Here is a 43,689-nt window from a genome sequence, read left to right as displayed (position 1 = left end):
AGGCTCCCCACCCGTCTTTCCCACGACGGGATCTTCCTTCGTAGGGGCCCCAAAGAAACCACTCCACCCCATCGAGCAGACAGACCCAGCCAGCCCCCAGGGAACCCGGAGAGCACCCAAGCAAGCCCCCGCAAAAACCCAAACAAGCCACAGCAAGCGAAACCCCATGAAACCCCATGAAACCCCAGCAAACCCGCCCAGCAGTACTAGTCATCCCAGCGACCATCGGCCTGGCATTCCTCACCATCCCCCTAGCGGGCCTCCTCCTCCAAGCCCCCTGGAAAGACCTACCGCACCACCTCCTAACCCCAGAAATCCAAGCCGCCCTAAAACTCTCCCTACTCTGCGCCACCCTCGCCACAGCCCTCTGCCTCACCCTGGGCATCCCCCTAGCCTGGCTCCTGGCCCGAGCCGACCTCCCCGGCCGGGGCATCATCCGAGCACTGGTCACCGTCCCCCTCGTCCTCCCCCCAGTAGTGGGCGGAGTAGCACTGCTACTCGTCCTAGGCCGCCGAGGCCCCATCGGCCAATACCTCGATTCCTGGTTCGGAATCTCCCTGCCATTCACCACAGCAGGCGTAGTCCTCGCGGAAGCATTCGTCGCAATGCCATTCCTGGTGATCTCAGTAGAAGGCGCGCTACGCGCAGCCGACACCCGTTACGAAGAAGCCGCCGCGACCCTGGGTGCCTCCCGACTGCTCACCTTCCGAAGAGTCACCCTTCCGGCCATCGCCCCGGGAATCATCGCCGGAACAGTCCTCTGCTGGGCCCGGGCCCTCGGCGAGTTCGGCGCGACGATCACCTTCGCGGGCAACTTCCCCGGTGAGACCACCACCATGCCGCTGGCCGTCTATCTGGCCCTGGAAACGGATCCCGACGCGGCGATCGTGCTCAGCGTCGCCCTCCTGGCCGTCTCCATAGCCGTGCTGGCCTGCCTCCGCGACCGCTGGATAAGCGGGCCGCGATGACCCTCGACGCCAACCTGCGAGTCGTCCGCGACGCCTTCACCCTCGATATCGACCTCGCCGTGAAACCAGGAGAAGTAGTCGCACTGCTGGGACCAAACGGGGCAGGCAAAACAACCGCGGTGCGCGCACTCGCTGGACTCGACCGATTGTCCGCCGGACACATCCATGTCGGCGACCAAATCTGGGACCGGCCGCCCAAAATATTCGTGCCAGCCGAACAGCGCGCGGTGGGACTCGTCTTCCAGGACTATCTACTTTTCCCACACCTCTCCGCCCTGGAAAACGTCGCGTTCGGCCCACGAGCGCGCGGCGTGCCCCGGGCGCAGGCGCGAACGCGGGCACGCGCCTGGCTCACCACCGTCGGGTTGGCCGAGCACGCGAACACCCGACCGAGCACGCTGTCCGGTGGGCAGGCGCAGCGCGTCGCCTTGGCCAGGGCCCTCGTCACCGAACCCGACCTCCTGCTGCTCGACGAGCCCCTCGCCGCCCTCGACGCGGGCACCCGCCTGCGCATTCGCGCCGAGCTGGGCCGCCATCTGCGCGATTACCCCGGCCGGACGCTGCTGGTGACGCACGACCCGCTCGACGCGATGGTCCTCGCGGACCGTCTGGTCATCATCGAGGCCGGGCGGATCGTGCAGCAGGGGCCGCCCACCGAGGTCGCCCGGCGCCCGCGCACCGACTACATCGCGCATCTGGTCGGCCTGAACCTGCACCGGGGCACGGCGGACGGGACCACGGTCACCCTCGACGGCGGCGGAACCCTCATCGTCGCCGAGCCCGCCGCGGGCGCGGTGCACGTGGCGTTCCCGCCCGCCGCGGTCGGCCTCTATCCGCAGCGGCCCGCCGGGAGCCCCCGCAACACCTGGCCGGTCACCGTCGCCGGTCTCGAACAGCACGCCCACACCGTCCGCGTGCACCTGGCGGGCAGCCCGCCAGTGCTCGCCGACGTGACCCCGGCGGTCGTCGCCGAGCTGCGGCTGGCGCCGGGAACCCAGCTGTGGGCGGTCCTGAAGGCGACCGAGATCCAGACCTACGCGCGCGGCTGACAAGACCGGCCTTGGCCCCCTGACGATTCAGCACATCACCAGGCACACAGTCACCACACCGTGACCGCCCCCGAATCAACCGTGGGACCACGACCGACACGTTCCAGGGCGTGGGCGTGGCCTGTTTCGGCAACACCCACCCGTCCTGCTCCAGCACCGACGCCTGGGGACGCACCGCTAACACGGCCTGACCACACCTCCTGGTCGTAGGCAACACAGACCTCGTGCCGGACGCACCTGAAGACAGTCAACACGTCCGGCACGAGGTCACGCAGGTAAGCCCTGTCGGGGCAGCTCAAGCCCTAGGTTCGCGTCTCTTCCCTCACCCAGGACAGGTAGTCGTCGCTGCCCGCGACGATCTCGGTGGCGATGACCATCGGCACGTCGTAGCTGTGGTTGGCCTTGATGTGCGCGATCAGCGCGTCGAGCCGGTCGGCGGCCGTCTTCACCACCAGGCGCCACTCCTGGTCCCTGGTGACCTTGCCGTCCCAGCGGTACACGCTGGTGATGGGACCGATGACATGCGCGCACGCGCCGAGCCGACTGTCCACAATGGTCTCCGCGAGCGCATCCGCTGCGGCCGAGGAGTCGGTGGTCGTGACGACTTGGTAGAAATCGGAAGCCATGCCGCCGACCCTATCCGTCAGACGTGCAGGGCGCGCTTGGCGACGAGCCGGGCGCGGACCGCGTGCAGCGTCGCGGTCCAGGGATAGCGGTCCACCACCCGGTCGCCTTCGCGGGGCGGGTGCGGCTGGAAACCGCCTTCGCCGAACAGGACCGTGACCCCGCAACGGCGCAGTTCGTCCACGCTGCGCAGGAAAACCCGGTTGCCCGCCATCGCGGTGTTGACGAACGGCAGCACCGCGATCGGCACCTTGAGCCCGGTCAGCTCGGCGAGCTGGGTGAGGACGTAGGTGTCGGCGACGCCGGAAGCCCATTTGTTGACGGTGTTGTAAGTCGCCGGGGCGACCACCACGGCGTCGGCCTTGGGCAGGGCGGGTTGTCCCGCGCGCTGGTAGCCGGTGCGGACCGGGTGGCCGGTGAGCGCGGAGAGGGCGTCGATGTCGAGGAAGTGCTCGGCGGCCGAGGGCGTGGCCACGCAGTGGACATTCCAGCCGTCGGCTTGGGCGAGGGTGACCATGCGTTGAGCGTGCGCGGCGGGTCCCGCGCCGCAGATCATGAGGTAGAGCACCGGATTCCCGCTCAATCGGCCAGTGCGGGCCGTCTTCGCGGGCGAGCGTCTGTCGTTTCCGCCGGATGGTGTGTCCATGGCCCCCTCGCTCGGCGTTGCCGTCACGCTTCAAACCCTAGCGAGACGATCATCACCCAAACAGCTCTAATCGTGACCCTCCGTCGCAACCACCCATTCGAGTAACACCGGGCATGAACAAGCGTCTAGGACAAGCGTCTTGTTTTGATCACGCCGCCGACCCCCGAGCAAGGCCGTGACGCGGGTGCGTTCTCGCCGGATCACCGATCGCCGCTGGCCGGCAGAAATTCGACCCCGAATGGGCGATGATAAGTGTTACACGCGTGTATTAGCGCTGCGGTACGTTGGCCTAATGGGACATCGTGAGGATTTGTTGGTGGGCGCCAAACGCTGTCTGATCGAGAAAGGCTACGCGCGCACCACCGCACGCGACATCGTGGCCGCGTCCAACACCAACCTGGCTTCGATCGGCTACCACTTCGGCTCGAAGGAAGCCCTGCTCAACGAGGCGCTGTTGCAGGCGAACGCCGAGTGGTGCCAGGCGCTCGACGCCGTCATGGCCACCGGAACGGGCATCGCCCGGGGCACGGAGTCGCTGGAGCACTTCGAGACGGTGTGGTGCCGGGTCGTGGAGCTGTTCGCCGACCACAGCAGACTGTGGGCGGCGAACTTCGAGATCCTCGCGCAGATTCAGCACGCGCCAGCGGTCCGCGCGACCCTCGCGGGCGGACTCGACCAGGTCCGCCACGGCCTGGCGAAGACGTTTCTCTGCCACCAGGCCGACGAGCCGACGGTCCGGGCCGTGGGATCGTTCTACCAGGCCCTGCTGACCGGCGTGATGGCCCAGTGGCTCATCGACCCGGAGAACGCCCCCAGCGGCGGCGATCTCGCCAAGGCGCTGCGGACCATCGTCCACGGAGTCACCTCGGCGGCGCTAAGCCGCTAGACAGCCGTATAAAGAAATGCTCACCCGCTGAACTGAAAAGGCGTCACGGCCCGTTGTGCCCGTTCGGCCCGCCAAGTCTGCCCGCTCCTTGCCCTCGCGGCACTGCCCGGGTCCGACCAGCCCGTGCGACGGTGGAGTGCCGAACGGGGAAGGGCGGTCATGCGCGCACAGGACCAGGAACCATTGCCTGCCGCCGCTTTCCGCCGCACGCGGGAAGGCGAAGACGGCCCGGGGCAGGTGAACCAGTCGGGCCTGCACGCGTTGCAGCGGCTGGTCGGCAACGCGGCGGTCTCCCACCTGATGGCGCGACAGCAGGACACCACCCAGGAGCCGGTCAGCCAGGAACCCACTGCGGAAGCGGAACACGACCACGGACAAGAAGCGGAGCCGGTCACGGTCCAGCGGCTGGTGGGCTTCGAGTTCGAGGACGCGAACTGGCGGCCGTGGCGGCGAATCCGGCGGCAGCGCGGCGGCTTGGGCGGTTTGCTGCGCGGCTTCCGCGGCCTCCTGCCCGCCCTTGACGACGACACCGCCGTGCCAGCCGAGCGCAAAACGGTGCTGCACCGGGGCGGAAACTTTCAACTGGAGGCGGACGACACGCCGGGTCCGACGATGAGCAACATCGAGTTCGTCACCGACCCGTTCGACGAGACCGACGCGGGCGTGGCCCAGCTGCGGGCGACGATGGCCGAGATCGCGGTGGTGCTCAACCGGATCGACCGGTACGCGGGCCGGATCGGGCCGAGGGATCAGGCGGAGCCGCCGTTTCCGGTGCCGGAGCGCGACTACAAGCGGCGCTATGTCCGCCACGGGGAGCACCGGCTCTCGGGTTCCGCGGGCATCGAGGCCAAAGACGTCCTGCTCTCCGGCGGATCGCCAGGCGGAGCGCTGAAAATGCAGGCCACGACCGGCATCCCGCTCGCGGACCTGTCCGCGATGATGGAACGCCTCGGCCGGGACGTGCCCGGTGAGACCCACGACCAGGCCGACGCGCGCGCCCCCGAACGGCAGATGATCCAGAACCTCGCCGAGCCGAACGAGCCGCTCAGCGTCCAGGGCAGCGCGCCGACTCTGGCCCGCCAGGTGGTCGACGCGCTGCGGGCCGACCCCGGCCTCGGCCCCGCGTTCGCCGACGACACCGGGTCGCTGACGGGTTTCCTGGCCGCGGTGCTGCTGTCCATGAAGCTGCTCCAACGGCCGGGCGGCCGGAACGCGCCCATCAAGTACCGGCTGCCGTTGTTGCCGCGCAACGATTTCGCGCAGATGTTCGGCGCGCTGCCCGCAGCGCAGCAGGACGCGCTGCGGGGCACCCCGGACGTCCTGGTCACTGCCCTGCTCACGGTGTCGAACGCGAACCCGTTGATGCAGAACGGAACCGATGCCGGACTCGCCCCGGGCAGCCCGCTGATCGGCCCCAATCCCGGTCAGCTGCAACAGCTGCCGGGCGGCGGCGTTGGCCCTGCCCCGGTCTCGGGTCTGGACGCCGCACTGGCCACGGTGACCATCCAGGACTGGATCACCGGCATCACCATGGGCCGCGACTATCTGACCCCGGCGGCGATGGGCGACTGGCTGGCGGGCCAGCCCCAGATCCCCGCCGACGACCGCGTCAGCGCGACGGGCGCGTTGGAGAGCTTCGGAACAGCGCCCCCACTCGGCACCCGCGCCACCGACGAACGCCTGCCGTTGTTCGAGATCCGCTCGATCGCGCCGCTAGGCCCCACGCAGCACCTGACCCTGGCACAGGCCACAGACAACGCCGTGCGGATTCTCCAGTTCTACCAACGAATCCGAGAGGGCGCCTAGGCCCTTGCGCCCGACGACAGGGCCTAGGTCAGAGTCCGTGGCCGGGCGATGATCCGCGCGCCGTGGGCCGGGATCAGGGTGATGTTGCGGGACTTCTCCGGCTCCGGCGGTCCGACCGGCTCCAGGTCGTAGCGAACCAGGACCGCCTTGAGCACGGCCGCGGCCTCCTGCAAGGAGAAACCCGCGCCGAGGCAGCGGCGGACCCCACCGCCGAAGGGAATCCAGGTGCCCGCTTCCGGTTGGGCGCCGACGAAGCGTTCCGGGCGGAACTCGCCGGGGGCCGGGTGGTGGTCGGCGTCGAGTTGGACCAGGCCGATGCTGGGGGTGACGACGGTGCCCTTGGGCAGCAGGCGACCCGCGACGACCGTCGGCTCGGTGAGCTTGCGGGCGACGCCGTAGATGACCGGGCGCAGCCGCATCGCTTCCTTGGCAACGGCTTGCAGGTACTCGTCGTCGCCGGTGTCGGCCGCTTCCTGGGCCTTGCGCAGGATCTCGGGGTGGCGGGCCAGTTCGTGGAACGACCAGGCCAGCGCGGTGGCCGTGGTCTCGTGTCCGGCGAGCAGCAGCGTCATCATGTGGTCGCGCAACTCGACGTCGGGGGCGTCCGGGTCCGCGGTCAGCAGGCGGGAAAGGACATCGGTGCGGTCGGCCAGATCCGGGTGGGCGCGGCGGTCGCGGATCTCGGCGTAAAGAAGTTCGTCCGCGGCCCGGAGGTTTTCCAGGTCGCGCTTCCATGGCCAGAAGCGGTTCAGCCACGGGTAGCTCCAACCCAGGACCGACACGACGCCGATGTCGGTGACCTTGGTGATGAGCGGGCGCAGTTTCGCCAGCCGCTCGCCTTCGACCATGCCGAACACGACCCGCAGGATGATCTCCAGGGTGAGCGCGTTCATCGGGCCGCGCACCGCGAACGGCGTGCCAGTCGGCCACTTCTCCGCGGCGTCGACGGCCAGTTCGTCCATCATTCCGGCGTAACCGCGCAGCGCGGCCCCGTTGAACGCGGGCATCAGGCGCTTGCGGGAGCGCAGGTGCTCGTCGCCGTCGAGGATGAGCACCGAGTGCTCGCCCATGACCGGCGCGAGGACCGCGTTTCCCCGGCCAGCGTGGAAAACCGAGGCCGGACCGGCGAAGACCTCGCGGATGTCCTCCGGTTTGGAAAGCAGCACCAGCGTGCGCCCGGCGGCCAGCCGGACGGTGAACGGGTCGCCGTAGCGCCGCCGCCACTTCGGCACGACCTTGTGCCGGGACCGCATGAACAGCACGGTCTGCACCACCCGCGGCAGCCGCGGCCCGTCAGGCAGGGACACACGCGACACGACTCCGGCCGAACCCATGAGCATCCTCCGCGGCTGTTCCTACCGAAAGTAGGTTAACTCTGTATACCCGGTCCGGCAGGGGCGGGCAAGGAAGCGCGGTGGACCGAGACCGCGTAGTCACCGCCGGCGAACGGGGCGCGGTCCCAGGTGGCGAACCGCTCGACGGGTGCCAGGCCAGCCGCGGCGGCGTGGGCGTCGTAGTCGGCGACGGTGTAGCCGCGGTCGAGGCTGAAACCGGCGATCAGCACGCCGCCGGGCGCCACGTGCCGGGCCACCCCGGCGACCAGCGCGGCCTGGGTGCCGGGCGGGGTGAACAGCGGGACGTTGCCCGCCATCACCACCACATCGAACCCCCGCCCGAGGTCGAGGGCGGCCAGATCCGACCGCACCCAGATGATCTCCGGGGCGAGCCTGCGCGCGGTGGCCAGCATGGACTCGTCCAGATCGACTCCGGTCACCTCGATGCCGTGGCGGGCCAGCTCGATGCCCACCCGGCCGGTTCCGCAGCCCGCGTCGAGCACGGACTTCGGCGCGTAGGCGCGCACGAACGCGGCCTCGCCGTGCACGTCCTTTCCGGACGCGGCGAGTTCGTCAAAGCGGCGCTGGTAGTCGTCGCCGTCCCAGGTGGTGGTCACCGCTGAATCCTCTCAAAAACGCCGACGGCCGCCCGCATTGGTGCGGGCGGCCGTCGCGCGAGGTCAGGCGCCGCGGCGCAGCAGGGCCGAGAGCGAGTACGGGCCGGGGCCGAGGACCGCGATCAGCAGGAAGATCCAGGCGAACAGCGCGGCCTGCTCGCCCATGTTCTGCAGCGGCAGCAGCCCCATCGGCTGGTGCACAACGAAGTACGCGTAGGCCATCGCGCCCGAGCACAGCAGGGCGGCGGGCCTAGTCAGCAGTCCCACCAGGACCAGCGCGCCCCCGCCGACCTCGATGACACTGCCCCACCAGCCGGGCCACTCGCCGAAGGCGACGCTGCCGCCCTGGGTGTCGATGCCGCCGAAGAAGCCGAAGCCCTGCAAACCGTGGCAGATGAACAGAAACGCGACGACGATCCGGACAACAGAGACGGTCGGGCCGCTCAGGCGCTCCAGGTCGACGGACTTCGCGGACTTGGTGGAGTTGGTGACGCTCATGTGCTGATTCCCCTCATTTTCCTTCTGTGATCAGGCGAAAACGCCGTCGAGCCAGGCCTGCCACGCCTTGCCCTCGGTTTCCCCGTCCGCGTCGGCGGCGAAGAGGTGGTGCCCCAGCGACACCGGCGCGCCCCACGGCTCGCGGCAGTAGAACCGGTAGAGCGCGTCGCCGGAGCGGAAGCCGACGAACTGGCCCTTCAGGTAGTCGATCTCGCCGTCGACCGCGGGCAGGCCGGGCACCGCGACGCTGATCCGGTCGCCGACCTTGCTCGTCTCGGTGATGCCGAGCGCGCGGCGCAGGACATCGACCGAGCCGGGCCGGGTCGAGTTCTCCGGGCCGTGCGCGTCGATGTAGGTGGCCTTCTTGCCCGGGAAGTGCTTGACGTACTGGCCAAGGGAGTGCAGGTAGAAGTCCGTGTGCTTGTCCGCGCCGTCGTACTGGGCGTCCCAGTCGTCGGTGAAGATTCCACTGTGGACGTACCGGGCCACGCAGGTGCCGCCGTCGCGCGCCTCGATGACGTGTTCGAGGGCGTTGAACCAGCCGTCCTCGCCGTCGGTGCGGAACGACACCCGGTGCGGCGGATCCCAGACGGTGACCCGGTTTCCCTCCTCGTCCGGGGTGCCGTCCGCGGGCGGGGTCGGCGTCGGGAACAGCCAGGCCGAGGTGTTCTCGGTGATGGCGGCGAAAACCTGCTCCGGGGTGGCCTCCAGGACGACCTCGCGGCGGATCTCGAAGGGCTTGGACATGACTAGGACTCCTTGGTGTTCTGTGCGGTCTTGAGGCTCGGGTGCAACGCGACGATCACCCGGTGAGCGCGCCCGTTCGGCGCGTTCTCGGCGTGGTATTTGCGGGCCAGTTCGGCCACCGCCTCCTGCAACTCGCCCGCGAAGGCGGCGCGGTCGGCCGCGGTGGCGAAGCGGAGTTCGGTGTCGCTGGCGTAGGTGGCCAGCCGCTGCTTGGCCGCGGTGGCCCCGGCGATGAGCTCGCCGAGTTCGCGCACCAGCCGGGCGGCCAGGGCCAGCAGCCACCGGGCGGAGAGCTGGTCGGGCGACTTGGCCGGGTCGGGGGCGACCGCGGACAGCGCGTTCGGGGAGATGACGTAGGAGGCGGCGGTCGCGCGCAGCACCCGCTCGGTGCAGTTGCCCTTGCGCCGCTCCTCGACCAGTTCCACGAGGCCGTGCCGCTCCAGCGTGCGCAGGTGGTAGTTGACCTTCTGCCGGGGCAGCCCGACCACCGCGGCCAGCGAGCTGGCCGAGCCGGGCTCCACCAGCGCGGCCAGCAGCCGGGCGCGCACCGGGTCGAGCGTGACCTCGGCCGCGGCCGGGGTGTCGATCACTGCGACGTCGAACATGGGAACAGCTTCACACCGACAACTTTTCTTGTCAAGGATCAGTTTGGTTGTCGGCGGACAGGGTTGTCGGACCGGCGTCGTAAACTGCCCTGACCACGGACTATCCTGACCAGGCGGGAGACATGCCCACTTACGCGCTGCTCGTGCGGCCCGCGATGAACCGCGTCTACGCCGAGTCGGCGGTGGCCCTGACGGCGGCCGAGCTGGCCGTCTTCGACCGGGCCGTCCTCGACGGCAGGATCAGCGGAATCGACCAGACCCGCATCGGCGGCGTCCCGTACGTCACCTTCGACGCGGAGTCGTTCGACAAGCGGGACGCGGACTACCTGGCCAACCTGTCCTCGGCCTACGCGCTGTTCGAGCTCCACGGCGACCTGCTCGCCCCGATCGAGCTGCGGCCCCTCGACCGCTTCGACGACGACCTGCTGACCATCCAGAAGTACGCGGGCAAGACCAACGAGCACTTCACCAAGCTCCTGCTGAACGTCACCCTGGCGTCCTCGGCGTTCGGGCAGCAGATGCTCGACCGGCGCTTCCGCGTGCTCGACCCGCTCTGCGGCCGGGGCACCACGCTCAACCAGGCGCTCATGTACGGCTACGACGCCGAGGGCATCGACATCGACGGCAAGGACTTCGACGCCTACGGCGCGTTCATCCGGACCTGGCTCAAGCGCAAGCGGGTCAAGCACCACGCCGAGACCGGCCGCGTCCGCCGCGACGGCAAGCTCATCGGCCGCGAGCTGCGGGTCTCGCTGGGGGTGAACAAGGAGAGCTACAAGGCGGGCGACGCGCTCACCCTGGGCTACGTCAACGCCGACACCACCCGCGCGGGGGACTTCCACCGCCGGGAGAGCTTCGACGTCATCGTCGCCGACGCCCCCTACGGCGTCCAGCACGGCAGCCGCGCCGCCGACCTGCGCCGCAGCCCGCTGGAGCTGATCCGCGCCGCCGCCCCCGGCTGGACGACGCTGCTGCGGCCAGGCGGCGCGCTGGGCCTGTCCTGGAACACCAACGTCGCCACCCGCGCCGACCTGCTCGCCGCGCTCGCCGACGCGGGCCTCGAACCGCTCGACGACGGCCCGTACCGCGACTTCGCGCACCGGGTCGACCAGGCCATCGTCCGCGACATCGTGGTAGCCCGCCGCCCGCGGCGACCGTGACCGCAACCGATCGCCGCGGGCGGTGTTCTACTGGACATGCCTGACGACGCCCTGCTCACCGCCCTCACCGACGACCTCGACACGGGGTTCGCCGAGCTGGTCCGCGACTATGAGCGAATCGTGTACTCGGTGGCGCTGCGGATCGGCGGTGGCGGGGACGCGGAAGACCTCACCGCCGAGTGCTTCCTGCGCGCCTACGGGGCCCTGCGCGGCTACGACCGGTCGCGCATCCTGGCGCTGCGGCCGAGGGCGTGGCTGCTGACCATCCTGCTCAACACCTGGCGCAACACCGCCCGCGCGGCGAGCAGACGCCCCCAGCAGACCCCGTTCGCGACCCTGCCGGAACGGGCGATGGCCGGACCCAGCGTCGAGGACATGGTCGAGAACGGCGAGACCCGCCGCGAGCTGGGCGAACTGGTGTCGGGCCTCCCGGACGGACAACGGGTGGCGGTGGTGCTGCGGCACGTCGTCGGGCTGCCGGTGGCCGAGATCGCCGCCGTCATGCGGCTCCCCGAGGGGACCGTCAAATCACATATCTCCCGCGGCCTCGCCCGGCTGCGCGAGGACTACGCCGCCCACGCGGCGTCCGAGGCAAGGAAGGTGCCGCGATGAGCGTCGAAGACCGGATCGCCGAGGAACTGTCCAAGCTGCTCACCACCCCGCCGCGCAGCACCGCCACGAAGGTGTTCGCCGACTGGACGATCGTCTCCAGCAGAATCGGAAACCTCTACGTGGCCTTCACCGACGCGGGCGTGAGCTACATCCGCACAGCGGAGTCCGTCCACAACGACGACAAGACGTTCATGGAGGTCTACCACCACTCGTTCCACCGCCCACTGCGCCGCGCCGAACGCCCACCCACCGGCCTGGCACCCGCCCTGAACCGTCCCGCCACCGCCAAGAACATCCCGGTCGACCTCCGCCAGCTCACCCCATTCGAACGGGAAGTCCTCACCGCCATCCGCCGCATCCCCCCGGGTCAGACCCGCCCCTACGCCTGGGTCGCCCGGGAAATCGGCAGGCCACGCGCCGTCCGCGCGGTGGGCACCGCCCTGGGCAACAACCCGGTGCCGGTCCTGATCCCCTGCCACCGGGTCATCCGCTCCGACGGACAACTCGGCCAGTACATCTTCGGCAGCGAGGTCAAGGAAAACCTGCTCCGCGCCGAGGGCTCCAATGTGGACGAGACCCTGGCCCTGGCCAAAGCCAAGGTCTTCTACCTGGGCAGCGACACCACCCACATCGTCTGCTACCCCACCTGCCCCGACGCCCGCAGAATCACCCCGGCCCACCGCCAAGGCTTCCGCACCCTCCCCGAGGCCCTCGCCGCGGGCTACCGCCCCTGCCACCACTGCAACCCAACGACATGACCGCCGCCCGCACCCGCCCGCACTCAAGGCCGCCCCTACCGCCACCACGATTCCCGCAGGGCGCCAGGCCACATCCAGCGCGGGCCAGCACCGCTCGGACGAGGTCACAGTCAGTAGGAAGGGCCCGATGAACGTCGGCGCCGGTACCGGTGCCGGTGCCTGGCCGGGCCTGTGCCGGTGTCCGGGCCAGCCATGCCCGGCCTGCATTGGTGCCGGGCCAGGTCGGGCCTGGTCGGGCCTGGTTGGACCTGGTTGGACCTGGTTGGACCTGGTTGGACCTGGTTGGACCTGGTTGGACCTGGTCGAGCCTGGTTGGACCTGGTCGAGCCTGGTTGGACCTGGTCGAGCCTGGTTGGACCTGGTCGAGCCTGGTTGGACCTGATCGGGCCTGGTTGGACCTGATCGGGCCAAATCGGGCCAAATCGGGCCTGTGCCTGTACCGGCGCCGGTGCCGGCCTGTGCCTGGCCACGGCCTGTGCCTGTGCCGGTGTCCGGGCTGGTCATACCGGGCCTGCGTCGGTGCCGGGCCGGGCCTGGTCGGGCCAGGCCGGGCCTGCGTCGGGCTTGGTCGGGCCAGGCCGGGCCTGTGCTGGCACCGGTGCCAAGCCGGTGTCCGGGTCGGGCCTGTACCGGTGTCGGTGCGGTGCCGGGCCGGCCGGGCCTGCGTCGGTGCCGGGCCTGGCGGGGCATGTGCCGATGCTGGCACCCGTGCCGTGCCGGTGTCCCGGGGCCGGGGCCGGTGCCGGTGCCGGTGCCGGTGCTCAGGATGTTGGCCAGGACCGTCCGCGTCGGAGTGGTCGGACTTCCGTGGAGGTGGTGTGGCGTTCCCGATAGCGGGCGACGGCCATCGGGGTGATCGTGTGGATCGAACCGACCGGTTTCCGGCCTTGGCGTTTCCGGATAGCTGCGGGCAATCCGGCATGGCAGGTCGGACTCGCCTGCGGCTTGACCGACGCGCCGCTCAAGCCGATCGGCGTCAGGTCGGGCTGTTTCCGGCACGGCCTCCCGGCCGACGCCGACGACCACCACTCCCGTCCACTCTGGTCGAGGCGATCCCGCGACACGCCGGGCGGGCGCCGGTCACGACGGTGTCAGGGGTGTCCTCAGTAGATGGTCCAGGTCGTGGCGCGGTTGACGGCGCCCTGGATTGGGGCGCCTTCGACGTTGAGGGCGGTGGTCCAGCCCGCGATCATGCCCGCGTTGGTGATCCCGGTGACCCAGACCGTTCGGGTCACGGACAAGGTCAGGATCGGCACCGGAGGCAGCTCCACCGTCTGGCCGTTCTGCCAGCGGAAACCTCGGGAACCGAACGCGCCGGTGCCGGTGCCGACCACGTCGCCGTTGTCGTTGATCGCAGTGGCGGTCGCGTCCCGCAAGCCCGGGGCCAGGCTGATGGCCGTTCCGTCGCGCCACAGGGTCGCTCGGGTGACGTTGTCCGGGCCGGTTTGGCTGCCGATGACGTCGCCGCGGTCGTTGATTGGGTCGGCGGTTCGGGCGACGGTGCTGCCGGGGCTCGTGGGGTCGCCGAGCACCACCACTTCGGAGCCCTTCCAGGTGACGGCGATGTCTTTGGCGGTGGCGCCGTCCGCGCTGAGCACGGTGATCGTGCCCGCGATCTGGCCGGAGCCGTTGATGCCGTACACCACGACCCGGTTCACTCGCATGCCCGCCGGGTTGGGCAGTTGGGCGCAGCCGGTCGCGTCGCAGCGGGCGGCGAAGGCCGCGCCGGACCGCGCTGTGACGGCCATGGCGACCTGCCCGGCGTCGTTGATGCCCGCGCCGTTCACGGCGACCCCGGCCATGGTGGCGGGGGTGTGGCCGGGCGGAACCAGCTCGGTGTACCCGCCGGTGGGCCGCCACAGGCCGATCCGGGCGTCCGGACTGTCCGGCCTGACCCTGATCAGCACCTCGCCGCGGTCGTTGATCGCGGCGCCGGTGCTGAAGGGGACGTCAAGCAGTGTCACCTTGGTGCCGTCCGGCTGCCACAGGGTGGCGCTGCTGCCGCTGCGGCCGACGATCTGGTCGACGTCGTTGACCGCGGCCAGCGTGCCCGACCCGAGATCGGTGATTCGGCCGTTCTTCCAGGTCGCCGCCTGGGTGCCGCTCTGCCCGATGGCCCGGCCGTTCTCGGCGAGGTGGCTCACCAGGGCGCCCGGCTGCCCGCTGACCGCGCCCATGTCGGACGGAACCGCGAGCCCCAGCGCCGCCTGCGCCCGCGTCGGCGCGACCACAGCCTGGCCGACTGTCACGACGGCGGCGGCCAGCACGCCTAGTGCCACGAACCCCGATAAGCGGCCACGTCTCATGCCGGACATTATGTGGGCCCGGCTGGCGATCAAGATGTACGCCATTCGGCCGCCGCTGACCTCAGTCGCGTCCCGTTGGCCTTCCGCGTTGCCCCATCGGCACGGTCAGGCGTCGGCGGATTCCTCGGAAGCCAGGGACAGCAGCCGCACCTGTGCCTCATCAAGGGTGAGTTCGAGGAAGGCGAGTTGGTCGGCCAGTTGCGCCTGGTCGCGGGCGCTGGAGATCGGCGCGGTCACGGTGGGCTGCGCCGCGAGCCAGGCGAGGGCCACCGCGGTCACCGTCGTGGCGTGCGCCGCGGCCACGGTGTCGAGTGCTTCCAGCACCCGCGCGCCGCGTCGGGAACGCAGGTACTTGGCCGCGGCCCCCGACCGTGGGCTATCGACCTTCTCGCCAGGTCGATACTTGCCGGTCAGGAACCCTGACGCCAGCGCGTAATACGGCGCCGTCGCCAACCCGTGGGCGGTCACCACCTCGGCCAGGTCGCCCTCATAGCGGGCTCGTTCCATGAGGTTGTAATGCTGTTGCAGGACAACGTATTTCGCCAGGCCGTCGCGGTCGGCCGCGGCCAGGGCGGCGGCGAGGCGTTCGGCGGAGATGTTGGACGCGCCGATATGCCGCACCTTTCCCGCCGCCACAAGCTTGTCCAGCGCGCCGAGAAAATCCTCGACCGGCACATCGGGGTGGTCGTAATGGGTGTAGTAGAGGTCGATGTGGTCGGTGTCGAGGCGGCGGAGGGACTGCTCCACGGCGCCTTCGATGACTCGGGGCGCGATGCCGGTGAACTCGGGGTGAGCGCCGACTTTGGTGGCGATGACCATCCGGTCGCGGTTTCCTCGGGCTTTCAGCCACTGCCCGATGATCCGTTCCGACTCGCCGCCGGAGTTCCCGGGCGCCCATTTCGAGTAGGAGTCCGCGGTGTCGATGAAATTTCCACCCGCATCGGCGTAGGCGTCCAGCACGGCGAACGAGCTTTCCCGGTCCGCCGTCCAGCCGAAGACGTTGCCGCCAAGAGCCAGGGGAAACACATCGAGTTCGGTCCCGGCGATCAGAGTCATGCGAGAAATCCCGTTCCGGATGTCAGTGGGGCACAACGACGTCTCGTCGTCGCGGTGGGCAGGCCGCCCGGATGACAGCGCCCGCGCCATGATCGCACGCACGGCACGAGGTGTCATGTTTCGCGCGCCGGATGGCCGACGAGGGGCACGCCAGGTGTTGGTGCCACCGTGTGAAACGCGCGGACGTCACTTGACAGGCGGTTGACAGGAAAAGATCGACGGTGCCACCGTCTGGTCATGAAGACGCACAAAACAGCCGTTGCGTCGAACGGTCCACTGACCCTTCCTTTTCCGCACCTCCTCCCCGCCAGCCGCCTCGAATTGGCGTCCACTGTCGACATTCTGGACGAATTCGCGCTTTCGCCGTCGCGGCTGTTCGAGGACACCCGCGAGTTCGCCGCCGCGGCGAGCCGGTGCGTGGAAAAGCACCATCCTGGGTCCTCTTCCGCGCGAGTGGACCAGGGCCTGGGCGCGGTCGAGGATTTCGCCGAGCACGACGGCTTCTTCCGCGTCACGCGCGTGTCGGGCAACGTCGGCGTCATGTTCCTCGCGGGCACGGCGTTGAGCCACGCGCGGGTCCTGACCGATCTGCGGACCATGGGAACGACCATGTCGTCGGCGGAGGTGGCGCGCCTTCTCGACGGCTATGCCCTGCTGTGCCGGTGGGCCTCGTCGGCGACCGTCGACGCCCCCGGCCCACCGCCCGCGCGAACCGCGCCGTTGGCCGACGGTGACGCCTACCAGCCGTCCGCCCGCTGGCACCTCGGGCACCAGCACTTCTTCGTCCAGATGCAAGCTCTCGTGGTCGCGCTAAACGCGCTGGCCACCGCCGTCGCCCACGGGGACGACCCAGGCGTGCGCACGGGACTGCTGCTCGCCGCCCGGCTGGCGCTCAGCGCGGCGGCGGGCTTGCGCTACGGCGGAGATTTCCGGCCCGAGGACTACCGGTCGGTGCGGGACACCATGCTGCCGCCCCGCCTGAACATCGGATTCAGCGGCATGCAGACCCGCGACCACCACGCGCTGGTGCGGGGCTTCCGCCGTCTCCCACTGAAAGCCCTGCGCTCCCAGGCCGAGGAGTACGGGACTTTCCTGACCGCGATCCGCGCGATGTACACCGCACACGTGCACGTGTGCGACCACTTCGGCGGCCGGTTCGGACCGAGTCTGCGGATGGAGGCGCGCTCGCACGAGCAGACCCGCACTGAGGCTTCCCTTGTGGTCGAAGCGCTCGCGCACGGCCGCCTGCACATCCTGGAACGCTCATGACCAGCTCAGAAAATCCCGGAAAGCCAAGCACTGCGCCAAAAGTCTGGCTTGTCACCGGCGCCGGGCGCGGCCTGGGCGCCGACATCGTCCGCGCGGCCCTGGCCACAGGTCACCGGGTCGTGGCGACCGGTCGCCGTCCCGATCGCGTCGAGCAGGCGCTCGGCGCGCACGACAACCTGCTGGTGACCGGGCTGGACGTCACCCAGCCCAGCGACGCGGACGCCGCCGTCGCCGCTGCCGTGCGGCGCTTCGGTCGGATCGACGTCCTAGTGAACAACGCGGGCAACTCCTACCCGGGCTACTTCGAGGAGATCCCGCCCGAGGAGCTTCGGGCCCAGATCGAGACCACCTTGTTCGGCCCGATGAACGTCACCCGCGCCGTCCTGCCGAGGATGCGTCGGCAGCGCGGTGGGCACCTCATCACGATCTCCTCCATCGATGGCTTGGCGGGCCTGGAGTTCTGCGCCGCCTACGCCACCGCCAAGTTCGGCGTCGAGGGCTGGATGGAGTCGCTGCGCCACGACGTGGAGCCGTTCGGCATCCGCACCACCATCGTCAACCCCGGGCTCTTCCGCACCGAGTTCCTGGCCGAACCCTCCACCACCTGGCCGCAGCCCTCGATTGACGATTACGCCGAGCGCGCCGCTGCCCTGCTTCCGGCCTGGCAAGCCAAGAACGGCACCCAGCCCGGCGATCCGACCAAACTGGCCGCGGCCTTGGTCGACCTCGCGGGCGCCGCGGAGCCGCCACCGCGCTGGATCGTCGGAGACGACGCCCTGGTCACCGCGGAAGCCAAGGCCAGGCAGCTCTTGGCCCAGGTCGAGGCTTCCCGCCAGTCCGGCGGCGGCCTGAATCACCCCCCGGCTGACACCGGCGCCGACCCCCGCCACGGAGAACAGGCGACAGCCGCCGCCCGCGGTCGTGCCCGCTAATCGGGGCGTGAACCTGCCCGGAGAAAGGAAGCAGCGATGACGGACACCGCGCAGGCAACACCCCGCCACGACGGCGCCATTGCGACCATCGCACGCCTGGACCTAACCGCGCAGGAGGGCAGCGCGCTGCGCGCGGTCGCCGACGGGCTGCTGGACGCCGATCCCGGTCACGCTCTCGACCAACGGCTGGACACCGTCGCGGTCCTCGCCCACGACCTGCCCATCCGGGTCCGCGCGGCCCTGACCGGTTTCCGGCTGACCGGCAGGCCCTACGGCGGGTTCGTCCTGTCCGGCCTCCCCATCGACCAGGACCTGCTCGGGCCGACCCCCACCGACGACCGCCCGCCGGACTCACCCGAACTGCGCCGCGCCACGGCCATGCTGCTGCTGGTCGGCTCGCTGCTGGGCAGCCCCATCTCCTTCCTCACGCAGCGCGCGGGCGAGCTGATCCGCGATGTCTTTCCCCTGCCCCACCACGAGAAGGAAAAACTGGCCTCAAGCTCCACGACGACGCTGCACTGGCACACCGAGGACGCCTTCCACCCGCACCGCCCCGACTGGGTCGTGCTGGTCGGCCTGCGCAATCCCGGCAACGTCAGCACCACCTTCGTCCCCGTCACCGATTTGGACCTCGCCCCCGAAACCCGGCGCACCCTGTCCGAGGAGCGGTTCACCATCGTCCCGGACGGGTCCCACTCGCCGACCCTCGACACCACCGGCGACAGCGCCCACCGCCCCAGCCCCGAGACCTTCCACCGCATCGTCGCGGAGACCTACCGACCACGCGAACTCGCCATCCTCACCGGCGACCCGGCGGCGCCCTTCCTGTGCGTCGACCCACCCTTCATGCGGCGACCCCACCAAGACCCCGAAGCCGGAGCCGCCCTCGACGCGCTGATCGACACCATCGACCGATCCCTGCGTGAGGTCACCGTGGAACCAGGGCAGATATTGGTCATCGACAACAAACGCGCCGTGCACGGCCGCCGCCCCTTCCACCCCCGCTATGACGGCACTGACCGCTGGCTGCGCCGGGTCAAGGTGGCCGCCGACCTCCGCGCGACGGAAGGACGCCGGTTCGGTTCCCACGGCAGGGCGGTGGTGTGACAAGCCTGCCCCGCCTGGGAGGCGATGCGATCACGGTGCGCGGTGTGAAACGGTGGTCTTCGAGTGGACGTTGTGGATGCGAGGTGTGCCGGTGCTGGAGTTGATTCCCCGACAACGGGTCGAGTTGGGGCCGGGAGCGGTGCACGTGCCGGACTGGTTGGCCGCCGACACCCAGCGGGCGCTGGTCGCGGCGAGCAGGGAATGGGCGCGCGGGTCGCGGCACACGCGGATGCCCAACGGCGGCGTGATGTCCGTGCGGACGGTGTGCCTGGGCTGGCACTGGCGGCCGTACCGCTACTCCCGCTCGCTCGATGACGGGTCGCCGGTGCTGCCGTTTCCCGACTGGCTGCGCGAGCTAGGGCGGCGCGCGGTCGCGGAGGCGTACGGCACGGCAGGCGACTACACGCCGGACGTCGCCCTCGTGAACTTCTACGACGCCGCCGCGAAAATGGGAATGCACCAGGACAAAGACGAACGCAGCCTCGCCCCCGTGGTCTCCCTGAGCCTCGGCGACACCGGGATCTTCCGCTTCGGCAACACCGAGACCCGAGGCCGCCCGTGGACCGACATCGAACTCCACTCCGGCGACCTCGTAGTCTTCGGCGGCGAGTCCCGACTGGCCTACCACGGCGTGCCCAAGATCCTGCCCGGCACCGGAGACATCGGCGGACGCCTGAACATCACCCTGCGCGAATCCGGACTCTCACCCGAGTAGCCATAACCGAGAGCCCGAAGTCCCCGTTCCTTGTTCGTAGCTCAGGATCAAGGAGTTGTGGTCGCCAGGTCGGGCATGGCTTACGCCCCCAGTCGAACGCATGATCCGGCTTGACAACCACATAAGAACAGCCCCAACCTGCCCGCGCCACACCGGCAGCCGAACCGCACAGAACCCAGCCGCCACCACCAAACCGCCGCACAACGCCCGCCCCACGAGCAACCCGACGCTCCGATTCCGCCCAACCGACACCCGACTACGCCAACCGAAACCCGATCACGCCCAGCCGAAACGCCCAACCCGCATACGACCGGCCACCGAACCCGGGCTGCTCCAGTAGGCCGCTCACCGGCGCCCGCCGCCACGCTCGCGTCTGCCTCCGCGTCACCACCGCCCTCGTCTGCCCAGAAGACCCTGTCTTGGTCACCTCGCGTTGTGGAAGATGATTCCGAGGACCCACCTCCGTCCTGTGTGGACTTTGCTCACGCCGTGCCGCATGGCGACTCTCCGATACCCCCGCGCGCCGGGGACCGGGCGGTGGCGGACCGGGAACACGACCGCCTGACCAAGACCGGGACGAAGCACCATGGCTCGGGATTGCTGCCGGGGCCGGTTCTCCACGAACACGCTTTCGCCGCCGGTGAAGTCGTGCTCTGGGGTGCTGAGCATGATCGCCACCTGTAAGGGGAAGGTCAGGTCGCCGTAGACGTCTTGGTGCAGGCAGTTGTAGCCGCCGGGGGCGTAGCGCAGGAGCAGGGGTGTGGGTTTGTGTTGGCCCAGGGCGGCGCACTCGGCGAGGAGGCCATCCAAATCGGGCGGGTAGGCGCGTTCGGCCAGTTGGGTGGCCCAGTGGTTCGCCAGGGTGGCCAGGGGTGGGTAGAGGGTGGTGCGCAGGGTCGAGACCAAGGGCACCAGCGGGTCGGCGAAGTACTTGTAGGTTCCCTCGCCGAAGGCATGGCGAGCCATGACGACCGTGCTGCGGAACACCTCGTCGTGGTCGAACAGGCTGATCAGGTCGGCGCATTGGGCGGGGGTGAGCAGCGGTGGGGTCATGGCGACACCGGCCGCGTCCACTTCGGCGGTCACGGTGGGCCAATCCAAGTCGGGAAGGTCGGTCATCGGAGGCTCCTGTCGTAGGTGTCGTTGAAGGAACACCGGCTCCCGGGAAATGGTTGCGCGGGGTCGGCCTCGGGCCGACAGAATGCAGCCGTGCCCCTCTCCGCGCGACGGCTGCTTCGCGACCTCGACCAGCTTCCCTACCCGGCCCGCCAGCGGACGCTGGCCGCGACCGCACGCGACCTCGACGCCGATGACCTGCGGGTTCTCCTTGACGGGCTGCACAACGGCGACTCGTTCGCCCGGAGCGTGGGGCTGCGCCTCGCTGCGGTCGCCGGTGACGCGCGGCATGTGGAGCGGTGTCTGGCCGGTCCGGAGACCGCGCTGCGGGGGCACGCCCTGGGCGTGGCGGTCCGGCTGAACATCCCGGCGGTGGCCGCCCAAGTGGACACGTTGCCCGCCGCGACGCGTCGGAAGCTCTATGGCGCGGTCCGCGGGCGCAGGCGCACCGAGTTGGCCGATCTGCTGCTGCCCCGGGTCCGGGCGCGGTTCGGCGACGCCGAGGCCGTGGCGGTGTTGCCCGCCTGCTCTGGACCGGTCGTGGCGGCCGCGCTACCGGAACTCTCTTACGCTGTCGGAAGCTGGGGCGCGCTCGCTCACCGGCACCCGGTAGTCGTCCTCGATCACGTCGAAGCCGAATTGGACAGCACGCCCCGCGCGCGTTGGCCCGAGCTGGGATTCCGGCTCGGCCAGGTCTTGGGCGCCGTCGCCGCCGCGGCTCCGGACCGGGTGCTCGCGGTGTTGGAGCGCACCGAGGGCTTGGGGATGCCCTACCCGGTGGTCGGTGTCCTCGCCCGGCACGACGCGGCGCGGCTGCTGCGGGTGCTGCTCGACCCGCGCCGGGTGGGACCGCTGCCGACCAGCCGGGCGCTGTGGCGGGCGCTGCTCGGCCGCGCCGACGCCGACCTCGCCGCGCTGGGCCGGGTGCTGCCCGGCGACCGGGTGCCCAAGTTCCTGCGCGTCCTGCCGCCCGCGCGCCGCGCCGCGGTCTACGCGGGCGTGCTCGGCGACCGCGACCTGGTCAGCGCGGGCTTGCCGTTCTCCACCTTGGACGAGTTGCCGCGCGACGCCCGCGCCACGGAGGCCGAGCGGCTGCTGGCTCTGCGCGGTGTCGCCGACGACCCGAAGGCGCGGCTCGCGGTGGCCGCGCGCACCGCGTGGGCGACGGCCGCGCCGGTGCTGGCCGAGGCGACCCGCCGGTCCACAGCGGACGAACGCGCCGAGGCGTACCCGCTGGCCGTCGCGGCGGCGGCCGGGACGCGCGACCCCGACACGTTCGGCGCGTTCCTGGCGTCGCTGACCAGGCTGCGCAACGAGCAGGAACCCGTGCGGGCCGCCGCGCTGACCGCGCTCGCCGCGGTGCCGCCGTGGCTGATCCGCGACGCCGACGTCCCCGTGGTCATCGGGCTGGTCACCGACGCGACCGAGGCGCGGGACCGGTCCTGGGTCAGCGATCACGCGATCCGCACACTGTCCACCCGGCTTATCCGCGAGGGCGCGGCAAGTCGGCGGGAAGCCCTGGTCGACGGCGGTGTGGCGATCCTGGCGCGGCTGGGCGAGACGGCGGCCTGGCTGGATCTGCACCGGTTGGACCGCGCGCTGCCGCGCGGCGCGGAGCACGAGGTGTTCACCGCGCTGCGGCCGCGAATCGACGCCGAGGCCCGGCAGGGCCGGTTCGTCGTGGCGCTCTCGCTCGCCGCGGGCCTAAGTAAGCGGGCATGGGACATGCCCGCGTTGCAGGATTTCGTGGACAAGGCCCGCCGAGCCAAGGACGACCGGACCGTGGGTCAGGCGATCGAGCTATGGCTGGCCCGGCCCACTACCCGGGGTGAACGGGTCGAGCAGGTGCTGCTTGCCGACCCGTCCACCATCACCTTCCACGCGGTCCGGAAAGCGATCGCGTGGCATCGGACAGACCTGCTGGACAAGGTGCTCTCCGGTCCCCTGCACGGCCGTTTCCTCCCGCGCGGCGTGCGCCATATCCCGTTTTTCACCCGTTGCTTCCACGCCTGGCTACCGCGGCAGAACGCGCGATACGTGCGGCTCTTGGCCGATTACGCGCGGAACAAGTCGGTGCCTCTGCACGAACGGGTGGCGGCGACCAGGACTCTGCGTGAGGTGCCCGGGTCCGCCGCGGCGCTGCGCGGGCTGGCCGGGGCCAAGGAAGTCGCCATCGCCGAGTCGGCGATGGCGGCCCTGGCCTGGACCGACGAGCCTGCCGACGTCCTGCCCGACCTGATCGCGTGGGCGGACACCGACCGGGCGCGGGTCGCGGTGTACGCGGTGGGCCGGTGCGCGCGGTTCGTCATGCCGGGGCCGCTGGGCGCGATGCTGGCGCCGCTGCTGACCGGCCAGAAGGTCACCGCCCGCAAGGAGGCCGTGCGGCTGGCGGTCGAGCACCGGGTGCCGGACGCGACCGCGGTGGCAGCGGCGGTTTTCCGGACGCCGTCGCAGCATCGCGACGTGCGCCGCGCGGTGGTCTCGGCGTGCCGCCTGCTGCTCGACGAGCCGGTCGCCTGGGAGCTCCTGGCCGAGGCCGTGGCCGACGAGCACGCGGTCGCGGCGGCGGTGGTGGAGACCGCGCGGGACACCGTGCCCGAGCGGCACCGCGCCCGGTACGCGGGCCTGGTGCGCGCGGTGGCCGCGTCGACCGACCAGGACACGGCGCTGCGCGGCCTGTCGGCGCTGCCCGCGTGGAGCCGCTGGGACACCGCAGGGCCGGGCGTCTTGGTCGACCTGGTCACCGACCTGGCGGCGACCGCGACCTGGCGGCGGGCGGTGTGGGCGTTGGCGACGCACGCGGGCGCCACCGACGACCCGGCCCCGCTCCTGGCCGCGGCCCGGGGCCTGCTCGCCGCCGGGGAGACCGGCGGCCCGGATCGCGACCTGCCCGCCCGGCAGCGGCTGCTGGAACTGGTCCGGGTGATCGTGGACGCCGCTGTCGCGGGCCCGGGAAGACCGCTCGCGGTAGCGCTGTCCGACCTGCTTACCGACGTCGAGGACTATCAGGCGGCGGCTGTCGACTTGGCGCTTGCCGCAGTGTCGGTAGAGCGGGCCGAGCCCGCGCCGCTGCTTGCCGCGCACGCGTTGGCCGTGACCCCGGTGCTGCGGTGGCAGGCGAGCCGGACGCTGCGGTCACGGCTGCGCGGGGTCGTGCACCGCCTCCCCCAGGACGACCTGCCCGCGCTCGCCCACGCCCTAGTTGCGGACGCCCCGGCGTTCGCCCTGGCCGTGGCCGAGGTGGCGGGCACGGCAGGCGGCTGGACGGGCCCGCTGCGGGATGTGCTGGCGGAACTGCGCGCCCACCCGGACCCGGACGTGCGGCGAACGGCGCTGGACACGTTCACCACCGTGGAGTGACCGTGCGCCGTACGTGGGCATTGGCCGTGGAAAGCCCTGGCTCGGCGGGCGGCCTGGGATTATCGCGGCGGGGAGTCAGCCTGAAAGAGCAGTTCGGCCCTCGGCCGCCTTGCTACCGTGGACGAGTCAACGACGGCGAAGGGAACCGACAAATGCCGGAGCCAGTACTGGTCTCGATCGCCGCCGCGGTCGCGGCGAAATCCATCACCGGGGTCTACGAGCTGGTGAAGACCAAGTTCGCCAAGCGCGCCGAGGCGGCGGCGGCGCTCGAAGCCGCCGAGGGGGCCGCGCCCGATTCGCCCGAAGTGGCCGCGCTGGCCGACGAACTCGCGCGCGCGGAAAAAGCCGACCCGACATTCCAGACCGACCTGCGGTCAGAGTGGGCAAAGGTGTCGGTGCACCAGCAGGCCGAGCACGGCGGCGTCGTCAACCAGATCAGCGGCAATGTCAGCGGCAAGGTGTTGCAGGCCCGGGACATCCAGGGCGGCGTGACCTTCTGAGCCCCGCGCTTCCGGGCCGCCGCGTCAAACACGAGCGAGGCGGGGACCGCGGCGACGAATCGCCGCGGTCCGTCCCGGTGAAAAGGCTTCTCAGCCGGAGAACGCGGCCTTCTTCGCCTTCGAGCCGCCGTTGGACTTGGCCTTGACGGTGTGCGCCTCCTCGAAGGCCTCCACGACCGCGGAGGGGATACGGCCCCGCTCGGAGATGTCGTGCCCGTTCTGGCGCGCCCAGTCGCGAATGGCCTTGGTCTGCTCCTTGCTGCGGGCGTCGCCCGCGGGCTTGGCGGCCGAGACCACGGCGTTGCGCTTGACCCGGCCACCGGTGCGCCGGGCGGCGGCGACGAACTCGGCGAGCTGTTCGCGCAGCCTGGTGGCGTTGGCCTCATTCAGGTCGATCTCGTAGTTCGCACCGTCGAGGCTGAATTCGACCGGGCGGATGTCGTCGCCCGCCGAACCATCCAGGTCGTCGAAAAGCTGGACGATGGTCTTCTGAGCCATGAGGCACCTCACTGAACACGCGGCGTCATCGGGAATTGGATTGCGAGTGGCGAAACCACCCCCACGAACAGTACCCGTCAGTCACCGTTAGGCCAAATACTTCTCGTTCGCCGAATGCCCCCGCGTGTCGCAGACCACTGGCAGGCGACAGGGTGATTCCGGCGGCTTCCGCCATCGTTCATCGGCATTCGGCGTCCGCGAAACCTGACAAGGCCGCTCACAGAAACCACACTTCCGCCCGAGGTTGTCCGCATCTTCGGCTGAACCCGGTGGGCGAACGATCACAGTAAGCCACCGCTGAAACCCAGAGCGCGGAGGGCGGCCCAGACATCCGATTTGGCCGGTCGCACCCCGATGTTGTCACCACGGCGCACGGAGTTTGGCACCCGGGACAAGGGTTCGACCCAGATGGAGTGCCCGCGGCGGCGGGCCGAATGGGTGCGGATAGGACGCCGACTGGGGTATTCGGCCGCTCACCGGTGTTCACCGATAGCCACCGCAATTGCCGAGCCGGGCATGTCCAAGGCGAGGAGGACTCAGTCAGCCGAGCCCGGGCGATGTCCACCCGATTGGCGGCATCAGATGGCGCGCGTTGACCGCCTGCTCCACTCCGAACGCCGCCGCCACGTGCGGCGCCGCGGCGGATTCCGACCAGCCGTTCACCGCGCGCGGGTGGCGAGTGCGGCACAGACGCGACCACGCGGCCCGGCAAGCCTGGAATGGGTGGCGCGGCTGCCCCGGTAGGACCACCGCTCATGGTCTTCGGGCCAGTGCCGGAATGCCCGGCCCTCGCCGCACCAGCGTCCGCAACAACCGTCTTGCCCATGGTCAAGCCCAAGCGGGTGCGCCTCCAGGCTATTTTGTGGCAGTGGCGATCGCACCGAGCCCGTTCGCCGCGTGGATCGACCGACCGCGGCCCCTGTTTGCCACCTTCGAGGAGAGCGCATGACCGCCACCTACACCTTCGATGTCTTCGCCAGCCTCGACGGCTACGCCTCCTACAACAGCGACGGGGACTGGGGCGGCTACTGGGGCAAGCAAGGCCCGGAGTTTCTCGACCACCGCCTCGCTTTGTACCGCGAAAAGCAGCGGATGGTCCTCGGGGCCAACACCTTTCGGCAGTTCATGCGGATGCTGGGTCCGCGCACCGGGGAGCTGAAGGAACTCGACCCGGTGAACACGCAGATGCGAAACATGCCGACAACCGTGGTGTCGACCACACTCGAAGGCCCTCTTGACTGGCCGGACGCGAGTTTGGTGAGCGGTGACGCCGTCGACGTCGTCGCCCGGCTCAAGAAGGAGTCCGATGTGCCGCTGCGCTCACACGGCAGCCTGTCGATGAACCGGGCGCTGATGGCCGCCGGTCTGGTCGATCGCGTCCAGCTGACCGTCTTCCCGGTGATCACCGGTCGCACCGGCGCGGAGCCGATCTTCCAGAACTCGGCCGACTTCGACCTAGAGCTGATCGAGAGCCGAACGCTCGACAACCACATCCAGGAACTCATCTACCGGCCCACCCTGCACACCTGAGCCGATCCACGCGCCACCTTGTCAAGCAGCCAGCCCGATCCCACACCCTTGCCGCGACCCCAGTGCCCATTGTGGACTCGGGGTCGCGGCAGAACTCGCCACGGGGTCGTGGTCGATCGGTGGAGTCAGAGGAAGGTCAGCAAGACGTCAGGCAGGGGTGGCAGAGTTGTTCTCAGCAAGGCAGCGAGGACAACAGAAAACGCCAGGAGAGGTGCCCGGAGTGGCTTATCGGGTTCCTAACGCGAGTCGGGAAGGGCTTCGGCCCGCGCAGGTTCGAATCCTGCCCTCTCCGCCGACCACCACCCCATCGCCCGTTCCGCCGGGGCCGCTTACCCCCCATGGCTTGCCCCGGCGGAACGGGCACTCACACGTCCAGAGACTGCCAGTCCACCACCGGCGCCGCCCAGTCCCGGATTGTGGCGAGCAGACCTAGGCGGGCCGCTCGGATCGCCGGGTTTTCTGCCATTACCAGGATTTCCTCGAAGAAGGTGTTCACCGGAGCCGTGAGAACGGACGCGGCTGAGACGAACTCCGCCAGGGTGGTCCCCGCGGCCTCCTGCGCCTTGACGAAAGCCTGGTGCAGCGCGGACTCCGCGGGCTCGGTGAGCAGAGCGGGGTCGTAGCCGGGGGCGGTGTCCTTCGGCACGATGCGGCGGACGCGCTGCAGAGCGGCGACCAGTGCGGCGAAGTCGGGGTCGTCGGCTCGGTGGGCCAGTTCGGCCAGGGTTTCGTCGGCCAGGGCGGGGGCCGCGGCCAGCGGCAGGACGGCTGAGACCTGGTCGTGCGGGTGGCCCGCGTCCAGCAGGTGCTGTTCGTAGCGGCGGGTGACGAACTCGGCGACGTCCGCTAGGACGGTCTCCGGGACATCGATGCCTTGGGCGCGCACGCGTTCCGCGGCCGCCGACAGTCCATTCGGGACGGTGAGGGCGCGTAGGCTCGGGTGGGCGCGGAGGATGGACACGACTCCCGCCGCCGCGCGGCGGAGGCCGAACGGGTCGGAGCTGCCTGTGGGCTTCGCGCCGACGGCGAACAAACCGGCCAGCAGGTCGAAGCGATCGGCCAGGGCCAGCAGGGCGCCGGGGATGGTGGCGGGCGGCTTGTCGCCGCCCGCGCGGGGGAGTTCCATGTCGAACAGGGCCTGGGCGACCGACTCCGACTCTCCAGCGCGGCGGGCGTACTCGCGGGCCATGGTGCCCGCCAGGCTGGTGAGTTCGATGACCATCTGCGAGCCGAGGTCGAACTTCGCCAACTCGGCCGAGCGGCGCAGCGTCGCGGTGTCCTCTTCGGACAGATTGGCGTTTGCGGCGAGAGCCATGGCCACGGCGCCGATGCGGTCGGCGCGGTCGGCGACCGAGCCGAGGCGTTCCTCGAAGGCGAGCTTGGCGATGCCCGCCTTCATGTCCGCGAGCGGGGTCCGCAGGTCCGCCCGCCAGAAGAAGCTCGCGTCCTCATACCGCGCGCGCAGCACCGCCTCGTTGCCCGCGCGCACCGTGTCGTGGTCGCAGGAGCCGTTGGCGACGGCGACGAAGTGCGGCAGCAGCGCGCCGTCCGCGTCGCGGACCGGGAGGTAGCGCTGGTGCTTGCGCATCACCGTGGTCAGGATCTCGGCGGGCAGGTCGAGGTAGCGCTCGGCGAAGCCGCCGATGATCGCGTTCGGCTCCTCCACCAGGTTGGTGATCTCCTCGATCAGCGCCGACTCGGCCTCGACGTCGATGCGGCCGCCGACCGACGCGGCGAGTTCGTCAGCCGCGGCGACGATCCGGGCGCGGCGCTCGGCCTGATCGGCGACGACACCGTGCGCGGCGAGGAAGTCCAGGTAGCCCTCGGCCGTGTCGACGGTCACGACCGGCTCCGCCGCGGTGCGGTGCACCCGGGTCGCGCGGCCAGCGGCCACAGTGGACACCGCGACCGGGACCTCGGTGTCGCCCAGCAGCGCCAGCAGCCACCGCACCGGCCGGGAGAACGACAGCTTCGGGTCGTTCCACCGCATGTTCTTGTCCGCGCGCAGTTCCGCGACGATCTCGGCGAGGATGCCGCTGAGCACCTCGACCGCGCCGCGGCCGACGTCGGTGCGGGTGATGCCGACGTACTCCACACCGTCCACATCGAACCGACGCAGCTCGCCCGGGTCGACGCCCTGGCCGCGGGCGAACCCGGCGGCGGCCTTGGTCGGGTTGCCCTCGGCGTCGAAGGCGGCCGACGCGCGCGGGCCGCGCACGGTGCGCTCGGCGTCGGGCTCGGTCGGCTCGACCGCGGCCACGATGGCCACGACGCGCCGGGGGGTGGCGTGGGTGGTGATCTCGCCGTGCCCGAGCCGGGTGGCGGCGAGCTTGTCGGCGAGCGCGCGCCGCACGGCCGCCGCGGTGCGGGTGACCTCGTGCGGGGGCAGTTCTTCTGTGCCGATCTCGAACAAGAGAGTGCGCGCACCGTCCACAGTAGAGAACACTGTGGGCGCGGACACAGCGGCGGGCAGGTCCGCGGTGCCCAGCGGGTGGCCCAACTCGGCCCGGCGCTCGGACCAGAGCGCGGCGACCTCGCGGGCCAGGCCGCGCATCCGGGCGAACGCCTTGGCGCGCTCGGTGGTGCTGACCGCGCCGCGCGCGTCGAGGACGTTGAAGGTGTGCGAGCACTTGAGGACGTGCGCGTGCGCGGGCACCGGCAGGCGCGCGTCGAGCAGCCTGCGGGCCTCGGCGGCGTAGTCCGCGAAGAGTCTGCGCTGAGTCTCGACGTCAGCGTCGTCCAGATAGAACCGGCTCATCTCGTACTCGGCCTGGCCGAACGCCTCGCCGTAGGAGATGCCTGGCGCGTAGGCGATGTCCTTGAAGTGGTCTACGCCCTGCAGCGCCATCATGATCCGCTCGACGCCGTAGGTGATCTCCACCGACACCGGGTCGAGGGTCTGCCCGCCCGCCTGCTGGAAGTAGGTGAACTGGGTGATCTCCAGCCCGTCGAGCCAGACCTCCCAGCCCAGGCCCCAGGCGCCGAGCGCGGGCGAGGCCCAGTTGTCCTCAACGAAGCGGACGTCGTGGGCGTGGATGTCGATGCCCAGCGCTTCGAGGCTGCCCAGGTACAGCTCCTGCGGGTTGCCCGGGTCGGGCTTGAGGACGACCTGGAACTGGGTGTGGGTCTGCAGCCGGTTCGGGTTCTCCCCGTAGCGGGCGTCGTCGGGCCGCACGCTGGGCTCGACGTAGGCGACCCGCCACGGCTCGGGGCCCAGAACTCTGAGGACGGTGGCCGGGTTGAGGGTGCCCGCGCCGACCTCGGTGTTGAACGGCTGCACCACCATGGCGCCCCGCTCGGTCCAGTACCGGGTCAAGGAGAGCAACGCGTCCTGCATGGTCAGCACGGCGGGAACCTCACTACTACGGATAAGGGGGGTGCCCGCGCAGTCTAGGCGGTGCGCCCGGCAGCCTCCGTTCGCGCCCGAGATATGGCCGATCACGCACTACTTGAAGCATTGACACACACCCGAGTGACAATTTTCCCCATTCGTGCTAGTTCATGATCACCAACTTGGGCTAAGGCCGTGCCGAAATTACCGGCGAGCAGTCACTCAAAGTAGTACGGGGTCGCCCGAAAAAGGGAGATTTAGCAATATGCCAAGGAATTGGCGAAAGTCGCCCCGTTGATCCTTTAGACTGTTGTCACTCCCCGATGAAGACCCGGTCATCGAATCATCGCTGACACCCCCGAGGGTCACTCATCGTATTCCGCACGTCCGTTCCGAATAACCAGGAGAACAGTTCCCATGACCTCTGTCGACGCCGCCCCGCAAACCCCGACCGCCGATCTGGACTCCGTGCCCGCTGGCAAGCCGATGAGCGAGTCGCGCCGCGAGCTCTCCCGCGTCATCTGGCGGGCCAACGAGAACATGTTCGGCTCGGGCAAGGGCACGATCATCCTGGAGATGATCGACGACGTGGCCTGGGCGACCGCGGCCCGGCACGCGGACGGCCACGCCGTCACCGTCTCCCTGGACGACATGACCTTCATCAGCCCGGTCTGGCCCGGTGACGTCGTTTCGGCATATGCGCAGGTCGAGGACACCGGCCGGACCTCGATGGACATCGGCGTCTACGTCAGCGCGCGCCGCATGAAGGGCTCCAACGACCCGGAGCCGGTCGCCGAGGCGCACCTGGTGTTCGTCGCCGTCGACGACAACGGCACCCCGCGCCCGGTCCGCCCGGTCACCCCGGAGACCGACACCGAGTACGCCCGCCACCGGGCGGTCGCCATCCGCCGCGAGCACCGCAAGGCCCTGGCCCGCGCGCTCGCCGAGGCAGCCTTGCCCGCGACGCGATGACCGGCGTCCTGCTGCCAAGAGGGCGGTTCGACACAGCCGCGGTCGAGCAGGTGGAAATCGCGGTCGCCTTCGTCAAGGAGGCAATCAACGAGGGTGACTTCGCCATTCTTGACGACTTCGCCCACCCGGATATCCGGGACCTGTCGGATGTCCGAATATTCGGCGACGGAATAAACGGGCTCCGTTTGTCCATCGTGGCCGCACGGCGGCTCATGCCGGATATTTATGCACGCATTGTCGCGGCCCGGCGCAGTGGCGCCGACACGGTCGAGACGCGTTTGGAGTTCACCGGGACCTATCGGGGGTCCAACCTGGCGCCCACCGGCAGACACGGGCGCCAGGCCCGCTGGCGGCAGCATCACCTGTGGTCCTTCCGCGGTGTGAAGGCCAGCGCGCACCTGGGCTGGATCGATCGCGCCGCGGTCCGAGCCGCACTCGGCAGCCCCTACTGATCGCCGGGTCCCCGGTCGGCCGTTCCGATCGGCCGGGGACCCGGCGCCCCGGCGCCCCACACCTCACCCAACCTCAGCAAGGAGACCAGCATGTCCGAACTCATGACCGCGGCCGAGCACCCCTGGTGGGCCGCCCTGTCCAGCATCCCGCACGCGGGCCCCTGCCCGTCCTGGTGCACGCTGGGTGACGGACACAAGTACGACAGTGACGGGCCGGACGGCGCGATCCGCGCGCACTCCGCCGAGTTCGGCGCGCACCTGCCCGCGATGGGCGTGTGCCTCACCACGGTCGAGATGTGGCAGGCGGGCGAGGTGACCATCACCGAGCCGTCCGTCGAGGTCTTCGGCGACTTCTCCTTCAGCGACCCCGACGACGCCATGCCGCTGCTCACCGCCATCACGCGGGCCCGCGCCGCGCTCCGCGACCACCTCGCCTGCGCCGCGGAAGCCGGTGGCCAGGGGTGACCGCACCCACGTGCCTGCCCGGGTGCGGCAACGCCGCGGGGTGGGCGGAAGACCTCGCCGACCCGATGGCCAGCGGGCACCCCTGCGTCGTGCGCCTGGGCTTCGTGCGCGGCGCCCACAACTACCGGACCGACCTGGTCGACGTCGAGGTGATCCTGGTCCGGCACACCTCGGTCGAGGGCGTTGTCGACGGACCGAACATCGAGCTGCAGGTGGGCCAGGACGCCTTCGAGGGCGCGATCCCCGTCGACCAGATCGACGCGCTGATGGCGTGCCTGGCCGCCGCGCGCGAGATCGTGGCCGCCGAACCGGCCCGCGCCGCACGGTGACCCGGGAAGGCGCGCGACCCCGACCACACCCGAGTCCCCACCGGCCCAGGAGTATGCAGTCACTTCACGGAGAGAGACCATCCACTACGAACAGTGACAGCCTTCGGTCGCGAGTGCATGTATATGCACAAAGTCCCGCCCTCAGCGGGCGTTGCAGAGGTCCAGCGGAGTCCCCTCCGCTGTGACACACGGCAAGTAGCCCGCGTCCTTGAGGCGCAGCCGGGCGGTGTCATGGGTCCGCACATAGTTCACGAACGCCGCCAGCAGCGACCCCTCGGCTGGCTGCCCGCGGGTGTAGAGGTACTCGACCGTCCAAAAAGGATAGTCCGACTCGATGCCGCCCGCGGTGTCGAACACCCGGCCGTCGAGCGTGAGGGCGTTGAGAGCGTTGCTCTTGCGGGCCTCGGCGACCGACGGGGCGTCGGCGTAGCCGATGGCGCCGGGGGTGGCGCTGATCTTCGCGACGACCTCGGCGTTGGAGTCGCGCTCGCAGCGGATGGTGCGGGCGTCGCGGTTGCGGTCCTTCTCGACGCACTCGTTGGAGGACAGGCCGTCCTCGCCGGTGCCCAGGACGCGCCGCTCGAACAGCTCGCGGGTGCCGGACTCCTGGCCCCGGCCCACGATCCGGATCGGCAGCGGGTCGCCTGGGCGCAGTTGGCTCCAGTCCTGGTAGGTGCCGTCGTAGATTTTGCGCAGATCCTCGGTGGAGATGGTGTCCAGGCCGACCGACGAGTTGACCACGACGTGGTAGACGACGATCGCCACCTGGTGCGCGGTCAACCCGGTCTCCGCGCCGCCGTACCGGCCGTCCGACAGCGCCGCCATGCCGCCCGCCCGCGACGGGTCCAGCGCGACCAGCGACCGCACGCCGTCGATGCTGCCGGTGGGGCGGGTGTCGATCCGGCTGTCGCCGCAGGCTTGGGTGTACTCCCGCGCGATGGACCGCATGGCGGGCATGAACACGCTGGAGCCTTCGATGCTCAACTCCCCCGACCCGCACGCCACGCTCGGGTCGGACGGCGGGGCCGCGAACACCGTGCTCACCACCAGGAACACGGTCAGCGCCAAGGCCAACGCGCCGGTGAGGCGGGGCAGGGTGACCAGACGCTCCCGCTTCTCGTCCTTGATGAGGCCGTTGTCGTGCAGTTTGCCGGTTGCCTCGATGTCCTTGCTGGTCTCGCCGTCCGGCGTGTCCTCTGGCTCCTGCAGGACCACGACGAGTTTGAACTTCTGCTTGCGCCGCAACGCCAACTGATCGAGCCGCACGCCGTGCCAGCGTGGGTTGGCCTCCGGTTCCCGCGACGGCGCCGGGGCGCCCATCCAGCGCGTCATGCGCTGGGTTAATCGCTCCCGCACGGTGCGCAGGTTGTCCCGCTCCTCGCCGGGCGCGACCGGGTCCGTGCGGTTGCCGAAGAACCGCAGCCCCGCCCGCAACTGCTCGCGGACCTCCTCCGCGCCCGCCTCCGACACCCGCGCGTTCCACACCACCCGCTTGCCGAAGGTGAAGCTCAGCGGGCGCTCGAAGTCGTCGGGGGCGATGTCGTAGCCGCCGTTGTTGCGGATGCGGATCACCACGATGCTCATCCGGTCCAACAGCGCGGCCAGCGACGCCAACTGCCCTCGCGCCGGGCCGTCGTCATCGTGCAACTTCTCCGGGCCGAGAGGGATCTTGGAGTTGTAGAGCACCCGGAAGCTGATCCGCTTGCGCCGAACCAGGAACCGGTCGACGAACGGCGCCGCGACGAGCAACACGATGCCCAGCACCAGGTTGCCCGGACCGAGGAAGTCCAGCACCGCGCGTAACGCTTCCCGTACCGACCCCACCGCGCTCTCCCATCATCCAACTCCTGGCACAGGGTAGGAGCGGAACCGCCCACGTCAAGCGGATGCGGCCGTCAGTTCATCGGGGGTTCAACCGCGCGTGGTGATGTGCTGCGCACTTCCGGGAACTTTGCGGCCCAGGCACACGACAATGACAGGTGTGGACTGCATGACCTGCCGCGAAGCCCTGTCGGCCCGACTCGACGGTGAACCCGAACCAGCGCCCGCCGACACCACCGACGCCCACCTGGCTGGGTGCCCGGCCTGCCGCGCCTGGCAGACCCGCGCCCAGGACCTCTCCCGCGCGCTACGCGTACGCGAAGCGCCCGCCGTCCCCGACCTCACCGCGGCGATCCTCGCCACCGGACCAATTCCGGCGCCTCGGCGGGGCGCCCTGCCACGAGTGCTGTTGGCACTAGTGGCTTTCGGCCAGTTGGCCCTGGCGCTGACCCAGATTATTGGTGTGGGGCATACGGAGCACAGCGGCCCGCTGGCGAACCATCTGGCCAACGAAGGCATCGCCTGGAACGTCGCGCTCGGGGTGGGCCTGGGATACGCGGCGTGGCGGCCTCGGGCGGCCGGGGGGCTGATCCCGGCGATCGGCGGCTTCGTGGTGCTGCTGCTCGGGTATGTGGGGTACGACCTCATCGTGGGGTCGGTGCCGGTTTCCCGGGAGCTCAAGCACAGCTTGGTCGTGTTGGGGTTGGTGCTGCTGGTGATCGTTCATCGGGGGGTGGCGCGGCATCATCCTGGTGGGGGTGATGTGGTGGGGCGGCCTGGGCATTCCGCGACGACGGCTGGGGTGGATGAGCCTCGTGTTGAGGCTGGGGAGCAGGCTCGGGGGCGGCATTTGCGGCCTGCTGGGCGGCATTGGGCTGCTTGAGGCTGTCTGGCCGTTCGTCTGTCTGTCTGCTCGATGGGGTGGAGTGGTTTCTTCGGGGCCCCTACGAAGGAACATCGCCGTGTGAAAGACGGGTGGGAAGCCTACGGCCTCACACGCGCGGAGCCAGCTTAGCGATCTTCCTTCTCCCCCGAAGAAACCACTCCACCCCATCGAGCACCTGGCAGCGTTGGTGCTGCCTGGCAGGTGGGCGGGTTCCTGTGGCAGGAGGGCGGGTTCGCTATCTCCGCCCCCACCTCCCACCTGGCACTTGGCCCTGGCACCTGGCAGCTTTGGGTGCGGCTGGCGGGAGCGTGGGTTTCTGGTGGGAGGGTGGGGTTGGCCTGGTGGTGGTCAGGGAGCGGTGGTGGTGACCTTGATGGTGTCTACGCCATAGACGATGGAGGTTTGGCGGAACGTCAAGGGGGTGGTGGGGTTGTGTAGGCGTAGGTGGGGGAAGCGGCGGACTAGGGCGGGGTAGGCGGCTCTGAGTTCCATTTTTGCCAGTTCCGCGCCGATGCAGCGGTGGGCGCCGTGGCCGAAGGCCAGGTGGGGGGTTGGTTTGCGGTGGGGGTTGAAAGTGCGGATGTCGTCACCTAGAGCGTCGTCGCGGTTGGCTGCGCTTAAGGAGCAGACGACTAGGTCTCCTGCGGCTATGTGGGCGCCTGCCAGGTCCATGTCGTGTCTGGCGAAGCGGGGGAAGGCCACCTGGACGACGGTGAGGTAGCGGAGCAGTTCCTCCACGAAGGGGCCTACCGCCTGGTCGTCGTCGCGGATGAGGGTGCTGGTTTCGGGGTCTTGCAGGAGGATCAGGGCGCCTAGGGCCAGCATGCTGGCTGTGGTCTCGAAACCGCCGGTCAGGACGCCGTCCGCCAGGCCCGCCAGCTCTCGGTCGTCTATCTCGTCGCCGTGTTCGCGGATGATCATGCCGATGAGGCCGTCGCCGGGGGTGGCGCGTTGGGCTTGGACTACGCCTTCGAGGTAGGCGAGGGATTCGGAGATAGCGCCCAGGGAGGCGCCCGCGCCGCCGAAGAGGTCGAAGCGGGCCACGGCGAGGCGTTGGAACGCGTCGCGTTCGGCGTAAGGGACGCCGAGTAGTTCGCAGATGGTGAGCGACGGGATGGGCAGGGCGAAGGTCTGCACTAGGTCGACCGGGTCCGGGGACGCGGCCATCTGGTCGAGGCAGTCGGTGACGATGGCGTCGATGCGGGGGGCCAGCCGGGAAAGCCTGCGCATGGTGAACTCCGGGGTCAGGAGTTTGCGCAGCCGGGTGTGGTCGGGCGGGTCGGCGAAGCCGAGGCCGCCGGGGGGCTGGTCCTGGATGCCGACGATCTTGCCAAGGTGGGTGTAGTCGTTGCTGAACCCGGCGGTGTCGGCGAGGACGCGTTTGGTCTCCTCGTGCCCGGTCACCAGCCACAGGTTGATCCCGAACGGCACCGGCAGCTTCGTGACCGGCCGTTCCTCGCGGATGCGGTCCAGTTCCGGCACCGGCTCCAAGCCGTCGCGGCGCAGCGGGACCAAGGCCGCTTCCGGCAGCAGCGACAGCGCCCGAGTGCCGACCCGGCGCAGCACCATCCGCGCCACGGACCGTCGCAGCAACCACGACATGGCATTGCGACTGACGCTCTTCATCAGGACCACCGCGACCTCCCCCCGAGATCGACGGCGCCACTGGGGCTGGGCGACCGTCGCCGCGAGCCTACCCAAACCGGGTGTCACTCGGCTGGGGCCGCCCACCCCGACCTGTGATGAAGGCCACCCCCGGCAGCTCGTGCCGGGGGTGGCCGCCAAGCCAACCGGGCCGGGGTGCCGGGACCCGGCTGGAAACGCGGTGAGCACCCGGGTTTTCTCCCCGTCTGCTCGGCCAGTCCACCTGCCGGAACAGGTGAGCCAGACTCAGTCAACCCCGGCGCGCTCAAGCCACGCCAGTCCCGTCACTCCAGCGTGGACCCCGTTGGGGCTACACCGTCATCGGACAAGCGCGCCATCGGAGCGGCATGACAGTTCCGATAATTCGTTTTCGTCCGCCGGTGGCAATTTCTCCGGGCACCGGATCCGAATGGAGCAACACTCATTGCCACCGGCGTTCACCAGGCAATATGCTGACTCGCCAGCCGGGAAGCCCTTTTGTCCCCGGTGTGCGCAGCGTTCCTGGGGGATGGCCGATGAATCGCGGAAGATTTGTCACGAAGTGCTCGTTTCGGGGCCTTGTTCGCCTCCCCCGCAGGAGATCCGCCCCGCGCCCGACGCGGGGCTCCACTTTGGGGAAAGGTGACACCTTGCGACGGAAATCTCTTGCCCTCGCGGTCGTCGGCGCGGTGGCGGCGACCCTGCTCGGCTCCGGGACCGGCTCGGCCGATCCGGCGTCGCTGACCTTGGGCTACCAGTGCCCGTTGCCGCTGATCGGCAACCAGCCCACCAGCCTGAAGCTCGACACCGACCTGCCCACGACGGTCCTCGTCGGAGCGCCGACCGGGGAACGGCCGGTGACGGCCACCCTCACGTTCCCCTCCACCGGTTTGTCCCTGGTCGGCGCGTCGGCCCTGACCGCGGACGCCAGCCTCACCCTGCGCGCGACGGTCACCAGCGGCTCGACCGCCATCCCCATCGTCATCCCGTTCGACTTCGACTCGGTGGCCTTTCCCGTCCTCGGCGCGGCGACCACCCTGGTCGGCGTCGGCAGGCTCCCCTCGCTGACGTTCACCCAGGGCGGCACGGCGACCATCGACATCGACGACACCGACGTGGCGATGCGGCTCACCCCGAAGAAGCCGGACGGCTCGGACACCAACCTCGGCACCTTCGACACGGTGTGCACACAGAATCCGGGCCAGCCCACCCGACTCGCGACGATCGCGGTGTCGTACGCGCCCGCGCCCCTGCCCGCGACGCCCACCGGCCTGCGCGCCACCGCGACGACGGAAACCGCCGTGTCCCTGGCCTGGGACGCGGCCGTGGAGCCGGTCAGCCGATACGAGGTCCTGGTCGACGGCGCCCGCGCCGCCACCGCGACCAACACCACCGCGACGGTCACTGGCCTGACCGCGGGCACGACGTACGCGTTCCAGGTGCTCGCCGTGGACGCCAATGGCACCGCGTCGCGGCCGAGCGCCCCGCTCACCGTCCGCACCAAGCTCGGCACGGCAGTGCACCCGTTCCAGGTGACCGGCACATCCCGAGTCGCCGCGGCGGCCACCACCGTCGCCCTCACGGGCGACCTGCGCGTCGAAGCCGACCGCGACAGCGGAGAACACCGACGCACCGACTTGACTTTGCGCCCCACCAAGGCGAACGCCCGGCTCCTCGGCGTCCTCCCCGCGACCGCGGACGTCGTGTTCACTGTGGACGGAACAAGCAGCGCCCTCGCGGAGGGAAGCTTGACGATGACCGCGAAGGTGACCATCGCCCTGCCCCGGGTCACCGTGCTCGGCTACGTGGTCAGCCAGTCCCCCACCTGCCGCACCGAAGCCCCCGCGGAAATCACCCTCCGCTCGACTCCGGACTTCACCCTGTCGACCGGCGGCGTCCTCAGCGGCTCCTACACGATCCCAGCCTTCACCGGCTGCGGCTCGGCGACGGACCTGATCGACGCCATGGCCGCGGGCCCCGGAAACACCGCCCGCCTGACCCTCGCAGCGCCGTGACCAAGTGACCGGACGTGTGCCCTCGGCCCGGGGGCACACGTTTGCACTTCTATCCATAAAGGACTGACAGATGGCGGCATAGCCGTCCTTTCGCAGCAACGGAGTGAACACATGCCGCGCCCGCTTGACATCCAGCGGAAGGTCACCGCCTGCCCGGTCTGGTCACCTCGGCCGCGGCGTGCGCGGCCACCGCGCTGGCGACCATGTTCTCCGCGAGGAGCGCGAAGCCTCGCGTCGGGGCGCCCATGTCCGGTCACGCGCCTGGGTTTCGAGCCCGGTCGGGGTGGCTGGCCAGGTCCTCGCGGCGGGAGACGCCCAGTTTTCGGTAAATCTTGGTCAGGTGTTGTTCCACCGTGCTGACCGTGATGTAAAGGCGATCCGCGATCTCGCGGTTGGTGTGGCCCAGCGCGGCCAGGGCCGCGACTCGGTGTTCGGCTTCGCTGAGGGTGGTGGGGGCGGCGGGCAGGGCGCTGGCCGGGTGGTGGTGCAGGAGCCGGTCCACCAGGTTCGCGGCCCCGCACGCGCGGGCTTCGTCCGCGGCGGCTTTGGCGATGCGGCGGGCCCGGGTGTGCTCGCCGCGTTCGGTGAGCTGCCTGCTCAGTTCGGCGAGGGCGACGGAGACGGCGAACCGGTCGCCCGCGGCGCGGAACTCTTCCGCCGCCTCGTGCAGGAGGCTGGGGCCGTGCACGCGGTCGGTGGCCGCGGCCAACAGTCGCAGCGACCGGCCGCGGGCGTGCCTGCTCGCCGACGCGGGCAGGTCCAGTTGCCTGCGGGCCAGGTTCCCCGCCACCCGCCTGCCGCCGAGGCGGATGTGCGCCTCGGCGAGGTCGGTGCGCCACGGCGCCAGCGCGGGCAGGTCGATGCCGTGCCGGGTCAGGAAACGGCCACACGCCTGGAAATCGGCGACCGCGGCCAGCACCCGGTCGGTGGCCAGGTAGTGGTGTCCGCGCGCGCGGAGGTAGCGCACGCCGACCAGGGTGTCGAACATGGCGTCCGGGGCGACTTCGCGCAGCGCGGCGCTGTCGTGCGCGCCGAGTGCGGTGTCGGCGAGCAGCATCGTGGACAGCGGCAGCCCGATCAGCACGCCCCAGGCCCGCGCGGGCAGTCCGCGCAGGCTTTCCTCGGCCAACGCGCGGGCGGTGCGCAGCGCGCCGCGGCGCAGGGCGATGTCCGCGCCGACCGCGCCGAGCAGCGCCACCCACGTCGTGGCGCGGCGGGATCTGGCCTGGCGCAACAGTTCTTCGCACCAGTGCGCGGCCCGGTCGACCTGGTCGGCGTGCAGCAGCGCGGTCAGCGCCGCAGCCAGCACCTCCACGGTCCAGTCGTCCAGCGGACAGCCGTGCAGCACGCGTTCGGCGTCGCGGGCGGCCTCGGCGAGGTCGCCGCGCAACAGCGCCGGGGTCAGCGCGGCAGCGGACCGCTCCCACAGGGCGACCGACCCGCCGCGCGGCGGCTGCGACCTCGGCCCGCGCGCGCCCCGGATCCACTCGTCTGCGAGCCGCAGCCCGGCCGCGGCGTGCGGGTCTGCCTCCGCGACGGCGGCCAGCAGCGCCGGGACGGCCACCGGGTCGGCGTGCCAGAGCGCGTACCGGGCCGCGGTGGCCGGGTCGACATCCGGCGGGCACACGCGGCCTGCCGGGTTGTGCCGCCATTCGGCGCGGGCGAGGTCGGCGGCCACCGCGGCGCGCTCGGCCCCGGTGACCTCCGGCAGCGCGATCCGCAGGCACCGCACGGCGAACTCGGTGTGGTCGCGGGCGATCGCGGCCGCAGCGGCGGCGCGCAGCACCTCGACGCCCCACTCCCCGCCGACGCGGCCTGCCGCGACGAGTTGGCGCGCGATCTCCGTCGGCGCCGCTGCGCGGCGGCGCAGCAGGTCGGCGGCGCGCAGCCGCAGGCGGACCGCTTCGTCGCGGGACAGGCTGTCGCGCACCGCGTCCCGCACGACCTCGTGGCCGAACCGCCCGCCGGACAGCAGCCCGGCCGCGGCGAGGATTCCGGTCATCCGCGACACCGTGGCGCGGCTGATGCCGGTCAGGTCGGCGACCAGGCCCGGCAGCGGCTGCCCGTCGAGCACCGCCAGCGCCCTGGCCACCGCCAGCAGCCGCGGCCCCCAGCGGTGCAGGCCGCCCAGGACGGCTTGCCGGAAGGCGATTCCCACCACCGGTTCGCCGCCCGGGTCGGGGTCGGCGCGGTAGTCGGAGACCAGCGCGTGCACCAGCAGCGGGTTGCCGCCGCTGAGCCGGTGGCACGCCGCGGCCATCGACGCGGCCGCAGCCTCGCCCAGTTCGGCCGCCAGCAGGTCGGCGACCCCGCGCTGGCTCAGCGGCCCGAGCCGCACCCTGCGATCGGCGCGGGCGCTCAGCTCGTGGCCCGACCGCGGTTCCCATTCGGTGAGCACCAGCAGCACCCTGGCCTGGGCGCCACGGTCGCGCAGCGCGGCGAGCACCCGCAGCGACGCGGTGTCCACGTGCTGGATGTCGTCCACGGCCAGCACCACCGGGGTCGTCTCGGCCGCGGCGAGCACCCGCTCGACAAATCCCGCCGTGGCGGGCAGCGGCAGCCCCGAGGCCAACTGCCGCACCGCGCCCAGCGGGATCCCGCGCTCGCCGCGCGACCCGGTGGCGGTGAGCAGCAGCGCGCCGGAGTCGGCCACCTGGTCGGCGAACACCGCGAGCAGCCCGGACTTCCCGCTGGCGAGCCCGCCGGTGACGGCGACGACCCGACTCGCGCCGCGCGCGGACTCCGCGGCGACTTCGGTCAGCGCCCGCAGCGCGGCTTCGCGTTCGACCAGAATCATGCGGCCATCCCTCCACCCCCCGAGCGGCGTTCGGCCTTGCGCAATCTACTCCCGAGAACAGCGCGGGAGAAGCGGCCTGCCGTTGCGGCCAGGAGATTTTCCCGTTAACGACAGCGCAATGGGCGATTGGGAAGAAAAAGTGGGCGGAATAGGGGGTGCTAGGGGGTAAAGGCGGTCGACTGGTGGGAAAGCCCGCGGCGGAGGCCGCGGCCGTGGCAACATCGAGATGGAGGACCCGGCAGGACCCGCGAGGTGAAGGGACACCAGCGACCATGGCAGCAACCGACACCGAGGCCCTGTGGCTGCGCCGTTTCCACCCGGCACCCGAGGCGCGCGCCCGGCTGCTGTGCCTGGCGCACGCGGGCGGCTCGGCCAGCTACTTCTTCCCGGTGTCGCGGTCGCTCGCGCCGCGCGTCGAAGTGCTCGCCGCGCAGTACCCGGGTAGGCAGGACCGCAGGCACGAGCCGTGCCTGGAGACCGTCGCCGAGCTTGCCGACCAGCTCGCCGACGTGGTGGAGCCGTGGACCGACAAGCCGCTGACCCTGTTCGGGCACAGCATGGGCGCCTCGGTGGCGTTCGAGCTCGCGCTGCGGCTGCAGGAGCGCGGCACGGTCGTCAACGGCCTGTTCGTCTCCGGCCGCCGCGCGCCCAGCGCGTTCCGCGACGAGCGCAACCACCAACTAGACGACTCGGGTCTGATCGCCGAGATCAAGCGCCTCAACGGCACCGAAGCGCAACTGCTGGACGACGACGAGATCCTGCGCATGGTGCTGCCCTCGATCCGCAGCGACTACAAGGCCGCCGAGACCTACCGCCACACGCCCGGCCCGAAGCTGCGGACCCCGGTGCGCGCCATGATCGGCGACAGCGACCCCAAGGTCACCGAGTCCGAGGCCCGGATGTGGGCCGACCACACCGAAGGCGACTTCGAGCTGGAAATCTTCCCCGGCGGCCACTTCTACCTCAACGCCGCCGTCCCCACCGTGGTCGAGCGCATCTCCCGACACATCGAACGGTCGGTGACTATCCTGGACCGATGATCGAGACGGTCTTCCGGACCGAGGACGTGCCCGCCGCCGATCGGCTGGCCTACTGGCGCGAACTGCTCAGCCGCACGCACGCCCCCATGGACCTGACCAGTGAAAACCCGGAAGCCTTCCACGCGAACCAGCGCACGCTGAGCTTCGGCGCGGTGTCGGTGTGGCCGGTCACGTTCCACGCGGTGACCTTCCACCGGACACCGAAGCTGATCCGCCAGTCCGACCCCGACGTCTACCACCTCTCACTCGTCCTCAACGGCGCCGCGACAGCGTCCTGGGGCGACCGGCAGATCAGCTACCGCCCCTACGACCTGCACTACAACCACTCGTCGCAACCGTGCACCATCTGGACCGGCGGCCCCGACGACGTGATCAAATCGGTCGGCGTCGAAGTCCCCACTTCCCTGGTCCCCCTGCCACGGCGCAGCGCCGACGACATCATCGGCCGCCCCCTGACCGGCCGGACTGGGATTGGCGCCCTGCTCGCGGGCTTCCTCGTGCGGCTGACAGAGAACACCTACCAGGCAGGCGACGAGCCCCGCCTGGGCACCGTTTTGGCGGACCTGGTCGCGGCACTGTTCGCGCACACCCTAGAAGCCGACCGCGCCCTACCGCCGGAGACCTACCGGCGCACGCTGCTGCTGCGCATCCAGTCCTTCGTCCGCCAGCACCTGCACGACCCCACCCTGTCCCGGGACTCGATCGCCGCCGCCCACCACATCTCGACCAGCTACCTGCACCGCCTGTTCCAGGAAAACGGCGACACCGTCATAGGCTGGCTCCGCCGCCAACGCCTCGAACACGCCCGCCGCGACCTGACCGATCCAACCCAGCGCACAGTCCCGGTCCACCGCATCGCGGCCCGCTGGGGTTTCGTCCACCACGCGGACTTCACCCGCTCCTTCCGCGCTGCCTACCAAGCCACGCCCACCGACTACCGTCGCGAGGCACTGCGTTCTGCGGGAACCGGAGTTATCCACAGGCCCGACGCTTCCTCTTTCCCTGCCTGACCTGCGGCGATAGGATGGAGCAGGGCCCGGCCCCCAGGGCGGGTGGGGTTTGTTGTGTGGGGGCTTGGGGCTGGTTGCTTGGTGGGGCTGGATCGGGTGGAGTGGTTTCTTCGGGGCCCCTACGAAGGAAGATCGCCGTGTGAAAGACGGGTGAGAAGCCTACGGCCTCACACGCGCAGCCAGCTTAGCGATCTTCCTTCTCCCCCGAAGAAACCACTCCACCCGATCCAGCACTTGGCGAGCGTGAGG

The 43,689-nt window shown here is 70.4% G+C and carries 37 protein-coding genes and 1 tRNA gene; 23 read left to right on the top strand and 15 right to left on the bottom strand.

All coding sequences use genetic code 11. The features are described 5' to 3' along the window. Positions 1-176 precede the first annotated feature (176 nt). Together modB and ACZ6SD_RS26855 are read left to right on the top strand one after the other, a co-directional pair. Positions 177-968, top strand: coding sequence for a molybdate ABC transporter permease subunit (gene modB, locus ACZ6SD_RS26860; protein WP_465319773.1), 792 nt, complete (start codon positions 177-179; stop codon positions 966-968). Continuing rightward, positions 965-2,017: an ABC transporter ATP-binding protein gene (locus ACZ6SD_RS26855; RefSeq protein WP_465319772.1), complete on the top strand. Its 1,053-nt coding sequence runs from the start codon at positions 965-967 to the stop codon at positions 2,015-2,017. Before modB ends, ACZ6SD_RS26855 begins: the two co-directional genes overlap by 4 nt. 302 nt (positions 2,018-2,319) lie before the next feature. Here ACZ6SD_RS26855 and cutA read toward each other — a convergent pair whose 3' ends face one another. Both cutA and ACZ6SD_RS26845 read right to left on the bottom strand, forming a co-directional pair. Continuing rightward, entirely contained in the window at positions 2,320-2,643 is a 324-nt protein-coding gene (gene cutA / locus ACZ6SD_RS26850) for a divalent-cation tolerance protein CutA (protein WP_465319771.1), read from the bottom strand. Positions 2,644-2,660: 17 nt separating this feature from the next. Further along, positions 2,661-3,224, bottom strand: a complete 564-nt coding sequence (locus ACZ6SD_RS26845; RefSeq protein ID WP_465319770.1) for a flavoprotein — start codon at positions 3,222-3,224, stop codon at positions 2,661-2,663. Positions 3,225-3,603: 379 nt separating this feature from the next. On the opposite strand from ACZ6SD_RS26845, the gene ACZ6SD_RS26840 reads away from it, so the two are divergent. Together ACZ6SD_RS26840 and ACZ6SD_RS26835 are read left to right on the top strand one after the other, a co-directional pair. Next, the gene (locus ACZ6SD_RS26840; RefSeq protein ID WP_465319769.1) at positions 3,604-4,173 is read left to right on the top strand and encodes a TetR/AcrR family transcriptional regulator; all 570 of its coding nucleotides are present in this window, start codon (positions 3,604-3,606) and stop codon (positions 4,171-4,173) included. 159 nt (positions 4,174-4,332) lie between these two features. Beyond that, positions 4,333-5,979, top strand: a complete 1,647-nt coding sequence (locus ACZ6SD_RS26835) for a hypothetical protein (protein ID WP_465319768.1) — start codon at positions 4,333-4,335, stop codon at positions 5,977-5,979. Positions 5,980-6,002: 23 nt separating this feature from the next. Here ACZ6SD_RS26835 and ACZ6SD_RS26830 read toward each other — a convergent pair whose 3' ends face one another. The 5 genes from ACZ6SD_RS26830 to ACZ6SD_RS26810 form a co-directional block, all read right to left on the bottom strand. Then, complete coding sequence (locus ACZ6SD_RS26830; RefSeq protein WP_465319767.1) at positions 6,003-7,313, bottom strand: cytochrome P450; 1,311 nt, start codon at positions 7,311-7,313, stop codon at positions 6,003-6,005. Positions 7,314-7,348: 35 nt separating this feature from the next. After that, positions 7,349-7,930 carry a class I SAM-dependent methyltransferase gene (locus ACZ6SD_RS26825; RefSeq protein WP_465319766.1) on the bottom strand — a complete coding sequence of 194 codons (582 nt, stop codon included), beginning with the start codon at positions 7,928-7,930 and terminating at the stop codon, positions 7,349-7,351. 63 nt (positions 7,931-7,993) lie between these two features. Further along, positions 7,994-8,428 carry a DoxX family protein gene (locus ACZ6SD_RS26820; RefSeq protein WP_465319765.1) on the bottom strand — a complete coding sequence of 145 codons (435 nt, stop codon included), beginning with the start codon at positions 8,426-8,428 and terminating at the stop codon, positions 7,994-7,996. Between the two features lie 30 nt (positions 8,429-8,458). Continuing rightward, complete coding sequence (locus ACZ6SD_RS26815) at positions 8,459-9,175, bottom strand: SRPBCC family protein (protein WP_465319764.1); 717 nt, start codon at positions 9,173-9,175, stop codon at positions 8,459-8,461. Positions 9,176-9,177: 2 nt separating this feature from the next. Then, positions 9,178-9,780, bottom strand: a complete 603-nt coding sequence (locus ACZ6SD_RS26810) for an ArsR/SmtB family transcription factor (protein ID WP_465319763.1) — start codon at positions 9,778-9,780, stop codon at positions 9,178-9,180. Between the two features lie 122 nt (positions 9,781-9,902). Between ACZ6SD_RS26810 and ACZ6SD_RS26805 the strand changes: the two genes are divergently transcribed. From ACZ6SD_RS26805 to ACZ6SD_RS26795, 3 genes are read left to right on the top strand one after another with little or no spacing between them, the layout of a single operon-like run. Continuing rightward, on the top strand, positions 9,903-10,940 hold the full coding sequence (locus ACZ6SD_RS26805; protein ID WP_465319762.1) for a TRM11 family SAM-dependent methyltransferase: 1,038 nt from the start codon (positions 9,903-9,905) through the stop codon (positions 10,938-10,940). 36 nt (positions 10,941-10,976) lie between these two features. Beyond that, complete coding sequence (locus ACZ6SD_RS26800) at positions 10,977-11,552, top strand: RNA polymerase sigma factor (RefSeq protein ID WP_465319761.1); 576 nt, start codon at positions 10,977-10,979, stop codon at positions 11,550-11,552. Continuing rightward, a complete protein-coding gene (locus ACZ6SD_RS26795) occupies positions 11,549-12,310 on the top strand; it encodes a methylated-DNA--[protein]-cysteine S-methyltransferase (RefSeq protein WP_465319760.1) in 762 nt (253 codons plus the stop codon). Before ACZ6SD_RS26800 ends, ACZ6SD_RS26795 begins: the two co-directional genes overlap by 4 nt. Positions 12,311-13,413: 1,103 nt before the next feature. On the opposite strand, the gene ACZ6SD_RS26790 is transcribed toward ACZ6SD_RS26795, so the two are convergent. Further along, positions 13,414-14,616: a hypothetical protein gene (locus ACZ6SD_RS26790; protein WP_465319759.1), complete on the bottom strand. Its 1,203-nt coding sequence runs from the start codon at positions 14,614-14,616 to the stop codon at positions 13,414-13,416. A gap of 105 nt (positions 14,617-14,721) precedes the next feature. Beyond that, the gene (locus tag ACZ6SD_RS26785) at positions 14,722-15,672 is read right to left on the bottom strand and encodes an aldo/keto reductase (RefSeq protein WP_465319758.1); all 951 of its coding nucleotides are present in this window, start codon (positions 15,670-15,672) and stop codon (positions 14,722-14,724) included. Between the two features lie 237 nt (positions 15,673-15,909). Between ACZ6SD_RS26785 and ACZ6SD_RS26780 the strand changes: the two genes are divergently transcribed. From ACZ6SD_RS26780 to ACZ6SD_RS26765, 4 genes are all read left to right on the top strand, one after another. Next, positions 15,910-16,941, top strand: coding sequence for a hypothetical protein (locus ACZ6SD_RS26780; RefSeq protein ID WP_465319757.1), 1,032 nt, complete (start codon positions 15,910-15,912; stop codon positions 16,939-16,941). Further along, a complete protein-coding gene (locus ACZ6SD_RS26775; protein ID WP_465319756.1) occupies positions 16,938-17,873 on the top strand; it encodes an SDR family oxidoreductase in 936 nt (311 codons plus the stop codon). The genes ACZ6SD_RS26780 and ACZ6SD_RS26775 overlap by 4 nt, the downstream gene beginning before the upstream one ends. 36 nt (positions 17,874-17,909) lie before the next feature. Beyond that, positions 17,910-18,980, top strand: coding sequence for a TauD/TfdA family dioxygenase (locus ACZ6SD_RS26770; protein ID WP_465319755.1), 1,071 nt, complete (start codon positions 17,910-17,912; stop codon positions 18,978-18,980). Between the two features lie 91 nt (positions 18,981-19,071). After that, a complete protein-coding gene (locus tag ACZ6SD_RS26765; protein ID WP_465319754.1) occupies positions 19,072-19,695 on the top strand; it encodes an alpha-ketoglutarate-dependent dioxygenase AlkB family protein in 624 nt (207 codons plus the stop codon). 423 nt (positions 19,696-20,118) lie between these two features. Here ACZ6SD_RS26765 and ACZ6SD_RS26760 read toward each other — a convergent pair whose 3' ends face one another. Continuing rightward, positions 20,119-20,814 (bottom strand): 2OG-Fe(II) oxygenase, encoded by a 696-nt coding sequence (locus ACZ6SD_RS26760; RefSeq protein WP_465319753.1) that lies wholly within the window; start codon positions 20,812-20,814, stop codon positions 20,119-20,121. Between the two features lie 90 nt (positions 20,815-20,904). On the opposite strand from ACZ6SD_RS26760, the gene ACZ6SD_RS26755 reads away from it, so the two are divergent. Further along, positions 20,905-24,171 (top strand): hypothetical protein, encoded by a 3,267-nt coding sequence (locus tag ACZ6SD_RS26755; RefSeq protein ID WP_465319752.1) that lies wholly within the window; start codon positions 20,905-20,907, stop codon positions 24,169-24,171. Continuing rightward, the gene (locus tag ACZ6SD_RS26750) at positions 24,168-24,671 is read left to right on the top strand and encodes a hypothetical protein (RefSeq protein WP_465319751.1); all 504 of its coding nucleotides are present in this window, start codon (positions 24,168-24,170) and stop codon (positions 24,669-24,671) included. The genes ACZ6SD_RS26755 and ACZ6SD_RS26750 overlap by 4 nt, the downstream gene beginning before the upstream one ends. Before the next feature lie 90 nt (positions 24,672-24,761). Here the strand turns inward: ACZ6SD_RS26750 and ACZ6SD_RS26745 are convergent, their stop codons facing one another. After that, positions 24,762-25,169, bottom strand: a complete 408-nt coding sequence (locus tag ACZ6SD_RS26745) for a histone-like nucleoid-structuring protein Lsr2 (protein WP_465319750.1) — start codon at positions 25,167-25,169, stop codon at positions 24,762-24,764. 945 nt (positions 25,170-26,114) lie between these two features. Between ACZ6SD_RS26745 and ACZ6SD_RS26740 the strand changes: the two genes are divergently transcribed. Together ACZ6SD_RS26740 and ACZ6SD_RS26735 are read left to right on the top strand one after the other, a co-directional pair. Then, complete coding sequence (locus ACZ6SD_RS26740) at positions 26,115-26,699, top strand: dihydrofolate reductase family protein (protein ID WP_465319749.1); 585 nt, start codon at positions 26,115-26,117, stop codon at positions 26,697-26,699. A 205-nt stretch (positions 26,700-26,904) separates the two neighbouring features. Then, positions 26,905-26,991 (top strand) — tRNA-OTHER (locus ACZ6SD_RS26735). A gap of 72 nt (positions 26,992-27,063) precedes the next feature. Here ACZ6SD_RS26735 and ACZ6SD_RS26730 read toward each other — a convergent pair. Beyond that, positions 27,064-30,036, bottom strand: coding sequence for a glycine--tRNA ligase (locus ACZ6SD_RS26730; protein WP_465319775.1), 2,973 nt, complete (start codon positions 30,034-30,036; stop codon positions 27,064-27,066). Between the two features lie 411 nt (positions 30,037-30,447). Here ACZ6SD_RS26730 and ACZ6SD_RS26725 point away from each other — a divergent pair, with 411 nt between their 5' ends. The 4 genes from ACZ6SD_RS26725 to ACZ6SD_RS26710 all read left to right on the top strand — a co-directional run bounded on the left by ACZ6SD_RS26725 (position 30,448) and on the right by ACZ6SD_RS26710 (position 32,248). Further along, entirely contained in the window at positions 30,448-31,002 is a 555-nt protein-coding gene (locus ACZ6SD_RS26725) for an acyl-CoA thioesterase (RefSeq protein ID WP_091449197.1), read from the top strand. Then, positions 30,999-31,454, top strand: a complete 456-nt coding sequence (locus ACZ6SD_RS26720) for an ester cyclase (protein WP_465319748.1) — start codon at positions 30,999-31,001, stop codon at positions 31,452-31,454. Before ACZ6SD_RS26725 ends, ACZ6SD_RS26720 begins: the two co-directional genes overlap by 4 nt. A gap of 90 nt (positions 31,455-31,544) precedes the next feature. Beyond that, positions 31,545-31,919, top strand: coding sequence for a hypothetical protein (locus ACZ6SD_RS26715; protein WP_465319747.1), 375 nt, complete (start codon positions 31,545-31,547; stop codon positions 31,917-31,919). Continuing rightward, entirely contained in the window at positions 31,916-32,248 is a 333-nt protein-coding gene (locus tag ACZ6SD_RS26710) for a hypothetical protein (RefSeq protein WP_465319746.1), read from the top strand. Before ACZ6SD_RS26715 ends, ACZ6SD_RS26710 begins: the two co-directional genes overlap by 4 nt. 141 nt (positions 32,249-32,389) lie before the next feature. Here ACZ6SD_RS26710 and ACZ6SD_RS26705 read toward each other — a convergent pair whose 3' ends face one another. Continuing rightward, positions 32,390-34,072, bottom strand: a complete 1,683-nt coding sequence (locus ACZ6SD_RS26705; protein WP_465319745.1) for a PstS family phosphate ABC transporter substrate-binding protein — start codon at positions 34,070-34,072, stop codon at positions 32,390-32,392. A gap of 166 nt (positions 34,073-34,238) precedes the next feature. Here ACZ6SD_RS26705 and ACZ6SD_RS26700 point away from each other — a divergent pair, with 166 nt between their 5' ends. Continuing rightward, positions 34,239-34,952, top strand: a complete 714-nt coding sequence (locus ACZ6SD_RS26700; protein ID WP_465319774.1) for a zf-HC2 domain-containing protein — start codon at positions 34,239-34,241, stop codon at positions 34,950-34,952. 351 nt (positions 34,953-35,303) lie between these two features. Here ACZ6SD_RS26700 and ACZ6SD_RS26695 read toward each other — a convergent pair whose 3' ends face one another. Next, positions 35,304-36,581, bottom strand: a complete 1,278-nt coding sequence (locus tag ACZ6SD_RS26695) for a cytochrome P450 (protein ID WP_465319744.1) — start codon at positions 36,579-36,581, stop codon at positions 35,304-35,306. A gap of 647 nt (positions 36,582-37,228) precedes the next feature. Between ACZ6SD_RS26695 and ACZ6SD_RS26690 the strand changes: the two genes are divergently transcribed. Next, positions 37,229-38,593, top strand: a complete 1,365-nt coding sequence (locus ACZ6SD_RS26690; protein WP_465319743.1) for a DUF6801 domain-containing protein — start codon at positions 37,229-37,231, stop codon at positions 38,591-38,593. Between the two features lie 253 nt (positions 38,594-38,846). Here the strand turns inward: ACZ6SD_RS26690 and ACZ6SD_RS26685 are convergent, their stop codons facing one another. After that, entirely contained in the window at positions 38,847-41,390 is a 2,544-nt protein-coding gene (locus ACZ6SD_RS26685; protein WP_465319742.1) for a LuxR C-terminal-related transcriptional regulator, read from the bottom strand. A gap of 272 nt (positions 41,391-41,662) precedes the next feature. On the opposite strand from ACZ6SD_RS26685, the gene ACZ6SD_RS26680 reads away from it, so the two are divergent. Both ACZ6SD_RS26680 and ACZ6SD_RS26675 read left to right on the top strand, forming a co-directional pair. Then, complete coding sequence (locus ACZ6SD_RS26680) at positions 41,663-42,430, top strand: thioesterase II family protein (protein ID WP_465319741.1); 768 nt, start codon at positions 41,663-41,665, stop codon at positions 42,428-42,430. Further along, positions 42,427-43,440 (top strand): AraC-like ligand-binding domain-containing protein, encoded by a 1,014-nt coding sequence (locus ACZ6SD_RS26675; protein ID WP_465319740.1) that lies wholly within the window; start codon positions 42,427-42,429, stop codon positions 43,438-43,440. The genes ACZ6SD_RS26680 and ACZ6SD_RS26675 overlap by 4 nt, the downstream gene beginning before the upstream one ends. Positions 43,441-43,689 lie beyond the last annotated feature (249 nt).

It is taken from the genome of Actinokineospora sp. NPDC051303 (genome assembly GCF_055586285.1).
This window is presented reverse-complemented; position numbering and strand designations above follow the sequence as displayed.

Bases quoted from the DNA above. Each gene is read 5' to 3' on its own strand.
- ACZ6SD_RS26800 (WP_465319761.1), top strand. From the start codon at position 10,977: ATGCCTGACGACGCCCTGCTCACCGCCCTCACCGACGACCTCGACACG.
- ACZ6SD_RS26745 (WP_465319750.1), bottom strand. From the start codon at position 25,169: ATGGCTCAGAAGACCATCGTCCAGCTTTTCGACGACCTGGATGGTTCG.
- modB (WP_465319773.1), top strand. From the start codon at position 177: ATGAAACCCCAGCAAACCCGCCCAGCAGTACTAGTCATCCCAGCGACC.
- ACZ6SD_RS26675 (WP_465319740.1), top strand. From the start codon at position 42,427: ATGATCGAGACGGTCTTCCGGACCGAGGACGTGCCCGCCGCCGATCGG.
- ACZ6SD_RS26760 (WP_465319753.1), bottom strand. From the start codon at position 20,814: ATGACCGACCTTCCCGACTTGGATTGGCCCACCGTGACCGCCGAAGTG.
- ACZ6SD_RS26815 (WP_465319764.1), bottom strand. From the start codon at position 9,175: ATGTCCAAGCCCTTCGAGATCCGCCGCGAGGTCGTCCTGGAGGCCACC.
- ACZ6SD_RS26785 (WP_465319758.1), bottom strand. From the start codon at position 15,672: ATGACTCTGATCGCCGGGACCGAACTCGATGTGTTTCCCCTGGCTCTT.
- ACZ6SD_RS26715 (WP_465319747.1), top strand. From the start codon at position 31,545: ATGTCCGAACTCATGACCGCGGCCGAGCACCCCTGGTGGGCCGCCCTG.
- ACZ6SD_RS26680 (WP_465319741.1), top strand. From the start codon at position 41,663: ATGGCAGCAACCGACACCGAGGCCCTGTGGCTGCGCCGTTTCCACCCG.
- ACZ6SD_RS26805 (WP_465319762.1), top strand. From the start codon at position 9,903: ATGCCCACTTACGCGCTGCTCGTGCGGCCCGCGATGAACCGCGTCTAC.
- ACZ6SD_RS26685 (WP_465319742.1), bottom strand. From the start codon at position 41,390: ATGATTCTGGTCGAACGCGAAGCCGCGCTGCGGGCGCTGACCGAAGTC.
- ACZ6SD_RS26720 (WP_465319748.1), top strand. From the start codon at position 30,999: ATGACCGGCGTCCTGCTGCCAAGAGGGCGGTTCGACACAGCCGCGGTC.
- ACZ6SD_RS26770 (WP_465319755.1), top strand. From the start codon at position 17,910: ATGACGGACACCGCGCAGGCAACACCCCGCCACGACGGCGCCATTGCG.
- ACZ6SD_RS26780 (WP_465319757.1), top strand. From the start codon at position 15,910: ATGAAGACGCACAAAACAGCCGTTGCGTCGAACGGTCCACTGACCCTT.
- ACZ6SD_RS26775 (WP_465319756.1), top strand. From the start codon at position 16,938: ATGACCAGCTCAGAAAATCCCGGAAAGCCAAGCACTGCGCCAAAAGTC.
- ACZ6SD_RS26790 (WP_465319759.1), bottom strand. From the start codon at position 14,616: ATGAGACGTGGCCGCTTATCGGGGTTCGTGGCACTAGGCGTGCTGGCC.
- ACZ6SD_RS26855 (WP_465319772.1), top strand. From the start codon at position 965: ATGACCCTCGACGCCAACCTGCGAGTCGTCCGCGACGCCTTCACCCTC.
- ACZ6SD_RS26695 (WP_465319744.1), bottom strand. From the start codon at position 36,581: ATGAAGAGCGTCAGTCGCAATGCCATGTCGTGGTTGCTGCGACGGTCC.
- ACZ6SD_RS26835 (WP_465319768.1), top strand. From the start codon at position 4,333: ATGCGCGCACAGGACCAGGAACCATTGCCTGCCGCCGCTTTCCGCCGC.
- ACZ6SD_RS26700 (WP_465319774.1), top strand. From the start codon at position 34,239: ATGACCTGCCGCGAAGCCCTGTCGGCCCGACTCGACGGTGAACCCGAA.
- ACZ6SD_RS26740 (WP_465319749.1), top strand. From the start codon at position 26,115: ATGACCGCCACCTACACCTTCGATGTCTTCGCCAGCCTCGACGGCTAC.
- ACZ6SD_RS26810 (WP_465319763.1), bottom strand. From the start codon at position 9,780: ATGTTCGACGTCGCAGTGATCGACACCCCGGCCGCGGCCGAGGTCACG.
- ACZ6SD_RS26730 (WP_465319775.1), bottom strand. From the start codon at position 30,036: ATGCAGGACGCGTTGCTCTCCTTGACCCGGTACTGGACCGAGCGGGGC.
- ACZ6SD_RS26830 (WP_465319767.1), bottom strand. From the start codon at position 7,313: ATGGGTTCGGCCGGAGTCGTGTCGCGTGTGTCCCTGCCTGACGGGCCG.
- ACZ6SD_RS26795 (WP_465319760.1), top strand. From the start codon at position 11,549: ATGAGCGTCGAAGACCGGATCGCCGAGGAACTGTCCAAGCTGCTCACC.
- ACZ6SD_RS26820 (WP_465319765.1), bottom strand. From the start codon at position 8,428: ATGAGCGTCACCAACTCCACCAAGTCCGCGAAGTCCGTCGACCTGGAG.
- ACZ6SD_RS26725 (WP_091449197.1), top strand. From the start codon at position 30,448: ATGACCTCTGTCGACGCCGCCCCGCAAACCCCGACCGCCGATCTGGAC.
- cutA (WP_465319771.1), bottom strand. From the start codon at position 2,643: ATGGCTTCCGATTTCTACCAAGTCGTCACGACCACCGACTCCTCGGCC.